The following is a 56,823-nucleotide window of genomic DNA, read 5'->3' as shown; positions in this document are numbered from 1 at the left end:
CAGGCGCAGTGCCGCCTGCACCAGGCTCAGGCGCGCCCCGGCCGGCGCCAGCCGTGTCACCGCCGCGCAGAGCGCCTGCCGCAGCGGCTGCGCGGCGGGTGCGCTGAACATGTTGTCCAGCAGCGTGCCGGCCGCGTGCTCATAGGCGGCATCGGGGTCGCGCCAACTACTGCGCAGGCCCCCTTCGCGCAGGGCCTTGCGTTGCCATTCGGCCACACGCTGCGCGAAGCCGTCCGGGACCCGCTCCGCCTCGGCCGGCCAGGCCGACACCAGGGTCTGCCACAGCATCAGCCGGTCGGCAGGATGCAGCGCGGCCGCACCGAGGGGCGCGGCAAGACGGTCGAAGCGGCGCACGTGCGTATGCCACCATTCCCGCCAGTGCGACAACACCGCCAGGCGCATCCGCGCATCTTCACCGCGCTTGTGGTCATGGGTGGCCGTGGCCAGCAATGCACGCGGGTGGGAGCGCCCGCGCTCGGCCGCCCGCGCGTGGAAATCCGCTGCCGACAGCCCCAGCACGGCGGGATCGCTGCCGACCTCGTTGCGCGACAACTGGGCGGCGTACCGATAGAAGCTGCAGTCTTCCACTGCCTTGGCGGTCAGCGGCGCACTCAGCAGTTGGACCTGTTGGCGCAGGCGCAGGCAGGCCGCGCGCAGCGTCGGCGGTGCATTTACTGCAAGCGGGGCCAGCATCCAGCCCAGGATGTGCTGGATGGCCGTTGTCACTGCCGGGTCAGCGCCGGCGCACGCGGCCTGCGCCGCCTGCTGCCAGCAGCCACGGTCCGCCGCTGTGGCCACTTCGTCGTCCAGGTAGCTGCGGTAGACCGGAAAGTGCACCAGCAGCCGCGCCACCGCCGTGCCCAACAGCACGGCGCCCAGATCGGCCGCCGCGCCGCCCGCTTCATCGGCCACCCTCGCCAGCAAGGCTACCAGCGCGTCGAACTCTGCCTTCAGGCCGCTCTCCAGCACCTCCACACGCGCCTGCCGCTCGACCTGCCCCACATCGCGCGGGTCCGCCATGGCCTGCCGCCACTGCGCAGCCAGCTGCGCGCCACCGGCGATGTCATGCAGCAGCGCGCTAACCTGATCCATGGCGTCATAACCGGTGCTGCCATCACACGGCCAACGGGCAGGTAATTGCTCGTCATGGCCCAGGATCTTCTCCACCCACAGCCCCAGCGTGCCCGGCGCCAGCTGCCGCGCCGCGCCCGCCGCGTCAAGGGCGGAGCGCAGCGTGCGCAGGTAGCGGGTCGGATCGCGCAGGCCATCCACATGGTCAACGCGCACGCCGTCGATGACACCGTCAGCGGCCAGCCGCAACGGCAACGCATGCACCGCCGTGAATACCTCCGCGCGCTCCATCTGCAGCGCCGCCAGCGCGCTGATGGTGAAGAACCGCCGGTAATTCACCTGCGCATCGCCGCTGCGCCACCACGCCAGCCGGTAGGCCTGGCGCGCCAGCACCGCGGCCAACGCGCGGGCCGGCATGCCGGGCGCGGCGTCGGGCTGGGTCTGGGGGGCCAGCGGATAGCGGCCCTCCGGCAGCAGCAGCCAGGCGGTGCCGTGCGCATCACGCTCCACCTGGAGCACGCCGTCGGCAAGCGCCGCCGCCACCGGGCGGTCGAGCACCGGCAGCCACAGTTTCCCGTCGCGGCCGGGCGCGTTCCAGTCGATGTCGAACCAGGCGGCATACCGGCTGGCCTGGCCGTGGGCGAGCACATCGGCCCAGTACGGGTTGCTCGGGTGCGCGGCCACGTGGTTGGGCACGATGTCCACGATCAGCCCCATGCCATGCCTGCGCGCCTGCTCGGCCAACCGGATCAGCGCAGGCTCACCGCCCAGTGCCGGGTTGACTGTCGCCGGATCGATCACGTCGTAGCCGTGGCTGGAACCGGCCACGGCGCTGGCAATCGGCGACAGGTACAGGTGGCTGATGCCCAGGTCCGCGTAGTACCCGAGCTGGGCCTGCGCAGCCTCGAAGGTGAAGCCGGCATGCAGCTGCACCCGTGCGGTAGCCCGGAACGGCACCATCTCAGTGCTCCTTTCCGCGCGCGGCGGCAAACCGGCGCAGCGCCGCGTGCAGCAGGTGGCGCGGGAGCGGCTGCGGCAGGCGGTGGCGCCAGTTGGGATACACCGCCACGGTACCCGGCAGGTTCACCTGTTCGCGCAGCCCCAGCGCGTCTTCCACCGGCAGCAGCGCCAACGGGGCGGGGCCGGTGGCGACGAACGCAATCGCGGCGTCGTGCAGGGTGTCCGGGCATGCCTGGTCGGCCCCCACCGCACCGGCGAGCTGCGCGGCTTCCTGGCGGCGCCGCGCCATGGCCGCCGCGGTGATGTCGTCGCTGTCGTTGGCCAGCCGCGCACGCACCGCAATGTCTTCGCCGCGCTGCCAGCCTGCCAGCGTCGGCAGATCGTGGGTGCCGGTGGTGGCCACGGCCATCGTGCGCCACAGGTTGGGTGGCAGGAACTCACCGTCGCTGGCACGGGAGAAGGCAAGCACGTCCATGCCCATCACGCCGCGCTCGGCAAGCCGCTGGCGAATGCCGTCGGGCACCACGCCAAGGTCTTCGCCGATGACGATGCAGCGGTGCCGCCATGACTCCAGCGCCAGCAGGTTCAACAGGTCGTCCAGTGGATAGCGCAGGTACGCACCCGCGCCCGACCCCGCCCCGTGCGGCACCACCCACAGCCGCTGCAGGCCCAGGATGTGATCGATGCGCACGCCGCCACGATCCCGCATGACCGCGCGCAGCAGCGCAATGAAGGGCGCAAACCCGGTGCGCCGCAATCCATCGGGCGAGTAGCTGCTTACGCCCCACACCTGCCCGTGCGGTGCGAACGCATCCGGCGGTGCTCCCAATACCAGCCCGCGCAGCGCGGTGTCGCCCGCGGCCGCCGCCTCGGCGCCGTCAGGCACGAAGCCCACCGCGAGGTCGGCGATCAGCCCGAGTGCCATCCCGCGCGCGCGCGCACGCTGCTGCACCTGCGCCCAGCTTCGGGTCGACAGCCACTGCGCAAAGCACTGCAACGCCGGGTCGGGCTGGCCCAACCCCGCCGCGTTGAAGGACGCAAAGCGCGCCAGCGCCGCGCCGCCTGCCTGCTGATGCTGATGCAGCGCCGCCTGCAGATCCTGCGGCGCATCCTGCATGGCCTCGAACCAGCGTGACAGGCGCGCCCATTTGAAGGCCGCCGCGCCCGCCCAGTCGATCAGGCCATCTGGCGGTGGCATCGGTGCGTGGTTATCCACGTCGTCGGCCTGTACCCACGGCGGCGGCGCGGTATACACCGGCTCCAGGAAGCGCCGGTCGCTGGGCGAGTACGGGCTGAAAAGAGGTTCGATCCGGCCGGCCGCATGCAGTGGGCTGAGCGCCAGCGCATCGCCCCCGGCGGCATACACGCGTCGGCACCACGCGGCCACTCCGTCGCTGTCGCCAATGCCGGCGTCGGCGCGCGACCGCCCCGCATACACCTGCAGGGTGGCACCCCAGCGGCGCGGCGTGGGCGTACCGCTGGCATCGGCCACGCTGAAACAGCGGGCCGGCGCGATCGCAACGGCGTGTTCGTCCGCACCCACCCGCAGCGTCCAGTAGCCGGGCCGGTCCGGACAATGCCAGCCGCCCGCGCTGTCCCGACGTGCCGGCGTGGTGCGTCCTTCCTCGTCGCACCACACGGCGTGGGCCGAATCGGGCGGTCCAATCGTGAGCGTCGCACCCGCCAGCGCGGTACGCAGGCGGGGTTGCGCCCGCTCGGCCATGCAGCGCTGCAGGCTGTCCTGGCGCTGTGCAGCGGACGTTGCCGGCCACTCCAGTGCCTCCAGCACTGCCAGCAGCGTCGCCGGTTCAACCCGGCGCGGGGTGCCGTGCACGTCCTCCCAGTCCACCAGCACGCCAACGGCGCCTGCCAGGCCGACCAGATCGACAGCAGGCCCGGTCATCGCGGCACCCAGCGAACCAGCATCGATGCTGGCGGCAAGGTACCACCGGCGTCGGCGGCGCCGAGCGACAGCACGGTCTGCCCCGCAGGCAACGTCGCCTTGGCCTGGCCGTCGCCCAGGTTGAACGCCAGCCACCACTCACCCGTTGGCAGTGCCCACCCCACCGCAATGGCATGGTCGGCCAGTACCGTGGCGCCCAGACTGCGCGCCTGCGCCACGCCGTCCACCAGGTAGCGGCGGCGCGCCGCCAGGCATGTTTTGAAGTGGGCCAGCCAGGGGTTGTGTGCCAACGCCTCCGGCGATGGCAGCGGGCACTGCGAGGCCTCGAAGGTCGCCCGCGCGTTCGGATCGGGAATCGCATCGCGGGCCGCCGCTTCGGCAAACGCCTTGAGCTGGCGGAACTCGGTCCGCCTGCCCTCGCGCACGGCCTCATCCAGCGGCGGCTCGAAATCGGTGAAGAACAGGAACGGCTCGGAGGCGCCCCATGGCTCGCCCATGAAGAACAGCGGCACCATCGGCGTCAGGGCGGTCAGCGCCTGCGCCACGCGCAACCGCGCCGGCGCCACCGACTGCTGCAGCCGGTCACCAAACGCCCGGTTGCCGATCTGGTCGTGGTTCTGCGCGAACACCACGAAATGGTCGGGCGAGAGCCCGGCACTGGGCTCGCCGCGGCGGTTGCCGTGCCGGTTCACCTCGCCCTGCCAGGCAAACCCTTCGGAGAGTACCCGGGCCAGGGCCGTGGTCGGCGCGGTGGCGTAGTCGGCGTAATAGCTCTCGGTTTCGCCGGTGAGCAGCACGTGCAGCGCGTTGTGGAAGTCGTCGTTCCATTGCGCGGTGTAGCCTTCGCCCAGCAACGAAGCGGCGTTGTTTTCGTTCTCCACCACCAGGTCCACCGGATGCGCCGGCCCATCGGTGTGGATCGCTTCGCGCAGGGTTTCCAGGAACGTCTGCGGGTGGATCGCATGCACCGCATCCAGGCGCAGGCCGTCGAAGCGATACTCGCGCAGCCACATCAACGCATTCTCGATGAAGAAACGCTGCACCCACGGCTGCCGGAAGTCGATCGCCGCGCCCCACGGCGTGCGTACGTCCTCGCGGAAGAACTGAGGCGCATAGGCGGCCAACTGGTTGCCCTCCGGGCCGAAGTGGTTGAACACCACATCCAGCAGCACCATCATGCCCAGCTCGTGGGCGGCATCCACCAGAGCCTTCAGCTGATCAGGGCTGCCGTACACCGACACCGGCGCATACGGCAGCACGCCGTCGTAGCCCCAGTTGCGTGTGCCCGCGAAGGTGGCCAATGGCATCAGCTGCAACGCGGTGATGCCCATGGCGGCCAGTGCGGGCAGCTGGGCCTGCAGGCCCGCATAGCCGCCCACCGCCCCCACGTGCACCTCGTAAAGCACCGCTTCGGGCCACACGCGCCCTGCCCCGCCGGTAGTGCGCCACACGTAGGCGTCCTCATCGGGGATGGCACTGGCACCCTTCAGTCCTTCCGGCTGCCAGCGCGACGCCGGATCGGGCACGCTCAGCGTTCCATCAATCCGGAAGCGGTAGCGCTGGCCGGGTGCGCAGGCGCACACGACGGCGTGGCAGCCATCGCCCTCGTCGGTCATCGCCACCACCTCACCGTCCAGCAGCAGGTCCACGCGGGATGCGGCCGGCGCCCATAGCCGGAAGCAGTACCCACCCTCTGCCTGCCGCCGCGCGCCCAGTTGCCGCCGCGCAGGCGTCACTCGCTCACCTGGAGGTAAAGCGTGGACAGCGGCGGCAACGTCAGCTCGATCGACTGCGCGTGGCCGTGCATGGCAATCGGCATGGCGTCCACGTGGCCGCGGTTGCCCACATCACTGCCGCCATAGAACTGGCTGTCGCTGTTGAACACCTCACGCCAACGCCCGCCACGCGGCACACCCACCCGATACCCGTGGCGCTCCACCGGGGTGAAGTTGCTCACCGCCAGCAGCGCCCCGCCCTCGCCGTGCACATCGTGGCGGATGAAGGCCAGCACGCTGTTGGCGTGGTCATCGCCCACGCTCCACTCGAAGCCGTGTTCACTGCGGTTGCCGTGGCGCAGCGCCGGAATGTCGCGCAGCAGCCGGTTCAGATCCGCCACCAGTCGCGCCACCCCCGCGTGTTCCGGTTGCGCGGCCAGCGCCCAGTCCAGCTCGGCGTCATGGTTCCATTCGGTGGCCTGGGCGAACTCGCCGCCCATGAACAGCAGTTTGCTGCCCGGGTGGGCCCACATGAAGCCGTAGTACGCGCGCAGGTTGGCCAGTTGCTGCCAGCGGTCGCCCGGCATCTTGCCCAGCAGCGATCCTTTGCCATGCACCACTTCATCGTGCGACAGCGGCAACACGAAATCCTCGGAGAAGGCATACATCGCGCTGAAGGTCATCTCGCTGTGGTGGTGCGAGCGGTGGATGGGGTCGCGTTGCAGGTAGCTCAGGGTGTCGTGCATCCAGCCCATGTTCCATTTGTGCGAAAAGCCCAGCCCGCCCTCGGCGGCCGGCGCGGTCACGCCGGGCCACGCCGTGGATTCTTCGGCGATCACCACCACGCCCGGGTACGTGCTGGAAATGGCGCTGTTGAGCGCACGCAGGAAGTCGATCGCTTCCAGGTTCTCGCGACCGCCGTGCGCATTCGGAATCCATTGCCCGTCTTCGCGGCTGTAGTCGCGGTACAGCATCGACGCCACCGCATCCACGCGCAGCCCGTCGATGTGGAAACGGTCTATCCACTCCAGCGCGCTGCCGATCAGGAACCCGGACACCTCGCTGCGGCCGTAGTTGTAGATCAACGTGTCCCAGTCCGGGTGCAGGCCCTGGCGCGGATCTTCATGCTCGTACAGACCGGTGCCGTCGAAGCGTTGCATGCCATGCGCATCGGAGGGGAAGTGCGCGCCCACCCAATCCACGATGACGCCCAGGCCATGCTGGTGGCAACGGTCGACGAAGCGCGCGAATCCTTCCGGGTCGCCATGCCGTGCGGTGGGGGCATACAGCCCCAGGGGCTGGTAGCCCCACGAGCCGCCAAACGGATGCTCGCTTACGGGCAGCAGCTCGATGTGGGTGAAACCCAGCTGCTTGATGTAGGGAATCAGGGTGTCGGCCAGCGTGTCCCAATCCAGCACCCCGCCGTCTGCGCTGCGACGCCATGACCCGGCATGCAGCTCATAGATGGAGATCGCGCCGGCCGCGTTGGCGGCGCGTGCCTGCATCCAGTCCTGGTCCTGCCACGCGTGCCCGGCGGCCGAGCCCACCACCGACGCGGTGCCCGGCAGCGGCTCGCACTGGCGCGCCATGGGGTCGGCCTTGTCGGTCAGGTGCGCGCCATCGGCCGCGATGATCTCGAATTTGTAGCGTGCGCCGGCCGCCACGCGCGGCACGAAGATTTCCCATACGCCCGCCTCGTGGCGGAACCGCATCGGATGGCGCGTGCCGTCCCAGCTGTTGAAGTCGCCCACCACTGCCACCCGGCGCGCGTTCGGCGCCCAGACCGCGAAGCGCACGCCCGCCACGCCCTGGTCGGTGGCCAGCTGCGCGCCCAGCCCGGTCCGGATGCTGTGCGGGTCGCCGTCGGGGATGCCGGCCAGCACGGCCGCGTCCAGCTGCGGCCCGAAGCCGAACACATCCTCGATCTCCTGCTGGTGCGTGCCCCAGTCCACTCGCAGCAGCGCTACCCCGGCACCGTCGGTTGGCGCCTCGAACACGCCCTGGCCGCGCGCGGTCATCGGCGTCCACTGGCCGGCCTTGTCCCGCCGCTGTACACCCACGGCCCCGGCGAACAGGACCCGCAGCCACCAGCGGCCCTGCGCATCGCGGTGCGGGCCAAGCAAGGCAAACGGGTCGCCCGGCGCACCGGCCGCCAATGCGGCCAGTGCGGGCTCCAGCGCGTCGCCGGCGGGCAAGGAATCCTGCGTGTCCATCGAGCTGTGTTCGCTGGCGTTGGTCTGTTCGCAGGACACCTTCATGCGCGCGCCTCTGCGGTGCGCTGGTACAGGTCGATGTAGTGCGTGCCGGCAACCTCCCAGCCACTGGGCCGCAGCATCGCCGCGCGACGCATGGCGGCCATCAGGCGCGGCTGCCGGAAGGTGCGGAACGCGCGTTGCACGCAGCGGCGCAGGTTGTCCACTTCGGGCCCATTGAACAGGAACCCGGTAACGCCATCGTCCACGGTATCGATCAGCCCCCCGGTAGCGTGCGCGATCGGCAGGCAGCCAAAGCGCTGCGCGTACATCTGGCTCAGCCCGCAGGGCTCGAACCGCGATGGCATCAACAGGAAGTCGGCGCCGGCGAACATGCGGCGCGCCAGCGTTTCATCAAAGCCGATATAGGCCGACACGCTGCCCGGGAAGCGGCGCGCCAGTGCACGCACCTGCGCTTCAATGGCCGGCTCGCCGCCGCCGATGATCACCAGCTGGCCGCCCGCGGCCACGATCTGCGGTGCCACGTCGCAGGTCAGGTCCAGGCCCTTCTGGTGCACCAGCCGCGACACCACCGCGAACAACGGTCCCCGGCTTTCCGGCAGGCCGAAGGCACGGCGCACATCGCGGGCATTGTGGTCACGGCCTTCAAAGCTGTGCACGTCGAAATGCGCCGGCAGGTGCCGGTCGGTGCTGGGATCCCAGCTGGCATCGATGCCGTTGACGATGCCGCTCAGGTGCCCCAGCGCGGCGCGGCGCGACAGCAGCCGATCCAGGCCGCATCCTTCGGCTGGCGCGGTGATCTGCGCGGCATAGCTGATGCTCACGGTGTTGACCTGGTCGGCATGGACGATGCCGCCGCGCAGGAACGACAGCTGGCCATGGAACTCCAGCGCCTCGCACTGCGCCTCGTCGATGCCCAGGTCGGTGGCCAGCGCGGTGGGGAACAGGCCCTGGTAGGCCAGGTTGTGGATGGTGAGCAGGCACGATGCCGTGCTGCCCTGCCAGCGCACGTACGCGGCCGCCAGCGCGCACGGCCAATCATTCAGGTGCAGCAGATCCGGCTGCCATTCCATGCCCGCCTCACCGGACGCCATCAGCGCCGCCGCGCGCGACAGCGTGGCAAACCGCACCGCGTTGTCGCCCCAGGGCAGGCCGGCGTTGTCCACGTAAGGCGTCCCTTCGCGCTCGTACAGTTCCGGGCAGATCAGCACGTACACCGGCAGCCCATCGTCCAGCACGGTGTGGGCGATCACGCAGGCCGGCAGCGCTGCATGCGCCTCGGTCTGCCCCACCACCTGGATGGGCCCGGTGCGCGCCAGCACCTCGCTGTAGCCGGGAATCAGCACGCGCATGTCGGCGCGGTCGCGCAATGCGCGCGGCAGCGCGGCTGCCACATCGCCCAGACCACCGGCCTTGACGAAGTCCGCCATTTCCGAGACAACGAACAACACCCGGCGTGCCGTGTCCGGCAGCGGGGCGAAGAAACCCGAGCGTCCAAGCGATGACGCTGGACGCCGATGTCGACGCTCCTGGAGGGCATCGCACTGGGAAACGGCGTCTGCACTGGCGGCGGAAGACGCGAGGGGGAGATGGCGCGTAGGCATGGGCGACTCGATGGCAGAGAAACGCGACGCAGCAGGCTCCACCTCGAACCGGAATGGCCGGCGCAAGCAATAATCAGGAGATCACTACGAAGAGGGGGGAAACCCCAGCCATTACTTGGGGCGTGATTTGAATCTACACCCCTGCTCAATCAATGCGCCGTGAACCTGTTACGACAGTTGCGTGAAACACCCTGCCGAAATGGCATGTGCTTATACAAATGCTTAGGTGCAGCTGATTCACCACTCAGACTGAACCATTAAGAATTCCTTTTCCGTCGCACTCGCTTGATCGTGCGCCAACGATCAATGGGGAGTGATACGCGCGAAACACGGGTGTCTGCTGTGCATATATGCGTTCCGCAGGCGCTGAATCCTGATGCCAGCACCGCGCAACAGCGACGACGGCGCTAGCATTCAACACACCAATCCGCATCGGAGCTCGCATGCAACAGACTGTGATTCCCCAATTGCGCATGACCAACGCCGTCGTCAGCGTGCCGTTCTACCAGCAGCTGGGCTTCACCATCGACTGGGAGCACCGCTTCGCGCCCGACATGCCCCTGTTCGTGCAGATCAGCCGCGACGGCCAGCTGCTGTTCCTGACCGAACATGCCGGCGACTGCGAACCCGGCGGCGCGGTGTACTTCCACGTGCCCGACGTGGATGCCCTGCACGCCGCCTTCGTGGCGGCTGGCGCCGCCGTGTTCCGCGCGCCGGACGATGTGCCGTGGGGTGGCCGCGAGATGATGGTGGTGGACCCGGACCATAACCGGCTGCGGTTTGCTACACAGGGGGAGTGAACCCACTCACGCGCCCTTCCCCCGCTGACGGATGAACCAGTAAGGGACGGCAAACGGCACGCGATTGAAACCCCCGCAACGGCCCGCATTGACAGGGAGCGCCCGCGGTTGGGCGCTCTCAGGAGAAATGCATGCCGCACCATGAAAAGGTCGCCCTGGCGGGCGTCATCGAACACGTCTTTGCGCATCGGTTCACCCTGCTCTGCAACGACGAGCAGGTCTACCTGGCCGATCTAGGCCCCAAGGGTGCCGAGGCGTTCCCGCTCAAGCCGGGCCTGGCCGTCAGGCTTGAGGGGGAACAGCGTCCATCGGAAATCAAAGTCGCACGTATCGCCAGGAAGGGCGGCGCCTCTGTCGCGGTGGAACACAAAAAGCCGCATCACGGCCCCAAACACCCCCACGCCGACGTGCCAGCAGACCCGCGCATCGTAGTGGCCGCGGTGAAGAAAGCGGGCTGGACCATCACGGGCAAGCCCGAACGCAAGCCCAAGCACTTCGAAGTCCTGGGCCGGCACGATGCCGGTGACTGGACCGAACTGCATGTGGACTTTGCAGGCACGATCTACAAGCAGAAAGTCGCCGACCACGCGAAGTGGGACCTGCCCGCCTGACCTGCCCGCACCACGCACCATCAGCGCCCCGGATCTTCCGGGGCGCTACAGCGGCTAGGCCGACTGCAGGTGCCACTGACGCAGCGCCGCCCCTTTCAGGGCCTGCTCGCCGCAGCCGGTGGGACACCGCAGCACGCGCGCCGCCGACGTACTGACGAAGCCCTGCCCTTCCTGCGCCTTGAAGATCACCTCGCACGACAGGCAGCGCGCCACCATCGAATACAGGTGGACGATGCGTCCGCTGCTGGGGTCCTGCAACGCGCTCACATCCAGCAGATCGAACTGGCAGCTGTCGGGCAGCGCGCGCCGGGGAAGCGGATGGGAAACGGGGGTCTGCAGGTTCACGAGCGCGCGCCATGGTGGGGGTGGGCAAAACTCTAAGTGGCCCGATGTGGAGCGCGAGTGCAGATGTCGTGCAGCCCACGCACTGCTGCCGGATGTTCATCGCGCGAACGTTGCAACCCTGAACCGTTTGGTATCGCGCGGCAGGATTTCACTCACGCCACACCCCCCATGCAAGCAGCATGACCACGCCCACTCTGGGCGATAAGCGAGGCGTTGAACATGGACAAGAATCGTACCGAAGGTGCAAAGAACCAGGTCAAGGGCACCGTGAAGGAAGTCGCCGGCAAGGTCACGGGCGACAAGGCCCAGGAGCTTGAAGGCAAGGCCCAGAAGACCGTCGGCAAGGTGCAGAGTGAAGTAGGCAAGGCGAAAGACAACGCCCGCCACTGACGTGCGCGCACTGCTCCCGAGCTGCGGCGACGGAGCAGTAGCGGTTGCCCGAACATTGCCCATCCATCCGGCGCCCGGGGCCGGCTGCAGGTGCGACAAACCGTCGCAATCCCGCAGAAACCCGGTGACTGCGCCGCGTGGGGCGCCACATATGGCCTAGAATCCGGGCCGTGCGCTCCCCTGCTCTCCACCGCTGGCTTCACGCCTGGGCCTGTCTGGCCATGTTGCTTGTGGTGGTCGCTCCGCTGGTGAGCCGGGCGCTGGCGCATCCGCCGTGGGCTACCGTGCAGCCACTGCATGCCCATGCCGCGCATGCCCAGCCGGTGGCTACCGCCGCAGCACATGCGCACCCGATGCATCACGATGCGGCCCATGGCAGGGACCACGCCATGATGGCTCCGTCGGCACACGCCGAATCAGCACCCGCACCCGCAGCCACGCCTTCTGGTGATCCCCATGCGCAGCACGACATGGGCGTGGACTGCGATTACTGCGTGATCGCCGCACGGATGATCAGCCTGCTGGTCGCCCTGCTTCTGCTGATGGCCGTCGGCCCCGTGCAGTTCCGGCCCCTGGCGGGCCTGTTGGATACCCGGCACTCTCCCTCCCCGGGAACACTTGGCGCACGCGGCCCACCGCACGCCCTCGCCTGCTGATCCAGCCCAGGTCCCAAGGCGCGCCTCGCGCCAGACCTTCATTTCCCGCCCTGGATGCCCGGCTCTTGCCCGGGTGCACGCGCGTGGCGCTGGCTTCAGCCCGTCCCCTCCACCATCCGGCGCACACGCCGGCGCCTTTGCCTGTCTCGACCCCCTGAGGGTCGCGGCATTTCGATGCTGTGCACAATGAACCGATCTCCTGTTTCCCACCGGCTTTCCCACGCCGTCTTGGCCGCCCTCGCCTGCACGGTCCTGGCCCCATTGCCTGCCACCGCCCAGGACGGCACCGTGCTCACCCTGGGCACCGTGCAGGCTCGGACCACCGCCGAACGCGCGCTCCCGGCGCGCGCGGTGTTCAGTTCAGTGGACATCATCGGCGGCGACCTGTTGCAGCAGCAGAAGGTGGACCACAGCTGGGAGCTGCTGATGAACGCCCCCGGCGTGCAGGTCACCCAGTTCAAGATGGGCACCGATGCCGGACGCTTCTCCTTCCGTGGCTTCAACGGCGAAGGCCGCATCAACGCGGTCAAGCTGCTCATCGACGGCATTCCCAGCAACGACAACGCCGGCGGCATGCCCTATTTCGACGCCGTGTTCCCGCTGGATATCAGCGCGATCGAAATCGTGCGCGGCACCAACGACGCACGCTATGGCCTGCATGCCATCGCCGGTGATGTCAACGTGCTCACCCGCCAGGGCGGCAACGATGGCCAGCTGAGCATTACCGTAGGCAGCTTCGGCACCCGGGACGTCCAGGTGGCCAAGGGGTTCGAGAACGGCGCGTGGTCGCAGAACTACTTCATCGGCTGGCGCGGCGCGGACGGCGAGCGCGACCACGCCGAGGGCACCCAACGCAGCTTCGCCGGCAAATGGTTCTACACCGATCCCGATGGCCGCTGGCGCGCGGGCCTGACCAGCCGCTATTACAAAAATACCGCGCTGGAAGCCGGCTATCTGAGCTACGCCGAGGTGCACGCCAACCCCAACCAGTCGCCCGCCTACGCCCGCGATGATCGCAGCGAGCGCGAAACCCTCCAGACCGCCCTGCACCTCGATGGCGCGCTGGGCAGCGACGGGAGCTGGAGCGCCAAGGCCTACCAGAATGACTACCGCAACCAGCGCTGGGTGACGTTCACCGCGGGCGGGGCGCAGCAGGAGCGCTTCAACGACGAAACCCACCGTGGCCTGATCCTCACCACCACCTGGCGCCCCACTACGGCCCTGGCCGAGTTCGTGCTGGATGCCGGCGTGGACGGCCAATGGCAGGACAACACCGCACGCCGCTTCCGCACCGTCACGCGCGAGCGCCAGGCCACCCTGCGTGACTGGGATTTCGACCTGGACACCCGGGGCGCCTACGTGCAGGCCGTGATCCGCCCCACCCAGGCGCTTAAGATCGTGCCTGCCTACCGCGTGGACCACATCGAGGGCGACTTCCACAACGTGGCCACTACCACCCATGCGCCGGTCTACGACTACGGCCTGATCAAGCAGCCCAAGCTGAGCGTGTCCTACGACCTGGCCAGCAACACCGTTGCCTACGCCAACTGGGGCCGCACCTTCCAGATCGGCAGCGGCAACGGCGCCTACCGCACCCAGGCCGGCAACCTGTCGCCTTCCATCAACGAAGGCTGGGAAACCGGCCTGAAGTGGGCGCCCTCCCACGGCCTGCAGACCCGGGTGGCCTACTGGGAACAGCGCGCGTCCGATGAGGTGGCGACCATTCTGGGCGTCAACGGCAGCGTGGGCAGCAACGACGTGGGCAACGTCGGAAAAACGCTGCGCCGTGGCTGGGACGCACAGCTGACCTGGCAGGCCACCCCGCGCTGGCGCGCCTGGGCCTCGTATGCGCGGCAGAAGGCGGTGATCGACGTACCAGACCCCGCCGCACCGAACACGCGGGGGCGGCAGATCGAAAACGTGCCGAACTGGCTGGCCAGCGCCGGCGTGGAGTACGCCCCCACGGCAGACTGGACCTTCAGTGCCTGGGGTAATGGCCAGGGCGACTACTTCGTGGAGCGCACCAACACGCTGGGTCGTTACGGCGGCTATGCGCTGTTGAACCTGAGCGCCCGCTACCAACTGGACGCGCGCAACCAACTGGCCCTGCAGCTGAAGAACGCCACCGACCGCTTTTACGTGTATGCCTGGTATGACAGTGGCGCGTCGGGCTACTCGCCGGGCGATGGCCGCGCGCTCTACCTGAGCTGGACCCGGGAGCTCTGAGATGCACATCCCCACCACACTCGCCCCAGACCGCTGGCGCTTCTACCGCGCGGTATGGCGGTGGCATTTCTATGCCGGCCTGTTCGTGCTGCCGTTCATCGCCTGGCTGGCGCTGACCGGTGCCACCTACCTCTACCAGAAGCCCATCGACCGCTGGGTGCACCATGACCTCAAGGTAGCCGCACCCTCGCCGCAGGCGCCCGCGTTGCCCAGCGCGCAGATTGCCGCTGTCACCGCCGTTACCCCCGGCGACGTGTTCCGCTACACCACGCCCGAACGCGCCGATGGCAGCGTGGAAATCGGCGTGCTGCAGCCCAACGGGCAGCGCGAGGTCTACTACGTGCACCCCGCCACCGCGCAGGTACTCGGGCACCTGCCCGACAAGGGCACCTTGTCCGGTGTGGTGCGCCGGCTGCACAGCCTGGACCTGTTGGGCGACTACGCCAGCGCACTGATCGAGATCGCCGCCGGCTGGGCCATCCTGCTGGTGCTCACCGGCCTCTACCTCTGGTGGCCACGCGGGCAGCAAGGCGGCGTCACCACCGTGCGCGGGCGACCCAGGCAGCGCCTGTTCTGGCGCGACCTGCATGCGGTCACCGGCGTCTGGGTCGGGTTGGTGCTGCTGTTCCTGGCCGTCACCGGCATGCCGTGGTCGGTGGTGTGGGGCAAGCAGGTCAACGCGTGGGCCAACGGCCAGGACTACGGCTATCCCGCTGGCGTGCGCGTGCAGCTACCGATGTCGCAGCAACGGTTGGCCGATACCACCACCCCCACCTGGTCGATGGAGCAGGCGCGGCTGCCGGCGTCGGCCCTGCCCCATGCGCATCACGCACCTGCCGAAAAGCACGCCGGGCACGAAGGCCACGGCGGCGGAGCACTGGGCGACCTATCACCGCAGCCGGGCGCCATCGGCATCGACGCGGCCGTGCAGCGGTTCAGCACGCTCGGGCTGGCGCCCGGCTACAGCGTGGCCCTGCCGCGTGGCCCGATGGGCGTCTATACCGCCTCGGTCTACCCGGAAGACGTGGCCGGCCAGCGTGTGGTGCACCTGGACCAGTACAGCGGCCGGGTGCTGCTGGACATGGGCTACGCCGATTACGGCGCAGCGGGGCGCGGGCTGGAATGGGGCATCAACGTGCACCTGGGCCAGGAGTACGGCACGTTCAATCGGCTGTTCCTGCTGCTGGCCTGCGCGGCGATCGTGATGCTGTGCGTGAGCGGCGCGGTGATGTGGTGGAAGCGCCGGCCACGCGGCGGCATCGGGGTGCCGCCATTGCCGAAGGAACGCCGGACGGTAGCCACCGTGTTCGCAGTGCTGTGCGTGGGCGGCGTGCTGTTCCCGTTGGTCGGCGCGTCACTGCTGGTGGTGGGCGTGCTCGACGTCATCGCCAGCGGGGGATGGCGTTCGCCGAGCCAGGCCCGGGAGTAAGCGCAGGGTCACCGGTCGCGCCGTCACCCGACCTCGAACACCACATCCTTCAGCGTCCCGGTGAAGGCAAACGGCGAGTGATACTGGCGCGAGACGGCCTCGCCCAGATCGCGGCCGATATCCAGCGTTTCGGTGGCGCTGTAGCGCGCAGGCGGCACGTGCGCGAACGCCTGTCGTGCCACCTCCTTCCCATCGATCTCCAGCCACCCTGTCCCACCGCCACCGTATTGCGTGCTCTCATGGGTGTAGTGGAAGGCCACGGTCACCTCGCCCTCGGGCAGCGTGCCACCGGCCCGAAGCAGGTCGCGCTCGCGCCCAAAGAAGTTGTTCTCGTACATCAGCTCCCCGGCCTTGATGAAGAACGTGTAGCCGGCGCCACCGCCGGCGGCGACGATCACGCCTTCCGCCCCACCGGCTGGAATCACCAGGCGCGCGGTGATGGAATGGCTGCGCGCCTTTACATCCGGTGCGGTGCCTTCGCTGATCCGGGTGGTGCCGGCGTAGTACTTGAACCGTGTGCGGCCGCGGGTCACGCTCGGGCGATCCGGGATGTGGGCGCGCTCGGAGAAGCGGTCATCCAGCGGGAACACGAAATTGGCTTCCGCTTCCTGCTTGAAGATCGCCAGCAGCTCGGCCAGTTTCTCCGGGTGCTCGGCCGAGAGGTCATTGGCCTGGCTGAAGTCCTGGCTCAGGTCATAGAGCTCCCAGTGGTCGTTCTCGAAGTTGCCGTCCCGCCCCAGCAGCACCCACGGCACGCCGTGATGGGCAGAGGCGATCCAGCCCTCGTGGTAGATGGCGCGGTTGCCTGCATTCTCGAAGTACTGGGTGAGGTGGGTGGACGGGGCCGACGCATCGGCGAAGGTGTGGATGAAGCTGCGGCCATCCAGCGCCTGCTGCCTGATGCCGTTCACCGACTCCGGGAACGGGATACCCGCGGCTTCGTAAATGGTGGGCGCGATGTCCACCACGTGCTGGAACTGCGCGCGCAGCTCGCCGCCGGCCTTGATCTTCGCCGGCCAGGTCACCGAAACGCCCGTGCGGTTGCCGCCGAAGTGGCTCGCCACCTGCTTGGTCCACTGGAACGGGCAATCGATGGCCCAGGCCCAGCCGACGGCGAAGTGGTTCTCATGGTGGCCCTGCCCGATTTCATCGATCGCCGGCAGCATGCTGGCCACGTCGTCGGGGAAACCATTCTGGGTGGCCATGTTGTTCAACGTGCCGAACAGGCCGCCTTCAGGGCTGCAGCCGTTGTCGCCGAGCACGGCGATGATCAGGGTGTTGTCCGCATTCGGCAATGCGTTGACCGCGTCCAGCAGTCGGCCCACATGCTCGTCCAGATGGGTCAGGAAGCCGGCGAAGCACTCCATCTGCCGCGCGAACAGGCGCTTCTCATCGGCGCTGTGCGTGTCCCAGGCCGGCAGCTCCGCCGGGCGCGGGGTCAGCTGCGCATCCGGCGGCACCGCGCCGATCTTCTTCTGGCTCTCGAACAGGTCTGCCCGATAGGCATCCCAGCCCATGTCGAAGCGGCCCTTGAACGGCGTGATGTAGCGTTCCGGCACGTGGTGCGGGGCATGCATCGCGCCCGGTGCCCAGTACAGGAACCACGGGCGGTCCGGGGTGATCGACTGGCGGGTGTGCAGCCATTCAATCGCCTTGGTGGCCAGGTCGTCGGTGAGGTGGTAGCCCTGCTCGGGGGTCGTGTCCGGTTCCACCGGGGTGGTGTTGCGGAACAGTTGCGGGGTGAACTGGTTGGTCTCCCCGCCCATGAACCCGTAGAAAGTCTGGAACCCCTTGCCGGTGGGCCACCGGTCGAAGGGGCCCACCGGGCTGGTTTCCCAGTCGGGGGTGTTGTGCCACTTGCCGAACGCCGCAGTGGTGTAGCCGTTGTAGGCCAGCACCTGGGGGATGGCGGCGTTGTCATCGGACCACATGCTGTTGTAGCCGGGGAAGCCGGTGGAGCCTTCGGTAATGGAGCCGTTGCCGGTGCGGTGATGGTTGCGCCCCGACAGCAACGCAGCCCGGGTGGGCGAGCACAGCGCGCAGTTATGGAAGTGACTGTAGCGCAGCCCGGTCTTGGCGAGGGTGTCGATGTTGGGCGTGGGAATCAGGCCGCCAAACATCGACGTTCCCCCGTAGCCCAGGTCGTCGATCAGGATGACCAGCACGTCCGGCGCGCCGGACGGCGGTGACACCGGCTGTGGAAAATCGGCCGTGGCCTGTTTGTAGTTCTCGCTGATGCGGCCGCCGAATGCCGGCGGTGGCAGGGGCAGGTTCTGAACGTCGTCGTTCATCGCGATGTCCTTTGGCTGGGATCGACATGAAGGGGGCGGCATCAGTATCCCCAGCCGCTCGCCCCGCCATCGTCCGCATAACTACTGGCGCTGCGCGGTAAATCTACTGACGTCACCCAAGCGCGGTAGCCGGCAGAAACAGGGCAGCGCAGCGCCAGTACTTCTACCTACCCGCCCCACCGTTCTTCTTCGGATGCCATCCCGACGCGCCGCCGCGACACTGAACATTCCGTTGATCGAGGCGCGACCATGAGTCAGGAACTCCCCGGCAGCACCCTTCCGATTCCCGACCAGGCCTACCAGGGACCGCTCTCCTTCGACGCCAAAAAGCTGGGCGTGAAGCTGCCGCCGATTACCGCCAAGCGCCCGCCCGACGGCGCGCCCAATGTCCTGCTGATCATGTTCGATGACGTTGGTTTCGGTGCCGCCAGCGCATTCGGTGGCCCGGTGCGCACGCCCACCGCCGACCGGCTCGCCAACGGCGGCCTGCGCTACACCCGCTTCCACACCACCGCGTTGTGCTCGCCCACGCGCGCCGCGCTGCTCTCCGGCCGCAACCACCATGCGGTGGCCATGGGCCACATCACCGAAACCGCCACACCCGCGCCCGGTTACCGCTCCACCCGCCCCAACTCGGCCGTGCCACTGCCGGAGATCCTGCGCCAGAACGGCTACAACACCGCCCAGTTCGGCAAGTGCCACGAAGTGCCGGTGTGGGAATCCGGGCCCACCGGCCCGTTCGACCATTGGCCGGCCTTCAGCGGCTTCGAGCGCTTCTACGGCTTCATCGGCGGCGAGACCAACCAGTGGACGCCCGCGCTGATCGACGGCGTGTCCACCGTCGAGGCACCGCTGGACCCGGGCTACCACCTCATGCCCGACCTGGCCGACAAAGCCATCGACTATGTGCGCCTGCAGAAGAGCCTGACCCCGGACAAACCCTTCTTCGTGTACTTCGCGCCCGGTGCCACGCACGCACCGCACCACGTGCCCAAGGACTGGATCGCCAAGTACAAGGGCAGCTTCGACCAAGGCTGGGACGCACTGCGCGAGGCCACCTTCGCCCGCCAGCGCGAGCTGGGCGTCATCCCCGCCGATGCGGTGCTCACCCCGCGCCCGGACGGCATCCCCGCCTGGGACGACATGCCCGACGAGCTCAAGCCGATCCTGGCGCATCAGATGGAGGTGTATGCCGCGTTCCTCGAATACGCCGACCACCACACCGGCCGGTTGATCGACGCGCTGGAGGAACTGGGCGTGCTGGATGACACCTTGGTCTACTTCATCATCGGCGACAACGGCGCCTCGGCCGAGGGTGGCATCAACGGCGCCTTCATGCTCACCACCGCCTCCAACGGTGGCGCCGAGTACGAAACCGCCGCATTCTGGAAACAGCACCTGGACGAGGTGGGCGGGCCCACGGCCTACAACCACTACGCCGTCGGCTGGGCCCATGCGCTGTGCACGCCCTACCAGTGGACCAAGCAGGTGGCCTCGCATTACGGCGGCACGCGCAACGGCACCATCGTGCATTGGCCCGCGCGCATCTCCGGCAGCGGCGAGCTGCGCAGCCAGTGGCACCACGTCATCGACGTGGCACCCACCATCCTCGACCTGGCCGGGCTGGCGCAGCCGCATACCGTCAACGGCGTCACCCAGGTGCCGATGCACGGCGTGTCCATGGCCTACACCTTCAACGACGCCGAAGCCGACGAACGCCACCTCACCCAGTACTTCGAGATCATGGGCAACCGCGGCATCTACCACGACGGCTGGACCGCGCAGACCAAGCACCGCACCCCGTGGGACGTGGTGGCCAAGGGCGTGGATTTCTCGCAGGACGTCTGGGAGCTCTACGACACCCGCACGGACTGGACCCAGTCCGACAACCTGGCCGCCGCCCAGCCGGACAAACTGGCCGAACTGCAGCAGCTGTTCCTGATCGAGGCGGTGCGGCACAACGTCCTGCCCATCGACGACCGCGCCGCCGAGCGCATGAATCCCCAGCTCGCCGGCCGCCCTACCCTGACCACCGGCGACACCCTGCGCCTGTATCCCGGCATGACCCGCCTCGGCGAAAACGTGGCGATCAACGTCAAGAACCGCTCCTACGCGGTCACCGCCGAGATCGACGCCCCGGCCGAGGGGCAGCTCAATGGCGCCATCATCGCCCAGGGCGGGCGCACCGGCGGCTGGTCGTTCTTTGCCGAGAACGGCAAGCTGGGCTACCACTACAACCACTGCGGGCTGCTGCGCAAAACCGTGCTGTCCGAGGCGGACATCGGCACCGGGCGCCACCAGGTACGGGCCGAGTTTGCCTACGCCGGCGGCGGCATCGGCCGCGGTGGCACGGTCACGCTATACATCGATGGCACGGCGGTGGGCAGCGGCGCGATCGAACGCACGCATCCGCTGTACTACTCCTTCGATGAAGGCCTGGACGTGGGCATCGACACCGGCATGCCCGTCTACGAGGGCTATCTAACCGAGCGCGGCAAGTTCAACGGCACCATCCAGTGGGCCGAGATCCAGCTGGACCAGGACGACCACTCGCACATGATCGACCCCGAGGACCATCTGGCGGCGGTGATGCGGCATCAGTAGCGGGGCGCGAGCAGGCGGGGTGCGTCGCTGCCGGTCCCGCGCGGCTACAGCAGCACCTGCCGCGTGCTGGCGAGATAGCGATGAATGTCCTTTTCCACCGTCTCGTCGATCATGTAGACCGGCCGCTGGCCATTGGGGCAGCGCAGCCGCGGGGTGGTCCCGAACAACCGGCAGATCAGCGGGCGCTCCTGGTAGATCTCGCACCCCTGCTTGCCCAGGTACGGGCAGCTGAGCTCGGCCAGGGCCGCATCATGCTCGGCCTCGCTTTTGACCGGGAGGCGCGCCATCTCCTCGGTCGACACAGTGACCGGACCACAGCAGTCGTGGCAGCCGACAATGCACCGGAAGGACGGGATCTGATCGCGCAGCCGCAGTAGGGTGTCGCTGTTCGTGTAGGGCATTGCGATGAGCCTCGGCCAGGCATCGACGGTAGGGCATTTTACTCCCCCGGCCGCCTCGATGTTGCAGGGCACGGCCGGACGCGCTGGATGACCCGCGCCTGGCGGAGCGCGCCCCACCCGGCGGGTTGATGCCGATCAGGCGACCGGTGACTCAAGCGCCGTCACGCGTCGCCCCTGCAGGTACAGCACCATCACCGCCAGCACCGCAGCCCCTGCCCCCGTCAGCGGGACGAACGCCAAGGTCGCAACGCCGATCGTGAGGCTGCCCAGTGCACCGCCCAGCGCCGTCCCGAGATTGAAGGAGGCGATGTTCAGCCCCGCCGCCACCGAACTGTAGCCGGGAATGAGGCGCTGGGCCTGCCTGAGCAGTCGCAGGGTCAGCAGCGTCACGATAGAGAAGAAGCAGACGCCCAGTGTGCCGACCAGAATCATCATCACCACGGGCATGCGAGCGAAGCCGTACAACCCGAGCAGGTTCAGCGCCAATGCGCCCAGCGCCAGCCGCAGGCTGCGATCCACGTCCATGGCGTCGGCAAGGACGCCGCCCAGCAGATTGCCGGCGATGGCACACAGGCCGAACAGCAGCATCCCCAGGCTCAGCCACTGCACATCCACCGCCGTCACCTGCTGCAGGTACGGCGAGACGAAGGTAAAGAACGAGAACGTGGCGATGCTGACGAGCGCGCCGATACCGGCGGTGATCAACAGCTGCGGATGGGTGATGGCCTTGATGCCCCTCCACGCGCCACGCCCGGCTGCATCCACTCCGCCCTCGCCGCGCGGCATGCACAGCGCCAGCCCCAGCATGCCCGCCACACTGAGCACGCCGATCGCCACGAAAACCACGCGCCAGGACCACAGGCTTCCCAGGTACGTGCCAAGGGGAACGCCGATGGCCAGTGCGAGCGTCAAACCGATCCACACCACCGACAGCGCCCGGCCTGAGCGCTGTGGATCCACCAGCCGGGTGGCGGCGTCGGAGGCCACCGCCATGAAGACGCCGTGGCCCAGGCCGACCACGAAGCGGATGGCCAGCAGGACCACCAGCGTGGGCGACGCACTCATCAGCAGGCTGCCCACCGCCAGCAACGCCGTGGCCAGCAGCAGGATCTGCCTGTCCCGCCAGTGGGCAACCAGTGCCGTGATGAACGGTGCGCCGATGGCCGCGCCCAGTGCGTAGGCGGCGATGGCCGTGCCGACCAGCGAGATCGGCGCGTCAAGGTCATCGGCAACGGCGGTCAGCAGCCCCGCGACGATGAACTCGGAAAGGCCGAACGCGAATGCGCACAGCGAGAACACATAGATGGCGGCGGGCATTGCAGATCCTCAACAGCGATGCTGCCGAAGACTAGGGGCTTGCCTGGCGCGGGTGAAGGACTGTCTGCATACCGCACCAAGACGCGGTGCATCTCATCCGCTCAGGGCGGTGACAGGGCGTCCAGCACAGCGTGTATCAAGCGGTCGCGGATCGCTGACGTCCGGGTCGCGTTCCACGCCATGAACAGGTCCAGCCGGGCCATCTCGTCGGGCGCCTCCACCTGCAACGGGCGGAACACCACGTCCTCCCGCGCGTCGGTGGCTACCGACGCGGGCAGCAGCGCGACACCGAACCCGGCGGCAACCAGGGCCACCAGGGTCTGCATCTGCCGGCCGTGCTGCACGATGTTGGGCACGAACCCTGCTGCCTGGCACAGGCCGATGAGCTGGTCATGGAAGCCCATGCCAAGCGTCCGCGGTGAGGCGACGAACGCCTCGTCCCTGAGCGAGGCCAGCGCAACGGTCGGGGCCGCCTCCAGCCGATGGCCGGCGGGCATCGCGACGACGATCGGCTCACTGGACAAGGCCGCCATGCGCAAATGCGGGGTAGACGTGCCTGGCGTCCGCATGAATCCGATATCCGCCCTGCCCTGCTCCAGGGCGACGACCTGCTCCTGGGTAGTGGCCTCCACCATGGTGAACGAAACGCCGGGCCACGCACTCCGAAACGCGCGAAGGGCACGCAGCAGAGGGGCGTAGGGCGCAATGTTGATGAAGGTCAGCGTGAGGTGGCCCTCAATGCCCTGCGCAACCCGTCGCGTCTGCGCCACGCCCTCGTCCAATGCGCGCAGGGTGCTGCGCGCGGTGACAAGGAAGGCCGCACCGGCCGGGGTCAGCGCCACGCTGCGGTTGGTGCGCACGAACAGAGGCGCACCCAGGGCACTCTCCAGCTTGCGGATTGCCTGGCTCAGCGGCGGCTGCGCCATGTGCAGCCGCTCGGCAGCACGATTGAAGTGCAGCTCTTCAGCAACGGCGACGAACTGTTGGAGCAGGCGGGTCTCGATCACTGCAACGCCACACCTTGTGTCTGCCTGGATTGGGCCGGTGCAACATAGCAAATCACTGCGCTGCGGGCGCGCATTCTTGCCCAGAGCGCAAACCGGGGTGCCAACGTGATGGGCGGTGCAGGCCTGCCTGCAACCGCCTGCCGCGCGTCAGACCGTGTAGTCGATCTGGCTCATGTGGGCTTCTCCCATCCGGTCACCGTAGACCGGGAACCTGGACAACGAGGTCTCGATCTCCTGGACGTCTGCCGGGGTCAGGCGCAGCCTGGCGGCCCCCAGGTTTTCCAGGAGATGGGCGGCGCTGCGTGTGCCCGGAATGGGCACGATGTTGGGCCCCTTGGCAAGCAACCAGGCCAGCGATACCTGGGACGGCGTCGTCCCTTTCTTCGCCGCGTACTGCTTGATCCATTCGATGATGGGCATGTTCAGCGGCAGGAACTCCCTGGAAAAGCGCGGGAACCCTGCCCGGAAGTCCGCCTTCGGGTCGAACCGGGTGGACGTGTCGATCGTTCCCGTCAGGAAGCCTTCGCCAACCGGTGCCCACGGTACGAAGCCGATACCCAACGCAGTGCAGGTGTCCAACACGCCGTTGAGTTCGACATTGCGGGTCCAGAGGGAATACTCGCTCTGCACGGCGGCAACCGGCTGCACCGCGTGCGCGCGCCGGATGGAGGCGGCGCTCGCCTCCGACAGCCCGAAATTGAGCACCTTGCCCTGGGCAATCAGATCCTTCACCGCACCGGCCACCTCTTCCACCGGCACATTCGGGTCGATGCGGTGCTGGTAGTAGAGGTCGATGCGGTCGGTGCGCAGTCGCTTCAGCGATTCCTCCACCACCTTGCGAATATGCTCGGGCCTGCTGTTGGTGGCGATGGTGCCATCGATGGCGAACCCGAACTTCGTCGCAATCTTCACCTTGTCGCGGAAGGGCTGCAGGGCTTCGCCCACCAGCGTTTCATTGGTGTAGGGCCCGTAAACCTCCGCGGTGTCGAAGAACGTCACGCCGTTCTCGAATGCGGTGCGCAGCGTCTTGATCCCCTCTTCCCTGGGCATCGCAACGTTGTAGTTGCCGGACATGTTCATGCAGCCGGCGCCGATCTCCGACACCTCCAGCGTTCCCAGTTGTCGCTTCTTCATTGCCATAGGTCCTGTAGCCAAAACAGTTCGTGCGCCAGCGTCCTGGGCAGCGCCCAGGCCCAGCATCGATCCCGCTGAAACGGCGGCGCCGATCAGCGCCGCGCGCGTGATGAATGCGCGGCGGCTGCCAATGTGCACGCCTTCGTCTTCCCGCGGCCCTGCGTTCGTGCCTGCATCCATCGTCATCTCCGGTCAGCGGGGTGGCGGCCAGTGTAGGCAGCGGCCCGCGACCTGCAGTTGCCTGGACTGACGGATTGATTGCACGATCCAACGCGCGTGCCAAAGCGCCGTTGACGCGCCTGTCTGGCGGGAGGATGCTCGCCCTGTTCCCCAACACCCTCAAAGCGCCGTGAAAACGCTCACCACTCCCTGGATGGCATCGCCCGCACCGCTGTTGGAGGCGGTGGCTGGCATTGCCCAATGCGATGGCGACTTCCCCACGGTCATCCGGGGGTTGAGCGTCCACCGGCGCAGCACCCTGGGCGCTCCCATGCCGTGCATCTACGGGCTTGGGCTTGGACTCACCCTGCAGGGACGCAAGCAGGTTCTGATGGGCGATGAGGTGTACGACTTCTCGCCAGGCATGTCGCTGCTCACAACCGTGGATCTTGCGGTGGCGTCCCATGTGGTGGAGGCCAGCCGGGACACTCCGTTCCTGGGCATGCTGCTCACCCTCGATCCGGAAACGGTCATCGACGAAGCCGCGCGAATGGACCTTCCTCCGTTGCCCAAGGGCTTCAGCTACAGGCCCATCTCGCTGGAGCCTCTGGACGCCCCATTGGTCGAAGCGCTTTTACGGCTGGTCCGGCTGCCGTCCGAGGAACGCCTGGTTGGCGCGCTGGCCCCGCTGATCCGCCGGGAGATCACCATCAGGCTGCTGGCCGGCTCCCACGGACCGCACCTGCGCCACGTGGTTACGGTGGGCACGCCCGGCCAGCAGATCGCCAACGTCATGCGGTGGCTCAAGCTGAATTTCCATCGCACGCTGCGCATGGACGAACTGGCTGCGTCCGCCAACATGAGCCCGTCCACGTTCCGGCAGCACTTCCGCGACGTGGCCGGCATGAGCCCGCTGCAGTACCAGAAACAGCTGCGCCTGCAGGAGGCGCGGCAGATCATGCTCAACGAGCATGTGGATGCCAGCGTGGCCGGCCTGCGCGTCGGCTACGAAAGCCCCTCGCAGTTCAGCCGCGAATACAGCCGGCTGTTCGGTGCGCCCCCCCAGCAGGACATCCGCCGGCTGCGGGTCAGCTGAGCGCCACGCTTTCCGCATCAACAGGATCAAAAACAATGAGCGCACAACAGGTATGGCTGATCACCGGTGCCGGTCGCGGCCTGGGCGTTGATATCGTCAAGGCTGCCCTTCAACAGGGGCATCGGGTTGTAGCGACCGCACGCAACGTGGGGAAGGCCGCCGCCCGGCTGGGTTCGCATGCCAACCTTCGCGTGGTGGCGTTGGACGTGACCCGCCCCGAGCAGGCCGAGGCCGCCATGCAGGCCACGGTTGAGGCGTTCGGGCGCCTGGACGTACTGGTCAACAATGCAGGCAACTTCCGGGCCGGGTTCTTCGAAGAGTTGAGCCCCGACCAGATTCGGGACCAGATCGAGACCCTGCTGTTCGGGCCCATGAATGTCACCCGGGCCGCGCTGCCCCGGATGCGGCTGCAGCGCGCCGGGCTCGTGGTCACCATTTCCTCCACTGCAGGCATTGCCGGGCAGGCGTTCTGCAGTGCCTACGCTGCGGCGAAGTTCGGCATCGAAGGCTGGATGGAGTCGTTGTCGGACGAAGTGCGGCCGTTCGGCATCCGCACGATGCTGGTGGAGCCGGGCTTCTTCAGAACCGAGCTTCTCAGCCAGGGCTCGACGGAGTATGCGGCGCTGTCGATAAGCGACTACGCCGATCGCACGCGGGATACCGTAGAGGCGTGGAGCGGAATGGATGGCAAACAGGGCGGCGACCCCGCCAGGTTGGCGGCCGCCGTGGTGGAGCTGGCAGGGCGTGAGCAACCGCCGGTTCGGTTTGCGGCCGGGGCCGATGCCATTGAAGTGTTTGAGAACAAGGCGAGGCAGCTTGTCGACCAGGCGCAGGCATACAAGGCGCTCTCCCGCTCGTTGGTGCTGGAGTAAGCGCCAGAGCCATTCGGAAGCCACGTTCTGCAGGGCCGGCTGCAGGTCCCTTGCTGGGGAGCACCCCGAGTTGGCGCGGTTGCTGCCGCAAAGAGTGGGGCCCAACGCCTCGTCAACCCTGACATTCGCTGGGTTGAAATACCGGATTGATCCTGCACACTGGGGGAACGCAAGGAAGCTGATTACCCATGACCCGCCTGCTCATCATCGAGGACAACCCGGAGTTGGTTGCCAACCTGTACGGTTTTTTCGAACCGCTGGGCTATGTCCTGGACGATGCACGTGATGGAGCCACCGGGCTGCGCCTGGCCACGCAGAATGATTACGACGCCATCCTGCTGGACCTGATGCTGCCGCGGCTGGATGGCATGACGCTGTGCCAGAAACTACGCCAGGAGTTCCAGAATCCGGTGCCGATCCTCATGCTCACCGCACGCGACCCGGTCGACGACCGGGTGCAGGGACTGGCGTCGGGAGCGGACGATTACCTGATCAAGCCCTTCTCGCTCCGGGAACTGCATGCGCGCATCCAGGCCCTGGTGCGCCGCGCCCAAGGCCGACAGGTGCAGGGCACCCTGGCCTGGGAAGACCTGCAGGTGGACACGCGCGCGCCCCAGGCGTGGCGGCAGGGCCAGACCATCAGCCTGACCCCCAGCACGCACAAGCTCCTGCTGTGCCTGATGCGCGCCGCACCTGCCGTGGTCCGCAAGCAGGAGATGGAATACCTGCTCTGGGGCGAAAATCCCCCCGACAGCGGCGCACTGCGCACGCACATCCATGAGCTTCGCCAGCACGCCGACCGGAACTTCCCGTCCACGCTGATTGAGACGGTTCACGGCGTCGGCTGGCGGTTGAGCAAACCCCAGAAGGCCAGCGCGCAATGACGCGCGGAGCCGGGCCGAGGCCATGAGATCGATCTACCGCCACCTCACCCTGCGCACGCGCATCATCATTTCCTTCGTGTTGCTGATGGTCGCCGTGATGGGCTTTATCGTGGCCGCAGAGCAGCTCGACTACGATGAGCTGCGGGCCTACGTCATCTCCAAAAGCCTGCATAGCGAGATGCAGCGCCTGGAAGCGGAGATGGCCAACGGCACCCGCCCCACCCTGCCCGATGGCAGCCAGTTGTATGACGCCACCACCGCGCCCGCCGCGCTGCGAAGCTATACGCCCGGCTACTACAGCGCCAAACATCCCGACGTCTGGCACCTGCTGGTGTTCGACCGTGACGGGCAGCGCTACTACCTGCGTCAGGACGCCAAGCGGTACCAGTACCTCGAGCACGTCATCGACGCGTACGCGTTGGTGGTCATCCTGTCGTGCATTCTGTGCGCATTCTGGATCGGTCGGCTCACGGCGGCACGCGTCATCGCGCCCATCACCCGCCTGGCCGATGCGGTGGAGCGCAAGGAAATGCCATTCCCGTTCCAGGATGCCCGGGACGAAATAGGCGTACTGGCGCGCGCCTTCGCACAACACAGCGATGAAGCCGAGCAGTTCCTGCAACGCGAACGCTGCTTCGTCGGCGATGCCAGCCATGAACTGCGCACCCCGCTGGCCATCATCGCCGGCGCGGCCGAGACCATCGTGCACCAGTTGCCCGCGGACAGTCACCTGCGCGCCAGCGGCGAGCGGATCATGCGTACCACCCAGGAGATGCAGCGCCAGTTGACCTGCCTGCTGTTGCTGTCCCGCGACCCGCAGCGGCTTGAGAAGGAAGAGGTGGCGCTGCGCCCCTTGATTGAAGAGTGCATCGCACGCTGCCCGCCCTGGCTGGCCAACAAACGGGTGGCGGTGGTGCTGGACGCCCCGCACGATCCGCGCCTTCACACCAACGCCGAGCTGGCGCGCAGCGTGGTCTGGAACCTGCTGCGCAACGCGTGCCAGTACACCGACGAGGGCCAGATACACATCAGCGTGCAGCACACCACCCTGGTCATCGCCGACACCGGCCCAGGCCTGCCACCCAGCGTCGATCCCCAGCAGTTCCAGCGTTTCACCCCCAGCGTCCGCCAGAGTGGCGAAGGCCTTGGCCTGTCCATCGTGCAGCGGATTGTGGAACACCTGGGGTGGCACATGGCCGTGGAAAGCTCGGAGGACGGCTGCCGCTTCACCCTGGATATGTCCGCAACGCAATGACCGTGGCCAACAGGTGCCTGGCCGTTCGCACGGTGGCCACGCGCTGCAACAGGACCGCCTCCTGACAGGTTTCTGACGCGGCCTTGCCAATGCTCTGCAGCCATCATTTCTCTATGAGCTGCCCATGCAACCGCCACTTCCCCGTGGAACCGGCAAGTATCCCCACGGCAAAACCGGCCTGAGCCGGATCCTGCACACCGTCATTTACTCCCGGGATGGCTTCATGGCCACTGTCCGGAGCGAGGCCGCCTTCCGGCAACTGCTGGTCCTGCACGGAGTGCTGATGGCCGTCACCTTCGTACTGGACCTCAGCCCGGCGGAACGCGCAGTGATGCTGGCCGTCAGTTTCATCAGCCTGTTGGTGGAGCTGCTGAACTCCGCCATCGAGGCGGTGGTGGACCGCATCTCGCTAGAGCGCCACCCGCTCTCCAAGAATGCCAAGGACATGGGCAGTGCAGCCCAGAGCGTGGCACTGCTCATGGTCGCGGCGGTATGGGCGGTCGTGCTGCTGGCGTAGGACGCTGGTTTATCGAGGAGCAGAAAACCTGACAACTTCCTGATACCCGCATTTTGATACTTCGCGCACTTTTCACTCCCTGGAAGAATGCGCGTGTTTCAACGTCTTGTTTCTGTACGGCTCAATCCGGTCCACCTCAACTGGATCGCCGCGCTGTTCTTCGCCACCCTGGGCAATCTGGCAGTGTGGCAAGCGCTGTGGACCCACATGGTGTTCGACAGCCTGCGCAGCGTGCTGTTCTTCACCAGCCTGCCCATCTTCCTGTTCTGCGCCTTCAACCTGCTGCTTGCCCCGGTGCTCGCACTGCCTTACCTGCGCAAGCCGCTGCTGGTGCTTCTGCTGCTGGTCAGTGCGGCGTGTACGTACTTCATGCTGCACTACGGCGTGCTGATCGACCGCAGCATGGTGCAGAACGCGCTGGAGACCAACCACGCCGAGCTTGTCTCCTACTTCTCCCTGCCCTTGCTGCTCACCCTGCTGGCTCTGGGCGTTCTGCCTGCTGCGGCAATGGTCTCCCTGCCTGTCCGCCGCATCGAAGGCGCTCTGCGCACCACGTCCTGGTGGCTGCTCAATACCGTGGCGAGCCTGGTGATCCTCTCCGTCGTGGCGCTGGCCTTCTACAAGGACTACGCCTCGCTGCTTCGCAACAACCGGCAACTGAAGGACCAATTGCTCCCGGTCACCGTGGTGCGCAACGCCAAGGGCTACCTCACGCGCAAGTACATCACCGTCTCGCGGCCCCTGCAGCCGGTTGCCGAAGACGCCCGGCGGCCTGGATCGGTGGATGGCCGGCGGCCCCGGCTTGTCATTGCCGTCGTCGGTGAAACCGCCCGGGCCCAGAACATGCAGCTCACAGGCTACCCGCGCGCGACCAATCCGGTGCTGTCCATGCGCAGGGACGTCATCGCGTTCACGCAGGTTTCCTCGTGCGGCACGGCCACCGCCATTTCCGTGCCCTGCATGTTCTCCCGCATGGCACGGGCGCAGTACGACGAGGTACGCGCGGCGACCGAGGAGAACCTGCTGGACATCCTGCAGCGTACGGGTGTGGGCATCCTCTGGCGCAACAACAACAACGGCGGCTGCAAGGGCGTGTGTGCACGCGTGCCCACCGAGCACATGCCTGCGCTCAAGGTGGCCGGCCAGTGCGTCAACAAGGACGGCACCTGCTACGACGAGGTGCTGCTGCACCAGCTCGGGGCTCGCATCGATGCCCTGCAGGGCGACGCGCTGATCGTGCTTCACCAGCTGGGCAGCCATGGCCCCACTTACTTCCAGCGCTACCCGCCAGACGCCCGGGTGTTCAGCCCCACCTGTGACAGCAACCAGATCCAGACATGCACCAACGAGGCGCTCACCAACACCTACGACAACACCCTGGTCTACACCGACCGAATGCTGGGCAAGGCCATCACCCTGCTGGAGGGCTACGCGGACCAGCGCGACGTGGCCCTGATCTACGTGTCCGACCATGGCGAGTCGTTGGGCGAGCGCGGCATGTACCTGCACGGCACACCGTACATCATTGCGCCGCCGGAGCAGACGCACGTGCCGTTGGTCATGTGGTTCTCGCAGGGCTTTGCAGACCGCGCGAGCCTGAGCCTGCCCTGCCTGCGCGACCGCGCCGAGCAGGGGCGCTACAGCCACGACAACCTCTACCACTCCCTCCTGGGCCTGTTCGACGTTGAGACCGGCGTCTATCGGAAAGAGCTGGACGTGTTCGCGGGCTGTCGTGCCTCTGCGGCAGGTGCGGGGCCGGGCATGGGCGCACTGGCGGAGCCGTCCGGCACCTGACCCCGCCTCGTCACGGTTGGCAGGGGTCGTCCCGCTCGTCCCTCAGGCCCCGCCACCGGTCCCTTTCCCTTGTGCTGCCGTCACTTTCGGCCTGTCACCGATCCGTGCGCCCCGCATGCTGCGGCTCCCTCATCCCGCCTCTTCGTATGACCCGACGACACGATATCGACGCCCTGCGAGTGCTCGCCTTTGCGCTCCTCATCCTCTACCACCTGGCCATGGCCTATGTGGATGGCTGGGGCTTCCACCTCAAAAGCACCCACACCACGCCGGACCTGCAGTGGCCGATGCGCCTGGTCAACGGCTGGCGCATGTCGCTGCTGTTCCTGATTTCCGGGGTGGCCATCGCGCTGCTTGGGCCGCGCGTGCCTGCCGGGCGCTTTGCACGCCTGCGCACGTGGCGGTTGCTGCTGCCGCTGGCGTTCGGCATGTTCGTGGTTGTCCCGATCCAGCCCTACTGCGAAGCCGTCAGCAACGGCCATGCATCGCCCGGTTTCGGCGCCTTCCTCCTGCGCTACTGGCAGGTCCGCCCCTGGCCGGAGGGCAGCTTCGCCGGCGCCCGGTTCGGCATCACCTGGAACCACCTGTGGTATCTGGCCTACCTGTGGTGCTACAGCATGGTGCTGGTTCTGCTCAAACCGCTGCTGGATTCGGCACCGGTTCGTCGGGTTACGGGGCGCATGGCACGGGCCCATGGCCTGCTGCTCATCTTCGGGCCGGCGGCCGTGCTGCTGCTGTGGCTGGTCTGGCTCGCCCCTGCGCATCCGGCTACCAACACCCTGGTGAACGACACCTACCAGCATGCGAAATACTTCACGGTGTTCCTGATCGGCTACACGCTTGGGCGGGAGCCTGTCTTCTGGCAGCGCGCTGTCGCCCTGCGCTGGTCCAGCCTGCTTGCCGTGGGCGTGGCGGTCTGCTGGTACTTCCTGCTCGAAGCACTGGGCCAGTGGCTGCCCGCGGATTCGGTCCTGCGCACGTGGCCGGAAGGGTTCTGGAGCCTGCAGTCGCGATTCTGCGAAATGCTCTACGTGTGGGGTGTCATGCTCACCCTGCTGGGCTGGGCCAAGCGCCATCTCGACCGACCCTTCGCCTGGCTGCCGTACTGCACCGAAGCGGTCTACCCCTGGTACATCCTGCACCAGAGCGTGCTCATCGCGGCCCTGTTCTGGTTGAAGCCGCTGCACCTTGGTCCTGTGGTTGAACCCCTGCTGGTCCTGCTGGCAACGGTGGCCGGTTGCCTGCTGCTGCACGAATGCCTCATTCGCCGCGTGCGCTGGCTGCGCCCGCTGTTCGGGTTGAAGGCCGCCAACGGCAACGTGCCCAGGCGCCACACGACGGGCGTTGATCGTGTTCGTGGCGCTACTCCAGGCGATTGATGGACGGCGGAAGGGCCGTGGGCGACGTCGAGCATCACGACGGAGGGAACACAACCTTGGCATCACGAATGAACAACGCGCGCAACTTGTCCCAAAAGTCTCCACCGAGGATGAACAGACTGACCAGGAGGAGCAGATCGCCCGTCATGGCCACCATCTGCGGATGCTGCATGCGCAGAGAATCGCCCTGCGGCACGACGTAGGGCCCGATTGAACCGAGCACGATGACCGCGATGAACAAGATCAACCCGAGGCGGTAACGCAGCGGGCTGACAGTGGCCGCAGGCGCGAAACGCTTCAGGCGCGCTGCTATCAGGGACTTCAGATAGGCAAACCCAGGCTTCCCCATGATTGCCACGGCAAGCACCAGAAAGAGTTTTGGAAAGCCCAGCAGCAACACGCCATTGAGCGTGGTCTTCATTCCATCGCTCAGAGCAGAAGCGTCCACTACAGGCATCAGGCCCAATCCCAACCCCCAGCCGACAACCCACACCGCGACCCCAAGTAGAAGTCGTCGCTTCTGACCAGGCGATTGTGCAGCAGGCGGCTGGTTGGTCATCCCGGGTGATTCAAGCGTGGTCATGGTGATCCTCCTCCGCGATCAGCGCGGATGGGTCGGGGTGGGAACGGAGCGTGTCCGGGCCACTTCTGGAGCGGGCAGGCAACGCCACAGCAGGTGCATCATTGACAACGCAAACGCACCGGCCAGCGCGAACTGAACCAGCCGGGTGAGCCAGAGAATCGACGAAACCGGCCCAGCGGAAAGCGCCGAGCCGAAGATGATGAGGGCAGCGTTGCACGCGACAAGTGCTACCGCGCCGATAGGCCCGCCCTTGGCTATTCCATGACCAAAGGGAATCAGCACCATCAGCAGCAAGATGGATAGAAACAGCAGATTTGGCGTGGTCAACAGCACCAGATATAGGCACCAACCCAGCAGGCCGCCGATAAGGTTTCCGAGGATGAGTGCACGTGCATGCCGAGCGCTCTGCGCCGGGTCGAAATTTATGACCAGCATCACCGTGGTCACAATTACCGGTAGTGCGTCCAGGAGCCCGAACAGCAAGTAAGCCAGCAGAATCGGCAGCAGGACGGCGGTTGAAAGCAGCGCCAGCAGGAAGGGGGAGCCTCGCAATTGCGCGGCGGCGGCGGCCGGGCGCTGCGCGGCCGCGGCGGGCCATATCTGCTGCGCCAAAAGGATGAGGACCAAGGCCAGCCCCATGCCGCGAACCAGCGCCCAAGGCAGCAGCACAGCTTGCGCCGGCGCGGTCAGGACGACCACCGGAATAACAGCCAGGCAGATCAGCAGCAGTATCGCGGGCAGCTTCGGACGCCCGATCAGCAGCGCATTGAACGTCAGCAGCATGGCTAGCGTGACCAGGCCGAAGAGTACAAACGGCACACCACGCAGCAGTATCGCCAGGATATACGGCACCCCAGCCACGACCGCCATCACGATGGCCATTCCTACGGCCATACGCAGCGTCAGCCTGCCTGGCAACCCGGCCAGCAGCACAGCAGCCAGCACGGCGGCAAGAAAACTGGGCCACCAGCGCAGCGACTCGCCGATCACCAACGCAGCGGTGACCACGAACGCGAAGCGCAGCGTCGCATGCGTCAGTGCCCTTTGCTCCCAAGCGGCCGATGCATTCATCGGAGGTAACTCAGTTGTGCCACCGCCCAGATCCAGGCACGCGCCAGCAGGTTCAGCGGCGAGCGCTCGGCCGTCAACACCACCACACTGGCCTGCGCGCCGCTGCGGCCAAGGGGAAGCGGCGGGCCCTTCTGCTCTGTGTCCACCACGATGCGGACGGGAAAACGTTGGGGCTCCCGCAGCCAGCCGCTTGGCGCATCCACGGTCGGCAACTGGCCCGTCGGCGCTTCTCCGCCCTGGGCGATGCCCCAGCCAACGCTGTCCACGCGCGCGGAGAACACCTCGCCCGGCCGATCGTCAAAGGTGACGTAGGCGCGATCACCGGGAGCAATGCGGCCCAGTTGGTTTTCACGCATTGCCGCCGTCACCCAGCGCGGCCCGCTCGCCATGAAGCCGAGCACCGGCTGGCCGCGGCTGACGAACTGCCCCGGGGTCAGCCGCAGATTGGTGACCGCCCCGGCGACGGGCGCCACAATCGTGGCCCGCTGCAGCTCCAACGAGGCCTGCTCTACCCCTGCCTTGGCCTGCTGCACCTGCGGGGCCAAGGCGTCGCTGCTGCCCGCACGTATGCGCGCGCGCTCGGCTTCTGCTTCGGCACGCTGGATTTCGGCGCGGGTGCGGGCAATGTCCGCTCGGGCCCGAATTGCCGACGTCTCCGACAACGCCCGCTTGGCTGCCAGGTCGAGCACGATCTTCCCCAACTGCTGGCTACTCGAGAGCTCGACACGTTGGCGCTTCAGCTGCGCACTCGCCACTCGCACGTCGGCGGCCGATGAATCGGCCCCCTGCTGCGCGACTGCCAGGCTCGCTTCCGCCGCCCGCAATGCAATCTGGAAGGGCACAGGGTCCAGGCTGAACAGGGGTTGCCCCGCCCCGACCGTCTGGTTGTCGCGCACGTGCACAGCGATCACAGGGCCGCTTACCTCGGCGGCTATCTGTACCAGGAAGCTGTCGACACTGGCATGGGCGGTGTATGGGGTGAAGCGATCGGCAATAACGTGGTAAACGAATACGACAATCAGCAACAAAAGAAGCGTGCGCACCAGTGCGCGCAGCGGTGGACGCCCGCCTTGGGATTGCTCGGCCGCGGCTGCCGGCGTGGGCGATGCCCGAGTCTGGCCGACCTCGTCAGGTTCCTCTGTCGATCCTTCGGACTGCATCATTGCCGCTCCGCTAGAGTGGTGGCTATCGGGACACGGGTGTTTCCGTCGCGGGCCGCGGGGCTGTCGTCCATTCCCCACCCAAGGCCCGGTAGAGCGCTACGGTCGACCGGAACCTAGCGCCCTCCGCGCTGGTTAACGCCAGTTCGGCGGAGAACAGGCCACGTTCGGTGTCGAGCACTTCCAGATAGTCCGCATACCCGTTGTCGTAGCGCTCTCCAGCCAAGGCCAGCGCGCGACGAAGCACATGCACCCGGCGTTGCAGCACCTCGATCAGTTCGGTCCTTGCCCGCAGGGCGGCCAGTGCATCGGCTACGTCGCGGAAAGCCTGCTGAACGGTAAGCTGGTAGGCCAACCGCGCTTCCTCGTTGCGCGCGTCGGTTTCGCGATTGAACGCGGCGATGGCACCCCCGGCGAAGATCGGCCCTAGCAGCTGCCCCGTAAACGACCACGTTCGCGACGGGCCGCTGAATAGCGCGTCGAGCGCGGTGCTGGCATATCCCGCCTGGCCTGTCAGCGACACGGACGGGAAGTACAACGCGCGCGCCGCCCCTATCCGGGCGTTGGCCGCCACCAGCTGCTGTTCGGCCTGCAGGATGTCGGGGCGTCGGGCAAGCAACTGCGAAGGCAGACCGAGCGGAACCGGCACCTGCGTCCAGCTCCGAAGTGTCCCGCTTCGGTGAATAGGTGCCGGATTCTGTCCGATGAGCACGGAAAGTGCATTCTCCTGCTCGGCGATCGCGCTTTCGATCTCAGGGATGGCCGACGCCGCGGACTCGTACTCGGCCATCACCTGCAGCATCTCAAACTCGGACAGCGCGCCGCCATCGAGACGCATCTGGAACACCTCAACGTTCTTGGCTCGTCCGGCCAGGGTGGCACGCGTCACCTCGAGTCGGCGGTCCAGTTCAAGGAGGTTGATGTAGCCAGTGACCACTGAGCTGATCACGGCAAGCTTGACGGCCTCGCGGCCATAGTGGGATGACAACAGGTCAGCGCCGGCAGCCTCCCTGTCGCGGCGTAGGCGCCCCCAAGGATCCAGCTCCCAGCTCACCGCGAAGGCAGCAGCCAGCTCGCCGCGAGCCTCTGCACCAGGCGCACGTCGCCTGCCTGCTGTGGTGCCGTAGCTCACAACCGGCAGCCCGGACGCCCTGACCGCAGACGCCCGTGCGGCGTACTGCTCGACCCGCGCGGCGGCGATGCCAAGATCGCGGTTGGCGATCACCGCCTGGTCGACCAGGCTCCCCAGCTGCGGATCACCGAAACCGACCCACCACGCCCCTGGCTGGAACTCTTCCGGGAGACTTTCGGTGGCGGCAGGCGATTGCAGCCGGTAGCTGTCCGGCACATCGGTGTCCGGCCGCACATAGTCAGGGCCCAGCACACATCCGTTACAGAACAAGGCTGCCGCCAGCAGGACGACAGCGAGGTGCCCCGGACGGGCGCAGAATCTGTGGCTAGCCTCCCGGTGTCGCATAGGTTCCCCACCTGCGTCTGGCGAAGAGTCTCAACTGCTGACCTTTACCCCTTGGCGCGCGACGTCAGCGGTTCTGGACCGGACAATGGAACCTGGGGGTTCTTTGATAACGGTGAGCAGGGTCATAACCGGCCAACGTCAGACGCGCGGCCTACCGGACATGGCCCGCTCGAGCGGTCCCACCTGCCCTTTTCTATTCTTCGGTGCGATGTCCGGTCTCGGCCAGAAGCGGATGCTGTGATCCGCTTCCAAACCCGGTGCACGGCATGCAGCACACCCACTGCGTCAACCGTGGCTCCCTGATGGAGCCTCCAGGCGGTGCGCTTTTTCGCTGTGGGCAGCGTGGCTCACATCACGCCGTCAGCAAGGCGCGGCTCATCGTCCTGACCTGCCCTTGGACGTAGCATTCTTGTCCCCGTCGGACGGCGCGTCAGCTTCTTATTTCCCGGCGTGAGCATGCCCGCCGCTCGGGTCCGCGATCTGGATGACCTTCCCCTTCTGCCACGCGTCGGCTCCTGCATCGATTGGAGGCGCAGCGATGTCGATACGGCGCCTTCGCTTGTCTTCACTACTGACCCCGAGACGGGCATCACGGGCGGCGACCATGGCCGGGTCCGCCTGGCCATCCGCGGTGAACCCCATCATCAGCTGCGGCATGCCTCGCGGCAGGTCCTTGTCCAAGTCTGTGTGCCAGGTGTGCCAGGTCTTGCCATAGGTGTGGATGAGCTTCTCCATCAGCGCATGCTCGGCCACCTCGGGAATCCCTGGCGCGATGAGCTGACCCGATTTCACCTCCTGAACGTGGCTGTGCCAAAGCGCCTTTTCCTGCTCAGGAAGGCCTGCAAACAGCGTCTCACTGATGATGTACTCCACGCCCATCAACTTGGCATCTTTCACATTGCCGTCGTAGATCGTGCACTGGATGACATCCTCATTGAGGATGGCGCAGTAGTGATGGGCTTCCATCTGGGTCTTCATCTGGCCGTTGTAGAAATGGAACCCGTCCAGATAGGCGTTGATGGCGTCGACCGGCGGTCGGTCCTGCAGCACGGCTGCCCCGGCCTCGAGCGCTTTGGTCTTGGCGGATTCCTCGGCCCCGGGCGCCTGCACGCTGGACGCTGTGTTCCCGCCCCCGCACGCGGACAAGGCGAAGATGACAGCGGAACATACGACGGTTCGATGCATTGCGGCTCCTCCTGAACGTGCCACGCGAGAGGCACCTGGTCTCTTTCTAGTCCCCCCCACCGTCGGGCGCCCGTGAACATCCATTGCATGCCCCGTCACACGTCCACCCTGAATTGCGGCCTTTGGCGAAGCGCGAGGGCGGAATAGACGGCTGCCTGCGAACCGGTCACCAACGCCGAAACGACGACATCAACGCGATGCACATACCGCGCCAAAGACGAGATGGCATGCGTGTAGCAGGCCTTCACGGATCTGCGCACCACCCTAACGAGAGAGCGCCTAGCTTCAGCGCTCCACCCACCACCAACCCGGAGAATCCTCATGGCGATCAAGACCGCAGAAGACCTGTTCATTCACGAACTGTCGGACATTTACAGCGCGGAGAAGCAGATGGCCAAGGCGCTTCCCCGCCTTGCGCGCGCCGCCACCGACCCGGACCTGGCCGCCGCCTTCGAAACCCACCTGGAAGAAACCCAGGGCCAGATCGAACGCATCGACCAGGTGGTCGAGCTGCTGGGCATCCGGCTCAAGCGCATCAAGTGCGCGGCCATGGAGGGGTTGGTTGAAGAGGGCAAGGAAGCCATCGACAGCATCGAGGAAGGCCCCGTGCGCGATGCCGCGCTTATCGGCGGTGCCCAGAAGGTTGAACACTACGAAATCGCCTCCTACGGCACCATCGCTGCCCTCGCCAAGCAGCTGGGTTACAAGGACGCGCTGCCGCTCCTGCTGGAAACCCTGGAAGAAGAAAAGGCAACCGATGAGAAGCTGACGATCCTGGCCAAGTCCGGCGGCAACGCCAAGGCTGCGAAGGCGGCTTGAGGCCCATGCCGGTCAACAGGGACGAAGACGTTCTGCCGGCGGTCTCTTTTCCAGCGAGCTGAAGTGGCTACACAGGGGAGCGGCATGGACCGCCGCTCCTTCACCACCCTTCGCCAAGCGCAGGACCCGTGGCGAGGCGGGACACTCCGGTGCTTTCCAGCCCCGGGAACGACGATGGCCCGACATCGCGCCGGGCCATCATGATGCAAAGAGCCCTGGATATACGCGTCACACGCTGCCGCTCATCTCCATCTGGGCCTCATTTCGCCCGCTTGCGGCACGCGACGCTTGCAGGGAAGCCACCGGATGCACAGCATCGTCAGCGGCCAGATCGCCTTCGTGAGAACCAGCGCCTTTGTGTTCAAGGCTCTCCTGCACCGCTGCGAGCAATCGGCTGGCACAGCGGACGGCGCTCCCCAGGGCCGGGTCCAGCCCCACGAGGTAAACGAAGCAGCCGTCGAACTTCGCCGACGCGGTCTCCAAGCCCTCTGAATACGCCATCTCGCGCTTGAGCGCCTTGAACCAGCGCTTGGGTGGCTCGGCGGCCAGCTCGATCACGACGGCGGCTTCGCCGAAGCCCAGCGGCATCGCTTCGATCCTCAGCACCTGGGGGTTTGATGGGGTCTTTTGTCTGGCGGCCATTGCCCTTCTCCTCTGGAACAATGACGGAAAAGTATCCTCAGCAGGCGCCAAGAGCGCGTCAAAATTTGCTGACCGTCGGCGCGGTTTTCTCTTCATCGTCCTGCAGGCGCGCTGCGTAGGCACGCAGAAAAAGCGCGACGGTGACAACGCTTCTGTCAGGGCGCAGACGCCCCTGTCATCCGCGCCAGCGCATCCGCCCGGCAGACATCCAGAAGTTCGTCCGCCAGCGCCGAATCGTCCGGGCAGGACCGGGACAGCACCAACGCCCCAACAGCCTGCGCCATCAAGGCAATTCGCCGCGCGCGCGCCTGTTCGGCGGTGGCGGTATCGGCCTGCTCTTCCGGCGTGGAAGCAACCGCCAGCTGCGCCTCGATGCCTGCCGCAAAGGCCGCCTTGACCCCCGCCGGCTGACGCGCCGCGTCGGTGCACAGCGCTGCCATGGTGCAGCCCTGGCCTGGCGCGTCCCGGTGCTCGCGGGAAAGGTAGTAGCGCACGAAGCTCTCCCGGTCCGTGCCGGCCGCGGCCTCGGCCGATTTGGCCAGACCGCAGCTCGCCGCCTCGGCCATCAGGTCGGCCTTCGACCCGAAGTGCTTGTAGAAGCCGCCGTGGGTGAAGCCCGCAGCCGCCATCAGATCGGCCACGCCCACGCCTTCGTAGCCCCGCTCCCGGAACAGCGTGGAGGCGGTGTCGACGATGTGCGCCCGGTTGGCCTGCGCCTGTGCCTTGGTGACCTTCATGACCCGGTCTCTCTTCACGCTCTGCCTTGGTGAAGCGCACTTTACCACGATAGATGACCACCATCATCAAACCGTTGACATCTAAGATGACGGTCATCATCATTGCCGCACACCGCCAGCCACCGCCACCGCGGGGCGGGCCTTTCCCCCTCAACAATCACGACCCCGCACCCACCATGACCCCCTCCCCGCTCTTCCAGCCCTACCCCCTCGGCCCGTTGACCCTGGCCAACCGCATCGTGATGGCACCGCTGACGCGCAACCGCGCCGGTGCCGGCCTGGTGCCCAGTCCGCTTGCCGCTACCTATTACGCCCAGCGCGCCTCGGCCGGCCTGATCATCACCGAGGCCACCCAGATCTCGGCGCAGGCACAGGGCTACCAGGACACGCCCGGCCTCTACACCCAGGACCAGATCGACGGCTGGCGCGCGGTCACCGATGCCGTGCATGCCCGCGGCGGGCGCATCTTCGTGCAGCTGTGGCACGTGGGCCGCATCTCGCACGTGGATCTGCAGCCCGGCAATGCCGCGCCCGTCTCCGCCTCGGCCATCCGCGCGCAGACCAAAACCTTCGTCCACAACGGCTTTGTCGATGTGTCCGAACCGCGCGCATTGGAGATCGGCGAGCTGCCCGCCATCGTCAACGACTTCCGCCAGGCCGCCGCCAATGCCATCGCCGCCGGTTTTGACGGCGTGGAAATCCACGGCGCCAACGGCTACCTGCTCGAACAGTTCATCAAGGACGGCGCCAACCAGCGCACCGACGCCTACGGCGGCTCCATCGAGAACCGCGCGCGCCTGCTGCTGGAAGTCACCGCCGCCGTCGCCGAAGAGATCGGCGCGGACCGCACCGGTGTGCGCATTTCCCCGGTCTCGCCGGCCAATGCCATTGCCACGGTCAGCGACCCGCAGCCGCAGTACGACTACATCGTCGACCAGCTCAGCGCGCTGGGCATCGTCTACCTGCACGTGGTTGAAGGCGCAACCGGCGGCCCGCGTGACGTGGCGCCCTTCGATTTCGATGGGCTGCGCGCCCGCTTCAAGGGGACCTATCTGGCCAACAACGGCTACGACGTGGACCTGGCCAGCGCACGCCTCGTCGAGGGCAAGGCAGACCTCATCGCGTTTGGTCGCGCCTTCATCAGCAATCCCGACCTGGTGGAACGCCTGAAGACCGGCGCACCCCTGAACGCCTTGAACCCTGCCACGTTGTACGGCGGCGGCGCGGAAGGCTACACCGACTACCCCGCGTTGACCGATACGCCGCCGCCGTAACCCTCACACAGCTTCACGCCGCACGCCCTTTTCGCCCCCCCATTCCAAGAGACACACCATGAGCCTGCTTCCCACCGTCCTCATCACCGGCGCCTCCAGCGGCATCGGCACCGTCTACGCCGAACGCTTCGCCCGCCGCGGCCACGACCTGGTGCTGGTCGCGCGCGACACGGCGCGCCTGGAAACCCTGGCCGCCCGCCTGCGCCAGGACACCGGGGTCGCCGTAGACGTCCTGCCGGCCGACCTCACCCAGCGCGCCGATCTGGCCAACGTGGAAACCCGCCTGCGCGACGATACCCGCATCGGCATCCTGATCAACAACGCGGGCCTGGCCCAGTCCGGCGGCTTCACCGACCAGTCGGCCGACAGCATCGAACACCTGGTCACCCTCAACACCCTCGCCCTGACGCGCCTGGCCGCGGCCATCGCCCCGCGGCTGGCCAACGCCGGCGAAGGCGCAATCGTCAACATCGGCTCGGTGGTGGGCCTGGCCCCCGAGTTCGGCATGTCTGTCTACGGTGCGAGCAAGGCCTTCGTCCTGTTCCTGTCGCAGGGGCTCAGCCTGGAACTGTCGCCCAAGGGCGTCTACGTGCAGGCCGTGCTGCCCGCAGCCACCCGCACCGAGATCTGGGCGCGTGCCGGCATCGACATCAACACCTTGCCGGAAGTGATGGACGTCGGCGAGTTGGTCGATGCCGCCCTGGTCGGCTTCGATCGCCGCGAGACCGTGACCATTCCGCCGTTGCATGTGGCCGCACGCTGGGACACGCTGGAAGCATCGCGCCAGGGCCTGCTCTCGGACATCCGCCAGGCGCAGGCAGCGGAGCGCTATCGCCCATGAAAGCCTTCCTCATCGACCGGTATGGCAAGAACGAAACGGGGCACATCGATGACGTGCCAACGCCAGCGCTGCGCGACGGCGATGTGCTCATCCGCGTGCACGCGGCCAGCGTCAACGCGCTGGACCCCAAGATCCGGCGTGGCGAATTCAAGGTGATCCTGCCGTATCGCCTGCCGCTGATTCTGGGCAACGACCTGGCCGGTACGGTGGAGCGCGTGGGCGCCGGCGTTTCGCAGTTCAAACCGGGCGATGAGGTCTATGCACGTCCCGACGATGACCGCATCGGTGCGTTCGCCGAGTTCATCGCCGTCAACGCCGCCTCCGTGGCCCTCAAGCCCGCCAACCTGACCATGGTGGAAGCCGCCTCGCTGCCCCTGGTCGCCCTGACCGCGTGGCAGGCGCTGGTCGAAACCGCGCAGCTGAAGCCCGGGCAGAAGGTCTTCATCCAGGCGGGCTCCGGCGGCGTTGGCACCGTGGCGATCCAGCTGGCCAAACACCTTGGCGCGTTCGTGGCCACCACTACCAGCACGCCCAACGTGGGGTGGGTGAAGGCGCTGGGCGCGGATGTGGTCATCGACTACAGGCAGCAGGATTTCGCCACGGCACTGCGCGACTACGACGTGGTGCTCAACAGCCTGGGCAAAGAGGAACTGGAGCGCTCGCTGCAGATCCTCAAGCCGGGTGGCCACCTCATCTCCATCTCGGGCCCACCCACGCCCGCCTTCGCTGCCGCGCGCGGGCTGGCCTGGCCGCTGAAGCAGGTCATGCGCCTGCTCAGCCATGGCATCCGCAGCAAGGCCAGGAAGAAGGGGGTCACGTATACCTTCGTCTTCATGCGGGCCGATGGGGCGCAACTGAGCACCGTCACCTCGCTGGTCGAGTCCGGCGCACTCGCACCGGTCATTGACCGGGTGTTTCCGTTCCAGGACACCCAGGGCGCGCTGGCGTATGTGGAAAGCGGGCGGGCGAAGGGCAAAGTGGTGGTGGAACTGTAAGCAGGGGCGGGCTATCTCGTCGCCTTGCGCCGCACTTCCAGAAGCAACGCTTCCTGCGCCTTGCCAGACAGCTTGCCGAACTCATCAATGAGCTCGGCAAGCTGGTCCGTTTCCGCAAACAGATAGGCAACGGAAACGCCCAGGACACGCGCAATCTTCTGCGCTGTCTCGATGTCGCAATTGTGCACGGCCCGCTCGTACCGGTTGATGCGAACGCCCGCAACATCTTCTGGCAATCCCACAAGCACCCCCAACGCGCGTTGAGTCAGGCCCTGCTCAAGCCGGCACGCCTTGAGGCGGCTGGCGAACACAGAGCGGATGGACGTAGGTGTGCGGGTCATGCAAACAAGCATGACCCAGCACTACGCTGAACGTAAATTACGTTCGTCGTATCCCGCATGGCAAGGCTGGATACGTCAGATGCGCCCGCGCGGCGTTACTCAAGCACCCCACCCCCGGTGACTGCGGGCCCCGTGGCCATCACCCCATCCCGAACGGACTGGAATGCCACCCCTGCTGCCGCTGCACCATTGCTTCCAGGTCGCGGTCAGTGCCTGCCGCATCCGGCACCTCTCCGGCCCCCGCATGACGCGCCACATACTCCCGCATCAGCGCTTGCACCACCTGGGCGGCCGGACGGCGTTCGTGCGCCGCCGCTTGCTGGAAGCGCGCGCGTAACCCGGCGTCCATCGTGACCTGCATGAAGACACTCTCGCTCATGAGTTCCTCCTACTGCTGGATAGTGAAACAGGTTGAAATACGCACGGCACCGCCGTGCAGTGCCCGCCTGGCTGGCTGGCGGGACGGACCGATCAGCCGGCTGCGCGCTGCAGCTTCCTGGGGATCTTCTTGGGCACCACCGCCGGGCGCTCCACCACCGTGAGCGTGATGCAGCCAGGGCTGGTTTCAATCTTCAGGCGCGCGCCTACGTCGAAGCCGAGCTTGTCCAGCCAGCGGCCGCGCAGGCGGACGTAGGGAATGACCTCATCGCTGCCGTATTCCTCGCGGGTGGGATAGTGCTGCGCGCCCACTTTGCAGGTGGGGGCTGTGCGGGCGTACGGCTTGCGCTTGGGCGGGACGAATTCGGGCCGGGTCACCCAGGACCTGTGCATGTTGGACCTCCTGTAAGGATCGCCCTCGCCGGGATGGCGAGGGTGTCGGGAGGCTAGAAAACCGTACAAAGCCAAAAACGGCCGGGCGTATTTCCACGAGGGTGTTGTATTAGCCACCCTCCCGACGGAGGTCGTCCAACTGCGCTGGCTTTGTGCGGAGGTTCTAGGCTCCGGTGAACACAATGCGCGTTGATGTAGAAAATCGGAAATCGCTTGTCTCTGTTGATCGCAGAACTTCGGTTGACTTGCCCTAACGGAATACCAGGTAACAGGCAAGAAGAATGAGCGCGGTCACAGCACTTGAGAACGGCACGCGCGTCGCGCAGTCAGTCGAGCAGTGCACAGCGCCTTCATACACAATAACTGCTCGAGCCGTTGCTTACACTGCATGAACGTCAACAGTGTCCAAGAATTACGGAGTCCCCTGCTCCCCCTTGAATACTAGAAGCAGATTGATAAACGTGAGCACGCTTGTGAACATGTTCGTACTCTGCGCAATAATCATACATACTATGCGCTTCGGCTGACCGATGGTGGATACCGCGCTCTCCCCACATGAGCCACACTAGCGCCTTGCCGGACTTGGCCAAGTAACCGTCAAGAAGGTCACGGCGCAAATAGCTGAGAGAGCCACTTAGCTGCGACCCATACTCGCCGATTTCCCGATACATGGACGCCACGCCAGAAGAGTCATACAAATCCCACGCATTCTCGTTGTATCTTAGACTCAGAGCCTCACAGAGCGATGCAGAGGGCAGGCTTGCACCACTAGCCTGGTTCACCACACTGTGATAACCCTCCCAATTGTACTTCTGCACTGGAATTTCCACCTCGACGCCACTCTTTGACCACCGATCAACGGTCACCCTATGCTCGGCGCGGTCGCGCGGCGATTCATCAGCGATATACAGCCCCGGAATAGAAGAGAAAGGCATCTCACCGGCATAGGTGTAATAGTGACTTGGCTCGTCCGGAATGGCGCTATTACCTGGGTATTCGAGACCATTAAATAGGGTACACAAGCGCTCGACTTCTTCGCTGTCCACGAGAACACCTCGGAGGAAGGTAAAGACTTGCCGGTCATCTGTGGAAGCACTCTGCTCGAGGAACCCGTCGAGTAAGATCCACGGCCCTTCCACGCCGTCTATCTCTGACATTTCGAGTATGCCGCGATAGTCAGGCTGCGGACCTCGCACCACCCAGTCACCAGTGGTCGTAGGCTGACCACTAAACAATTCTGGGAGCGCAAGGTCAATTCTCACCGCCTCGCGCGGGAACGTGGGGTCGATATCCACATCTGAGGGGCGAGCGCCACGCTCTGCATCAAGGAGTCCCTGCGCGTGTCGCACGCCCCACATCTCGAAGTAAGCGATCCAACCGTACTTCTTTCCGTATCTGTCGATCTTGTGCTTGTCGTCTCCCATACGAGCGCCCGCGTCCATCCTCCGGTCGACAGATTCAAAGTGAACAGGGTCATAGCCAAGCACCAGCATCCTCGAAATGATCGCTGGCAACACCCGCTGATACTCTTGGTTCGTGTAGTCGTAGTTTGACCGATCCGGAATAAGCCTGCCCATAGTGTAGTTACCAAAGTCCATTCTGATCGCCCCGCGTCTCGCACGTTCGATAACCTCCAATTCGAACTGCGGCATGTTCTCAAATGGACTTACCAAATGTCCAAACGGCGGAACAAGATGAGCCCTCTCATTCTCGGACAAACAATTCGGATCAACCATTCTTGCGACCGCAATGATCCCCAAACAGTACTGTTGATACAGGGCATGCCAGGTAGGATGAATCGCGCCAGGCGCAAACATAGATTGATAAATCTCACGGGCTAGGCGAGTCAACGCCTCACGCATACCCACAGCACTTTCATCCGACCAAGTGGACAGCACCGCGCCATAGGCCGCGGCAAACATTCGCTCGGGAACGTACGGGTCTGAGACGGTAACCGCCTCCATTGCTAGCCTGAAGAAATCGCAGGGTCTCTTGGTGGCAAACTCGTACAAAGCCTGAGTGGCTCGATCTCGCAAGCTCCTTGACGTTGACGTAAGGGTCCACATCACCCAACGCGCCCGACGGACCTCTCGCTCATCTATGCCACTCGACTTCCACCGGGTGGACAGGATTATAAAATCGCTTTCAATTTCTACAGATCTTTCGCGAATCCACTCGGACCAGAAGAGATCGCGCTGCGCGTTTGGCATAGTCAGGAGCACCCCGTGCAAGAAATCCATGTCAAATGGATGCGCTCGCGCCGCCCTAGTACTCTGGAGTCTCTTGAAGGCAATCTGTGCGAACTTTTTTGACTCGTGCATCGCGCGCCCAAAACGCTCAACCGTTTCCCGCCCAATCCGCCTAGGATCCGATTGCGCCGTCAACAATAGAGCATTCATCGCAAGTTTCTCGTCGGAAAATTCTTGCCAAAGCTGACGCCCGCCAATTCTCTGAGGATAGAGGCCAACCAGAGCTTGAAAGACATCATAGGCGAAGGTATGCGACCCAGGCTCACCGAATCGAAACTTAGCGCGAGCTTCGTCTGTTTGAAGCCATTGAATTAAGGACGGCTGGGAAAGCAGATGGCGTGCCATTAAATGCCCAGCCATTAGGTCGTAAGAAAAAGCGACACCCTGACCACCTTCTTCATAGGTCGTTCGAATAAGCACGCCCTCCGACTCTAGCGCGCGCACAACGCTTGCATCCCAGCCACCAACGTCGCGCGCTGCCGTGCGCGCATCTCGGAAAGCCACGCTCCTTGCGTTGCCATCCCAGAGGAGAGCAGCGATCGCGAGTAATGCATCTATCACCTCATGCTGATAGACGCGATTTGTTGCCGGTGACAGCTCAACGACTCGCTCAGCAACCCTATTAAAGTGTTCCTCGAACAAGCTCGCAAGCGAACTAGGCAACGCCTCCACCCCGACAGTGTGCTGACGACGGGAGTTCGCCACCTCACAGAAGATCCTCAGCGTCAATGGGTGTTGCAAAAATTCGATTGGAAGTTCCGCGTCGGTAGCGTCAATCCTGTAGTACTCAAAGTACTTGTCGATGGCTGCCAGCGGGTTCTCCTGGAATCCGTTGTGTTCCAGTTGAGGAACTTCATCCGGCAGACACATCTGCGCAAACTCATTGCGAAGAGTGACAATCAGCAGGACGTAAGGAAAGTCTTTGAGAAGTTCATCTGCTCGGGAGAGCTCATCTCGCCAATCTCGTGGGTCCTCAGCCTCATTCAGACCGTCAATGACGATAGGAATGCGCTTGCCTGCGCGCTGACCCGCCGCATCCACGGCTTCAATCAACCGGTCGAAGCTCTCTGCCGGTCGGCCCGCAATTTTGAAAGCGGACACAAGATCATCAAGCCCCTGGCCTGCATGAAGGTTTTTTCCAAGCAGCAGAACACCACCAGGAAATTCGTCGTTTGCTTGCGTTACATTGAGAGCAAGCTCTGACTTTCCCTCACCGGCAGCTGCCAGAATAGCGATGGTACGGGAAGTAATTGACCGCTCTAGACTGCGCAGTGCAGCCGAACCCGCATGAATGTCCGCAACCAAGTTAGCGGCTAGGGGCGCCCCGCCTGAACGCGCCCCACGTAGCTTCGAAAGTAGCCTGTCATAGCGCACTGGCTGCGATGGATTTGACGCAAGCTTTTGTTGAACAGCGTCGAAGTCCCCTTTGCCGATCGCCTCGCTCAGGGCATCGAGCAGATCAGCCAATGCGGTGGCTCGGGTCAAGAGCAATTCGACATCAGCCTTGATTTGTTCACTCAGGTGCGTCGTGAGGGCAGCAATGTCAGTGCAATTGCCTCTTAGATCTATTGATATAACACTCAGTGACTGCCACGCACTACGTTCCCCCAGACGCCTGAGCACCTCTCTCTCCGCCCCAACAACGACATGAACGTCTGGCTGGTATCGCCTCCTGAACGGAGCCGCAGCGAGCCTATACTGCTCATAAAGTAGCGCAGGCGTTAGAACGAGTTCGCCAAAGTACGTCTCTCGAAGCAATGCTCCCGATCCAGCCAAAAGGTCTTCGACATCGGCCGCAGTTAAGAGCTCCAATTTCAATTCCGGAAAGCGGTCTTTTTCTAGTGCAAAGAACCACTTTTGGTCTTCCTTCGTCAGGGTGTGATGAGTCCAGAGCTTCCAATCGGTCACCCCAGGAACATGCTTTCGCGTCTTCTCAATACCCTCGATGATCACTTTTCGACGCGCGGCACCCAGATCCTGACCGTTTGCCAGCTCATACCATTTGCATTGCCAGCCAATCCAACGTGGCGGCGCGCCTAGATCACAAGAATCCGTCAGCTGGAGGTGAAACTCCACGCCGGGCTGATTTGCGAGCTGTTTGAAAGTACCGAAACGCCCGTAGTGGCGTCGGACCAGTGAACGACATAGCCGTTCGAAGTTCTCATCCGCGGCTCCGGGCAGTGCCCTGAATACACCCCAGTTCGCTTCAGGCATGATTATTCCTCCTGGTGGCCGGCGCCATCGAATTCAGGCGGATAGTCGTGCGCCGAGAACACTTCAACCTTGGCGCCAGCCTCGATAAAAAGCTTCAAAAACGCGGACACCTCAGCCTCGTCAGTTGTGACAGTAATTTGATCATCTTCACGCTGAAGGGAATGATCGGAAACAAACTGACCGAGATCAGAAGGCGCCAAGGTATTTATTTTAAGGCTTCGCAACAACAGGAGCATCTCATCTGAGAATCTGTGATCCTCTGGTTGACCGAAAGGGATGGAATGGCTGTCATCCTTCGACGCTTGGGAACGAAGTCGACCAATGTCCTTCTCGACCTTATCTGCGTCTTGCGCTCGCTTGAACTTCCCGATAAGAACCAGATTCATCGAGTGCTCAGACCCGTATCCATTCCAAATCTTCATGATCGCTTCTCTCGTTTGATCTCAAAAGTGCTTCTGAGTTGCTTGAGCGCCGACAGAACGCCGGCACCGCCAATCTTCGCGCCTGCAGCTGAGTAGGAAGTCGCGCGAAGCATGCCCGACGCATCTATGTGCGCGTAAGCCTGAAGTCCTCGTTCGTCGGGGAGCGGGTCACACGTAGGCAATCCAGACGCCCCTGCCTCACTGACGGCGAGGCGAACTTTGCCTCTATAGTTGGAGACCCAATCTTGAAGTGCTCGGCCAACCATTTCATTCATGGCCTCGCCCCCCTTTGTTGCCTGCTGGGGAAGCAAGAGAAATTCGCTCGCTCCAACCCTCTGCGCGAGCTCGCTGATCGCGTCAAGCTCTGCAACCGTACGCTCATTTACTACTACGTTTATCCCGAATGGTGACAATATTGAAATCGAGTCCAAGCCTCTGAGTAATTCATCGAACCGTCTCCCGCGCTGCGCCTCATAAGTGCTGCCTATACCGTCAACGCTAATGCGTGCGAAGTGGACTGACCCTTTGAGCTGCTCGACCATCTTGGATGTAAGGCGATGACCGTGAGTAGTAAACGTAACTGCAAGCTGAGTCTCTTCTGACACCTTTTTGCATATGCCAACGAAATCAGGGTGCAACGTTGGCTCACCGCCGCCAAATCCGATCCCGTGGCACCCCTCAGCATCTAGTTCCTTCAACCAGCCGAGCACCTGATCAGCCTGTAGGGATGCCTTGTGTTTCGGTGCATAGCAGTAAGCACATTGAAGGTCGCAAACATTTGTTAGCGCAATCGACACTTGTCGCGGGGACACTGACCAAGCCGCCTCTTCCGGGCGCAACTCATCCAACAGGACATTCAGCCCTGTGAGCCGATCAAAAATATGCACCCCGTTTGGGCCGCTTCTAGACTTCATGAGGCTTTGTCACCTAAGGCAGCTCTTCCTTGAGCGGCCAGTTTAGCGCACTGATAGTATCGATCCAGCCGTACGTGTACTTGCGCCACCGATGCCTAGGATATGTTGAGATTTTAATCGTAGGAAGCTTTCCGAAGTGCTAGGGAGGCTCAGAACTGCGCTCTGCCATAGTCCGCGTTGAGTGCGGCTGGTGCGCCCCTAGGGACCCGCGCCATGAGAGGAGTTGCACCGGGCAATGCTGGCTACGCACCACAAATGTTGGCCTAGCAGGGAGAGCGGTTGATCTGAAGCTCACCGGGTGTCACACCGAGCGGCCCACACTCAACCGCCTTCATGCTGTATTACGGGTAATTCCCCCCCCCTGATGACCAGCCCGTTGCTACGCCCCCTCTACCCTGGGCGCGGCCCTGATCTTGGCCTGCATTTCCGCCCATGCCGCCCCGGCCTCCTGCACTGGCATGCTTCAGCTAGACGCAGTGTAGGTGCCCGGCCGCACCCAGACCCTCTACCGGGTGGACGACGCCACCGTGAGAACGCTTACTGACACGCCGCTGGCGCTGGTGCCGCAGTCCATCCAGTTGGTGCCGCGTGAGCTGATCGAAGACCAGGCGGCCCGCCAGATCACCGACCTGTATCGCAGCATCAGCGGCATCAGTTTCTTCAGGTACACCGGCGTGACCCTGTGCGGCTTCTGCCAGGAGAACGTGCTGTGTGACGGCCTGCGCGGCGACTCCTATGCCGGCTTTTCGGTGCCGCAGCTGTTCAACATAGAGCGCGTGGAAGTCCTGAAGGGACCGGCCGGCGCCCTGTACGGCGGCGGCGATGCCGGGGGCGTCATAAACTACGTGAAGCGCAAGCTGAAAGCCACGCCCCAGCGCCGCATCGAACTTGAGGCCGGCAACAACGATTTCCGGGCTGAATCGATCGAGGCCACCGGGCCGATGAGCGCCGCTGGCAACGTGCGCTGCCGCGCCGGGCTGTATGGCGACACCGAACAGGGCGTGCGCTGGAACTCGGACAGCGAAAGCGTGATCGGTGATGCATCGCTCGCCTTCCACGTGGGCGACACGGGCCAGTTGACCCGCAGTTCACCGACATCACCCAGAACCTGGGCGCCAACCGCCCGCGTGGCGGGCCGGTGGACGACAACGGCAGTTTTCTGACCAACCTTCGCTGGAACCACAACGAAGTCAGCGACTTTCTCGACATGCGCGCCAAGGTTGCGCTGGCGCATTACCGTTTTTCGCCGAGCATCAATTTGCACGTGGATGTGGGTGCACGCTGGTTCGAGAACAACGAGTATCAGATCTGCCACGAGCGGAGGGCGCAGCGTGCTGCCCCGCCATTCTTTACCCATCGCGCCCCAAGTGCTGCACCACGTAGCACCCAAGACGGATGACGGCTAGATATGAAGCGCCGGGCCTACCGACAACATGGGCGAACTCACCCTGACACCCAACGCAATGAGCAGGCTGGCCAGCAGCATCACCGCCGCGGCAACCGTGAGCACAGCAACAATGCCCCCAAACCCAAACACCAGGCCACCCAAAGCGGCCCCCGCGGCAATGGAAGACTGCACAGCAGCGACCACCATCCCGCCGGCACTCTCGGCCTGATCCGGCACCGCACGCGCAACCCAGCTCGACCAGGCAACCGGCACACCACCGAAGGCCAGGCCCCAGAGCGCGACCAGGATCGATAGCCCGCCCACGCCCACCGGTAACAGGAGCATGCCCAGCGCGGCTGCGCCCACCAACGCAGGCATGGTCACCAGCGTGACTTTCAAACTGCGCTCCATGAGCCAGCCGGCCAGCAGGGTGCCAACGAAGTTCGCCACACCGAATCCGAGCAGAATCAGCGCCAGGCCATCCGCGCTCATCTGCCCCAGGCTCTCCAACGTCGGGCGGATGTACGTAAAGAGCGAGTACTGACCGGTGTGCGCCAGAACGCAGCCCAGCATTCCCACCGCAACGCCTGGCCGGCGCAGGAGCCCCACCACCGACTCGGGCACTGCCGCCTTTCGCGGGGCCATGCGGGGCAGCGTGAACCACTGGAACGCAAACGTGAGTCCACCTACCGCCGTCGCCGCCCAGAACGCACTGCGCCAGCCCAGCAGCCCGCCGAGGTAGCTCCCCAACGGAACGGACACCACCGTGCCGACCGCAATGCCGCTGAAGATGATGGAGAGCGCGCGAGGCACGCGCTGTGGCGGCACCAACCGCATGGCCACGGCCGCTGCCATGCTCCAGAAGCCGCCCAGCGCGACGCCCAGAAGCACGCGCATCACCAGCAGCACGCCCATGCTGGACGACAGCGCCACCAAGGCGTTGGAGAGCATCATCAAGCCGGTGAAACTCAGCAGCACCAGCCGCCTGTCTATCGAACGGGTCAGCCGCGGCACCAGCAGGCCAGCGAACAGGGCCACAACCGCAGTGACGGTCACCGCTTGCCCGGCCAGCGCCTCCGACACCCCCAGGTCCGCCGCCATCGGCGTCAACAGGCTGGCAGGCAGATACTCGGCCGTGAGCAACCCGAACACACCCATGGCCAGCGAAAACACCGCCACCCATGCCGATGAAGAAGGCTCCCCGCTACTCCAGGCCACAGAATCCGGTGCGCCTGCGGCATCAACTACGTCATTACTCATCAAAGATCCCAGTGCAATCGTGCAGCCGAGAGTCTAGGGAGCCATGTCAGGATGATCTATGATTGTCCATCCTGCATTTTTGATCGAAACCCCGGATCGTCTCAATGAGCTACGCCCCACCCCAGCCCACCGATCTGATCAGCGAGCTGCTGACCGGCATGCGGCTGCATGGCGTTCAATACCGGCGCATTCAGACCGGGCCGACCTTTGGGCTTGGGTTTCCCCCGAAGCCAGGGCATGCCTACTTCCATTACCTAGCCGTGGGCACGGCGATTCTTCGCGGCGCAGACGGCAGCCAGCACCTGCTCTCCGCCGGGGATGTCGTGCTTCTTCCCCGCGGAGACGAACACGCGTTGCTGTCGGGCGACGACCATCCCGTCCAGTGCCTGGAAACGATAGACGCCGCCCCGCTGGGTGACGCGGTGAGCGGCATAGACACCTGCCCAAGCACACACGCCGTGCCAAGCGCCGTGCTCTTCCACGGCTGCATGGTGTTCGATCTGGGCGGCATGCAAGGGTTGAGCAAGGTGATGCCGGCGGTGATGGTGTGCGATGGCAACGCCACGCAGTTCCCCGGGCTGTTGCCGATGGTCGACGCGATGAAGCGCGAGGTGTGCTCCGGCCGTATCGGCTATGCAGGCATACTCGCCCGGCTGGCAGATGCAGTGGCCGCCATGATTGTTCGTGACTGGGTCGAGCGCGGTTGCGACGGCGCATCCGGCCTGGTCATGGCCCTGCGCGACCCACGTCTATCGCTGTCGTTGCTTGCGTTACATAAAGACCCTGGGCGTGACTGGACCGTCGACGCGCTGGCGGCAGAATCCAACATCTCACGCTCTGTCTTTGCAGACCGGTTCCAGACCGTCATTGGAACCGCGCCCCTACGGTACGTGACCGAGCTGCGCATGCAGTTGGCCAGCCAATGGTTGACCCACCAAAGCCTGTCCATCGAGGTAGTGGCGGAGCGCCTGGGCTACGCGTCGCAGGCCGCGTTCAGTCGTGCCTTCAAGCGCGTCATGGGGCACTCGCCTGGCGCGACCCGGCGCGGGCGCGCCCTGGCCTCGCCATAGGGGGTCCGTTTTTTTGGGGTCAGTTGCTTAAGCCGCCTGAGCGTCGTCAACGGGCTGCAGTCGGTTGGCGATCGCATCGAAGCGCGCCGCCTCTGTTCGAAGGCGATCGGCGGTAGTGCGTCGACTCGCCCTCGCCCGCCAGTCGCCACCGCGTTGCAGGTCCAGTGCGTCGGCCTGCTGCCACAACGCGGCCGCCCGTGCGCGCGCCCAGCGCGCCTTTCCGATGTCTGCTTTCGTCATGGGCGTAGAGTGAATGCGGGGCGTCGCAGGGAGCGATACGGAGGCAACGCCGGCTGACTGTGATCCTGTCACCGGATCGGGAACGGTGTGCGATGCCCAGCAAGACCCATCAGAAGTGATCGACCCGCTATTTGGTATCGTGGGCGCCAGCTCTGCACTCAACGCGACCCCCATGCCCCGCCAGCCCTCGAACACCCCCTCCGCATCACCACTGGACGTCCCTGCCAGCGCGATCCTGCCGGGAACAGCAACTGAAAAGGCACTTCTCCGTGCAGCGACCAAGGAAGCCTACAAGCGCGTAGGCCTGCTGCTGGACGCTTACTTCGAGGATTTCAGCCCAGCGCAGCAGCGCAGGATCCGCGAAGCGGTCGGCGCGAGCGCTCGCCCGAAGGCGCCTAAACAGGCCAAGGCCCCTAAGGTTCCCAAGGTCCCCAAGGCTCAAAAGGAAGCCCTGGCACCCCGATTCTGGCTCCCCTTCAGTGGTGAAACGTGGTCTGGACGTGGACGCCCACCCGCAGCGTTCCTCGCCTGGGAAGGAACCGTCGCCCATACCGAATGGAAGAAGCACCACCCCGGCGAGCGATTCCCCGCCTACCCGGCCTGAGTGCGGCGGCAAAATCGCAGGCGTTCTCCAACGCCAGCGCCTTCGTCCCGACCACCCCTTCAAGCAGGAGCTGGACATGACCCCGCTCGACAAAGCGATCCGTAGAGAACTGCAGGTCGGCGACGATACGTACACACTGACGATCGACCCGAGCGGGCTCAAGCTCGTGCTGAAGGGGCGGAGAAAGGGAGTGGAACTGCAGTGGACCGAGTTGGTCAATGGCGACGCCGCGTTGGCTGCGGCGCTCCAGGCATCCATTGCGGCCAAGTGAATCCAGGCTGGCGATCAGATGGCGCGATTCTCTATCCTTAGCAGCGAGGTGCCATCCGTGAGTTATCGGAGACCGCAAAAGCGACTGACTGGAGCAATTCGCAGAGCCTCGAGAGCAGGTCCATGAAATCAGAACAGGCCGCCTCAGACCAGGCTCGGCCGTATCTGAGAGTCAGGTGGATGGTGGTCACTGGATCTCCATTCTGAGCAGACTCGAGCACGTAGCGCTCACCATCCAAAAATGCACCGTGGGCGCATCCAGGGAACACACGCTCCAGAAATGTGATCACGGCCTCAGGGGATCCAATATCCAGCACATCCTCAACCGCAGACAGATCGTTTTCACTCAGATCTGTAGGCTTCAAAATAATGATGTCAAAGCTCATTGCTGCGGGCTTCCATCTTGCAATCCAATTGGTATCAGCGCTGCCTTTTTATATATCCGGCCCTCACGCCTCGCGCAATGAGAATTTTTTCATATCGTGATCCGCCGGCAGTCGAGCACGGCATGAAGGCCGACAGGAACACGCTGGACGAAAGACCAACGACCGGTCTCGGACCGACTCAAAGGGTGAGGGAGGCGCATACGCTAGTCGCCTCGGCACGCTTTCCGCATCACAACCAAAGGCGCACCAAAAAACTTCGCTGAACGTCGAGGCAGGGTGGCTAGTGGTGATGGAGGAGGCGGCTTCTCCGATGTGGTCCGATACCAACGGGCCAGGTCCGAACGCGCCATGGACCTTGGCTTTCGGCTTCAATAACGCGACAAGAGCCTCGATGGCGGCCTTTTTAGTGGCGTCCCGAGGTTCCAGCCCAGGCTATGGGCTACTGCGTTCGCGCCGGAAAAGCGTCCACCCGAAATTCATTCCTGCCACGGCGGCCAAGATCGCAACGGCTCCGACGACCTGTATCGCGCCCAGCACGTGGCCGTACGCCCAGGCATCGACAATGATGGCGACGATCGGATAGACGAACGAGAGAACACCCACCAGCGCGGTCGGTATCTTCTGGATCGCACCATAGAGCAGTGTGGACATCAGGCCGGTGTGGACGAAACCGATCGCCATCAATAGCCCCCAGGCATGCGGCGAAGGCGCACCATCGGGCCAGGTCGCAAACGGCACCAGCAGCACGCTGCCCACCATCATCTGGATGGCGACGATCACGTGCGGTGGCACCTCCTTGAGACGCTTGGTTATGGCCGCGGCGATGGCATAGAAGAACGCAGCCGCCAGCGCCAGGCCGATGCCGGACAGGTAGCCCGGCGCATCCGAGCCCGCCTGCTGGCCACCGATGACGATGAGCACAACCCCGCCGAAGGCCACACTCAGCCACCCGATCTTGTTCGCCGTCGGCATTTCGCCGAAGAACAGCGCGCCAATGGCGACCAGCATGAAGGGCTGGGTGTGATAGGTCACGGTGGCCACCGCGATGGACGCATGCGCGTAGGCGGAAAACAGCAGGATCCAGTTGACGATCAACGCGACGCCGCCTGCCGCTGCCAGTCCAGCCTGCCGTCGATTCAATACGCCCCGGCGCAACAGACCCAAGCCAGCACAAACCAACAGCATGGCGCCCGCTCCGAAAGCGCAGCGCCAGAACACGACGGAAGCAGGCGGCATCCGGGTTTCGAGCACGAACCAGCCAACCGTGCCGGAGATGAC

50 protein-coding genes and 1 pseudogene (3 of these 51 only partly in view) are annotated in these 56,823 nt (G+C 65.3%); 23 read left to right on the top strand and 28 right to left on the bottom strand.

Annotated features, from left to right (window positions below):
- The 5 genes in view from treY to glgA are tightly spaced (at most 41 nt apart) and all read right to left on the bottom strand, a layout consistent with a single transcriptional unit that may run on beyond the window.
- Nucleotides 1-2,031: the 5' portion of a malto-oligosyltrehalose synthase gene (treY, locus tag ABIA71_RS06930; protein ID WP_354284220.1), read on the bottom strand. The gene continues 519 nt to the left of window position 1, outside the view; the window shows 2,031 of its 2,550 coding nt (coding positions 1-2,031); it begins with the start codon at nt 2,029-2,031; the stop codon falls past the left edge of the window.
- A gap of 1 nt (nt 2,032) precedes the next feature.
- Nucleotides 2,033-3,934, bottom strand: coding sequence for a 4-alpha-glucanotransferase (malQ, locus tag ABIA71_RS06925; protein WP_354284218.1), 1,902 nt, complete (start codon nt 3,932-3,934; stop codon nt 2,033-2,035).
- Nucleotides 3,931-5,670 (bottom strand): malto-oligosyltrehalose trehalohydrolase, encoded by a 1,740-nt coding sequence (gene treZ / locus ABIA71_RS06920; protein WP_354284216.1) that lies wholly within the window; start codon nt 5,668-5,670, stop codon nt 3,931-3,933. Before treZ ends, malQ begins: the two co-directional genes overlap by 4 nt.
- Nucleotides 5,667-7,862 (bottom strand): 1,4-alpha-glucan branching protein GlgB, encoded by a 2,196-nt coding sequence (glgB, locus tag ABIA71_RS06915; RefSeq protein WP_354284408.1) that lies wholly within the window; start codon nt 7,860-7,862, stop codon nt 5,667-5,669. The genes treZ and glgB overlap by 4 nt, the downstream gene beginning before the upstream one ends.
- 41 nt (nt 7,863-7,903) lie before the next feature.
- A complete protein-coding gene (gene glgA / locus ABIA71_RS06910) occupies nt 7,904-9,466 on the bottom strand; it encodes a glycogen synthase GlgA (protein ID WP_502961210.1) in 1,563 nt (520 codons plus the stop codon).
- A gap of 443 nt (nt 9,467-9,909) precedes the next feature.
- On the opposite strand from glgA, the gene ABIA71_RS06905 reads away from it, so the two are divergent.
- Nucleotides 9,910-10,266 (top strand): bleomycin resistance protein, encoded by a 357-nt coding sequence (locus ABIA71_RS06905; RefSeq protein ID WP_354284214.1) that lies wholly within the window; start codon nt 9,910-9,912, stop codon nt 10,264-10,266.
- A 131-nt stretch (nt 10,267-10,397) separates the two neighbouring features.
- Nucleotides 10,398-10,877 carry a hypothetical protein gene (locus tag ABIA71_RS06900; protein ID WP_354284212.1) on the top strand — a complete coding sequence of 160 codons (480 nt, stop codon included), beginning with the start codon at nt 10,398-10,400 and terminating at the stop codon, nt 10,875-10,877.
- A 54-nt stretch (nt 10,878-10,931) separates the two neighbouring features.
- Here ABIA71_RS06900 and ABIA71_RS06895 read toward each other — a convergent pair whose 3' ends face one another.
- Nucleotides 10,932-11,222, bottom strand: a complete 291-nt coding sequence (locus ABIA71_RS06895) for a hypothetical protein (protein ID WP_354284210.1) — start codon at nt 11,220-11,222, stop codon at nt 10,932-10,934.
- Between the two features lie 219 nt (nt 11,223-11,441).
- Between ABIA71_RS06895 and ABIA71_RS06890 the strand changes: the two genes are divergently transcribed.
- From ABIA71_RS06890 to ABIA71_RS06875, 4 genes are all read left to right on the top strand, one after another.
- Nucleotides 11,442-11,612 (top strand): CsbD family protein, encoded by a 171-nt coding sequence (locus ABIA71_RS06890; RefSeq protein WP_081797188.1) that lies wholly within the window; start codon nt 11,442-11,444, stop codon nt 11,610-11,612.
- 221 nt (nt 11,613-11,833) lie between these two features.
- Entirely contained in the window at nt 11,834-12,268 is a 435-nt protein-coding gene (locus ABIA71_RS06885; protein WP_354284406.1) for a hypothetical protein, read from the top strand.
- A 186-nt stretch (nt 12,269-12,454) separates the two neighbouring features.
- On the top strand, nt 12,455-14,494 hold the full coding sequence (locus ABIA71_RS06880) for a TonB-dependent receptor (protein ID WP_502961209.1): 2,040 nt from the start codon (nt 12,455-12,457) through the stop codon (nt 14,492-14,494).
- Nucleotide 14,495: 1 nt separating this feature from the next.
- Nucleotides 14,496-15,923, top strand: coding sequence for a PepSY-associated TM helix domain-containing protein (locus tag ABIA71_RS06875; protein ID WP_354284205.1), 1,428 nt, complete (start codon nt 14,496-14,498; stop codon nt 15,921-15,923).
- A gap of 23 nt (nt 15,924-15,946) precedes the next feature.
- Here ABIA71_RS06875 and ABIA71_RS06870 read toward each other — a convergent pair whose 3' ends face one another.
- Nucleotides 15,947-18,214 carry an arylsulfatase gene (locus ABIA71_RS06870; protein ID WP_354284203.1) on the bottom strand — a complete coding sequence of 756 codons (2,268 nt, stop codon included), beginning with the start codon at nt 18,212-18,214 and terminating at the stop codon, nt 15,947-15,949.
- Nucleotides 18,215-18,463: 249 nt separating this feature from the next.
- Between ABIA71_RS06870 and ABIA71_RS06865 the strand changes: the two genes are divergently transcribed.
- Nucleotides 18,464-20,818, top strand: coding sequence for an arylsulfatase (locus tag ABIA71_RS06865; protein ID WP_354284201.1), 2,355 nt, complete (start codon nt 18,464-18,466; stop codon nt 20,816-20,818).
- Nucleotides 20,819-20,862: 44 nt separating this feature from the next.
- Here the strand turns inward: ABIA71_RS06865 and ABIA71_RS06860 are convergent, their stop codons facing one another.
- The 4 genes from ABIA71_RS06860 to ABIA71_RS06845 all read right to left on the bottom strand — a co-directional run bounded on the left by ABIA71_RS06860 (nt 20,863) and on the right by ABIA71_RS06845 (nt 24,677).
- Nucleotides 20,863-21,219, bottom strand: coding sequence for a YkgJ family cysteine cluster protein (locus tag ABIA71_RS06860; protein ID WP_128095436.1), 357 nt, complete (start codon nt 21,217-21,219; stop codon nt 20,863-20,865).
- A 135-nt stretch (nt 21,220-21,354) separates the two neighbouring features.
- Nucleotides 21,355-22,536 (bottom strand): MFS transporter, encoded by a 1,182-nt coding sequence (locus ABIA71_RS06855; RefSeq protein ID WP_354284199.1) that lies wholly within the window; start codon nt 22,534-22,536, stop codon nt 21,355-21,357.
- A 101-nt stretch (nt 22,537-22,637) separates the two neighbouring features.
- Nucleotides 22,638-23,543 (bottom strand): LysR substrate-binding domain-containing protein, encoded by a 906-nt coding sequence (locus ABIA71_RS06850; RefSeq protein ID WP_354284197.1) that lies wholly within the window; start codon nt 23,541-23,543, stop codon nt 22,638-22,640.
- A 147-nt stretch (nt 23,544-23,690) separates the two neighbouring features.
- Entirely contained in the window at nt 23,691-24,677 is a 987-nt protein-coding gene (locus ABIA71_RS06845; RefSeq protein WP_502961213.1) for an aldo/keto reductase, read from the bottom strand.
- A gap of 373 nt (nt 24,678-25,050) precedes the next feature.
- Between ABIA71_RS06845 and ABIA71_RS06840 the strand changes: the two genes are divergently transcribed.
- The 7 genes from ABIA71_RS06840 (at nt 25,051) to ABIA71_RS06810 (ending at nt 32,633) form a co-directional block, all read left to right on the top strand.
- Nucleotides 25,051-25,932: an AraC family transcriptional regulator gene (locus ABIA71_RS06840; RefSeq protein WP_354284194.1), complete on the top strand. Its 882-nt coding sequence runs from the start codon at nt 25,051-25,053 to the stop codon at nt 25,930-25,932.
- 35 nt (nt 25,933-25,967) lie between these two features.
- Nucleotides 25,968-26,804 carry an SDR family oxidoreductase gene (locus ABIA71_RS06835; protein ID WP_354284192.1) on the top strand — a complete coding sequence of 279 codons (837 nt, stop codon included), beginning with the start codon at nt 25,968-25,970 and terminating at the stop codon, nt 26,802-26,804.
- A 188-nt stretch (nt 26,805-26,992) separates the two neighbouring features.
- Complete coding sequence (locus ABIA71_RS06830; RefSeq protein WP_354284190.1) at nt 26,993-27,688, top strand: response regulator transcription factor; 696 nt, start codon at nt 26,993-26,995, stop codon at nt 27,686-27,688.
- A gap of 22 nt (nt 27,689-27,710) precedes the next feature.
- Entirely contained in the window at nt 27,711-28,943 is a 1,233-nt protein-coding gene (locus ABIA71_RS06825) for a sensor histidine kinase (RefSeq protein ID WP_354284188.1), read from the top strand.
- A 124-nt stretch (nt 28,944-29,067) separates the two neighbouring features.
- Nucleotides 29,068-29,460 carry a diacylglycerol kinase gene (locus ABIA71_RS06820; RefSeq protein ID WP_354284186.1) on the top strand — a complete coding sequence of 131 codons (393 nt, stop codon included), beginning with the start codon at nt 29,068-29,070 and terminating at the stop codon, nt 29,458-29,460.
- Nucleotides 29,461-29,553: 93 nt separating this feature from the next.
- Complete coding sequence (locus tag ABIA71_RS06815; RefSeq protein WP_354284184.1) at nt 29,554-31,254, top strand: phosphoethanolamine transferase; 1,701 nt, start codon at nt 29,554-29,556, stop codon at nt 31,252-31,254.
- Between the two features lie 146 nt (nt 31,255-31,400).
- Entirely contained in the window at nt 31,401-32,633 is a 1,233-nt protein-coding gene (locus ABIA71_RS06810; RefSeq protein ID WP_354284182.1) for an acyltransferase family protein, read from the top strand.
- A 34-nt stretch (nt 32,634-32,667) separates the two neighbouring features.
- Here the strand turns inward: ABIA71_RS06810 and ABIA71_RS06805 are convergent, their stop codons facing one another.
- From ABIA71_RS06805 to ABIA71_RS06785, 5 genes are all read right to left on the bottom strand, one after another.
- Nucleotides 32,668-33,216, bottom strand: coding sequence for a hypothetical protein (locus ABIA71_RS06805; protein ID WP_354284180.1), 549 nt, complete (start codon nt 33,214-33,216; stop codon nt 32,668-32,670).
- A gap of 18 nt (nt 33,217-33,234) precedes the next feature.
- A complete protein-coding gene (locus tag ABIA71_RS06800; protein ID WP_354284178.1) occupies nt 33,235-34,287 on the bottom strand; it encodes a DUF2955 domain-containing protein in 1,053 nt (350 codons plus the stop codon).
- A complete protein-coding gene (locus tag ABIA71_RS06795) occupies nt 34,284-35,450 on the bottom strand; it encodes an HlyD family secretion protein (RefSeq protein WP_354284176.1) in 1,167 nt (388 codons plus the stop codon). Before ABIA71_RS06795 ends, ABIA71_RS06800 begins: the two co-directional genes overlap by 4 nt.
- A 22-nt stretch (nt 35,451-35,472) precedes the next feature.
- Nucleotides 35,473-36,849 (bottom strand): efflux transporter outer membrane subunit, encoded by a 1,377-nt coding sequence (locus tag ABIA71_RS06790; RefSeq protein WP_354284174.1) that lies wholly within the window; start codon nt 36,847-36,849, stop codon nt 35,473-35,475.
- A gap of 513 nt (nt 36,850-37,362) precedes the next feature.
- Nucleotides 37,363-38,109 carry an OBAP family protein gene (locus ABIA71_RS06785; RefSeq protein WP_354284172.1) on the bottom strand — a complete coding sequence of 249 codons (747 nt, stop codon included), beginning with the start codon at nt 38,107-38,109 and terminating at the stop codon, nt 37,363-37,365.
- A 321-nt stretch (nt 38,110-38,430) separates the two neighbouring features.
- Here ABIA71_RS06785 and ABIA71_RS06780 point away from each other — a divergent pair, with 321 nt between their 5' ends.
- Entirely contained in the window at nt 38,431-38,928 is a 498-nt protein-coding gene (locus ABIA71_RS06780; RefSeq protein WP_038687788.1) for a YciE/YciF ferroxidase family protein, read from the top strand.
- A 228-nt stretch (nt 38,929-39,156) separates the two neighbouring features.
- On the opposite strand, the gene ABIA71_RS06775 is transcribed toward ABIA71_RS06780, so the two are convergent.
- Nucleotides 39,157-39,570 carry a hypothetical protein gene (locus ABIA71_RS06775; RefSeq protein ID WP_354284170.1) on the bottom strand — a complete coding sequence of 138 codons (414 nt, stop codon included), beginning with the start codon at nt 39,568-39,570 and terminating at the stop codon, nt 39,157-39,159.
- A 155-nt stretch (nt 39,571-39,725) separates the two neighbouring features.
- Nucleotides 39,726-40,307, bottom strand: a complete 582-nt coding sequence (locus ABIA71_RS06770; RefSeq protein WP_354284168.1) for a TetR family transcriptional regulator — start codon at nt 40,305-40,307, stop codon at nt 39,726-39,728.
- Nucleotides 40,308-40,483: 176 nt separating this feature from the next.
- Between ABIA71_RS06770 and ABIA71_RS06765 the strand changes: the two genes are divergently transcribed.
- From ABIA71_RS06765 to ABIA71_RS06755, 3 genes are read left to right on the top strand one after another with little or no spacing between them, the layout of a single operon-like run.
- Nucleotides 40,484-41,581 (top strand): alkene reductase, encoded by a 1,098-nt coding sequence (locus tag ABIA71_RS06765; protein ID WP_354284166.1) that lies wholly within the window; start codon nt 40,484-40,486, stop codon nt 41,579-41,581.
- 58 nt (nt 41,582-41,639) lie between these two features.
- Complete coding sequence (locus ABIA71_RS06760) at nt 41,640-42,422, top strand: SDR family NAD(P)-dependent oxidoreductase (RefSeq protein WP_354284164.1); 783 nt, start codon at nt 41,640-41,642, stop codon at nt 42,420-42,422.
- A complete protein-coding gene (locus tag ABIA71_RS06755; RefSeq protein ID WP_354284162.1) occupies nt 42,419-43,417 on the top strand; it encodes an NADP-dependent oxidoreductase in 999 nt (332 codons plus the stop codon). The genes ABIA71_RS06760 and ABIA71_RS06755 overlap by 4 nt, the downstream gene beginning before the upstream one ends.
- Nucleotides 43,418-43,428: 11 nt before the next feature.
- Here ABIA71_RS06755 and ABIA71_RS06750 read toward each other — a convergent pair whose 3' ends face one another.
- The 6 genes from ABIA71_RS06750 to ABIA71_RS06725 all read right to left on the bottom strand — a co-directional run bounded on the left by ABIA71_RS06750 (nt 43,429) and on the right by ABIA71_RS06725 (nt 50,328).
- Nucleotides 43,429-43,758 (bottom strand): helix-turn-helix domain-containing protein, encoded by a 330-nt coding sequence (locus tag ABIA71_RS06750; RefSeq protein WP_354284160.1) that lies wholly within the window; start codon nt 43,756-43,758, stop codon nt 43,429-43,431.
- A 139-nt stretch (nt 43,759-43,897) separates the two neighbouring features.
- Nucleotides 43,898-44,137 carry an antitoxin of toxin-antitoxin stability system gene (locus ABIA71_RS06745; RefSeq protein WP_354284158.1) on the bottom strand — a complete coding sequence of 80 codons (240 nt, stop codon included), beginning with the start codon at nt 44,135-44,137 and terminating at the stop codon, nt 43,898-43,900.
- Between the two features lie 92 nt (nt 44,138-44,229).
- Nucleotides 44,230-44,529 (bottom strand): SymE family type I addiction module toxin, encoded by a 300-nt coding sequence (locus ABIA71_RS06740; protein ID WP_354284156.1) that lies wholly within the window; start codon nt 44,527-44,529, stop codon nt 44,230-44,232.
- Between the two features lie 395 nt (nt 44,530-44,924).
- A complete protein-coding gene (locus ABIA71_RS06735; protein ID WP_354284154.1) occupies nt 44,925-48,992 on the bottom strand; it encodes an NACHT domain-containing protein in 4,068 nt (1,355 codons plus the stop codon).
- Between the two features lie 2 nt (nt 48,993-48,994).
- Entirely contained in the window at nt 48,995-49,414 is a 420-nt protein-coding gene (locus ABIA71_RS06730; RefSeq protein WP_354284153.1) for a DUF6375 family protein, read from the bottom strand.
- Nucleotides 49,411-50,328: a radical SAM protein gene (locus ABIA71_RS06725; protein ID WP_354284151.1), complete on the bottom strand. Its 918-nt coding sequence runs from the start codon at nt 50,326-50,328 to the stop codon at nt 49,411-49,413. Before ABIA71_RS06725 ends, ABIA71_RS06730 begins: the two co-directional genes overlap by 4 nt.
- Nucleotides 50,329-50,810: 482 nt before the next feature.
- Here ABIA71_RS06725 and ABIA71_RS06720 point away from each other — a divergent pair.
- A pseudogene (locus tag ABIA71_RS06720) lies at nt 50,811-51,646 on the top strand (TonB-dependent siderophore receptor); the annotation flags it as partial.
- An 84-nt stretch (nt 51,647-51,730) separates the two neighbouring features.
- Here ABIA71_RS06720 and ABIA71_RS06715 read toward each other — a convergent pair.
- Nucleotides 51,731-52,975: an MFS transporter gene (locus ABIA71_RS06715; RefSeq protein WP_354284149.1), complete on the bottom strand. Its 1,245-nt coding sequence runs from the start codon at nt 52,973-52,975 to the stop codon at nt 51,731-51,733.
- 104 nt (nt 52,976-53,079) lie between these two features.
- On the opposite strand from ABIA71_RS06715, the gene ABIA71_RS06710 reads away from it, so the two are divergent.
- On the top strand, nt 53,080-54,045 hold the full coding sequence (locus ABIA71_RS06710) for an AraC family transcriptional regulator (RefSeq protein WP_354284147.1): 966 nt from the start codon (nt 53,080-53,082) through the stop codon (nt 54,043-54,045).
- 27 nt (nt 54,046-54,072) lie between these two features.
- On the opposite strand, the gene ABIA71_RS06705 is transcribed toward ABIA71_RS06710, so the two are convergent.
- Nucleotides 54,073-54,285 (bottom strand): hypothetical protein, encoded by a 213-nt coding sequence (locus ABIA71_RS06705; RefSeq protein WP_354284145.1) that lies wholly within the window; start codon nt 54,283-54,285, stop codon nt 54,073-54,075.
- A gap of 85 nt (nt 54,286-54,370) precedes the next feature.
- Between ABIA71_RS06705 and ABIA71_RS06700 the strand changes: the two genes are divergently transcribed.
- Together ABIA71_RS06700 and ABIA71_RS06695 are read left to right on the top strand one after the other, a co-directional pair.
- Nucleotides 54,371-54,889 (top strand): H-NS family nucleoid-associated regulatory protein, encoded by a 519-nt coding sequence (locus ABIA71_RS06700; protein ID WP_354284143.1) that lies wholly within the window; start codon nt 54,371-54,373, stop codon nt 54,887-54,889.
- A gap of 76 nt (nt 54,890-54,965) precedes the next feature.
- Nucleotides 54,966-55,160, top strand: a complete 195-nt coding sequence (locus ABIA71_RS06695; RefSeq protein ID WP_128097850.1) for a hypothetical protein — start codon at nt 54,966-54,968, stop codon at nt 55,158-55,160.
- A gap of 37 nt (nt 55,161-55,197) precedes the next feature.
- On the opposite strand, the gene ABIA71_RS06690 is transcribed toward ABIA71_RS06695, so the two are convergent.
- Nucleotides 55,198-55,545: a hypothetical protein gene (locus ABIA71_RS06690; protein ID WP_354284141.1), complete on the bottom strand. Its 348-nt coding sequence runs from the start codon at nt 55,543-55,545 to the stop codon at nt 55,198-55,200.
- Nucleotides 55,546-55,977: 432 nt separating this feature from the next.
- A protein-coding gene (locus ABIA71_RS06685) for a DMT family transporter (protein ID WP_354284139.1) crosses the window boundary here: on the bottom strand, nt 55,978-56,823 show its 3' portion. 45 nt of this gene lie beyond the right edge of the window; 846 of the gene's 891 nt are visible here — the last part of the coding sequence; the start codon falls outside the window, past its right edge; its stop codon occupies nt 55,978-55,980.
- Nucleotides 56,819-56,823 carry the 5' portion of a helix-turn-helix domain-containing protein gene (locus ABIA71_RS06680; RefSeq protein WP_354284137.1) on the top strand. 730 nt of this gene lie beyond the right edge of the window, so only the first 5 of its 735 coding nucleotides appear in the window; its start codon is at nt 56,819-56,821; the stop codon falls past the right edge of the window. The two genes, ABIA71_RS06685 and ABIA71_RS06680, sit on opposite strands and share 50 nt — an antisense overlap.

Source organism: Stenotrophomonas sp. 2619 (assembly GCF_040548725.1).
Classification (GTDB): Bacteria; Pseudomonadota; Gammaproteobacteria; order Xanthomonadales; family Xanthomonadaceae; genus Stenotrophomonas; species Stenotrophomonas maltophilia_AP.
The sequence above is the reverse complement of the archived record's forward strand: the minus strand, read 5'-3'. Positions and strand labels throughout refer to the sequence as shown.

Bases quoted from the DNA above. Each gene is read 5' to 3' on its own strand.
- ABIA71_RS06725 (WP_354284151.1), bottom strand. From the start codon at position 50,328: ATGAAGTCTAGAAGCGGCCCAAACGGGGTGCATATTTTTGATCGGCTC.
- ABIA71_RS06705 (WP_354284145.1), bottom strand. From the start codon at position 54,285: ATGACGAAAGCAGACATCGGAAAGGCGCGCTGGGCGCGCGCACGGGCG.
- ABIA71_RS06755 (WP_354284162.1), top strand. From the start codon at position 42,419: ATGAAAGCCTTCCTCATCGACCGGTATGGCAAGAACGAAACGGGGCAC.
- ABIA71_RS06760 (WP_354284164.1), top strand. From the start codon at position 41,640: ATGAGCCTGCTTCCCACCGTCCTCATCACCGGCGCCTCCAGCGGCATC.
- ABIA71_RS06710 (WP_354284147.1), top strand. From the start codon at position 53,080: ATGAGCTACGCCCCACCCCAGCCCACCGATCTGATCAGCGAGCTGCTG.
- ABIA71_RS06735 (WP_354284154.1), bottom strand. From the start codon at position 48,992: ATGCCTGAAGCGAACTGGGGTGTATTCAGGGCACTGCCCGGAGCCGCG.
- ABIA71_RS06830 (WP_354284190.1), top strand. From the start codon at position 26,993: ATGACCCGCCTGCTCATCATCGAGGACAACCCGGAGTTGGTTGCCAAC.
- ABIA71_RS06865 (WP_354284201.1), top strand. From the start codon at position 18,464: ATGAGTCAGGAACTCCCCGGCAGCACCCTTCCGATTCCCGACCAGGCC.
- ABIA71_RS06775 (WP_354284170.1), bottom strand. From the start codon at position 39,570: ATGGCCGCCAGACAAAAGACCCCATCAAACCCCCAGGTGCTGAGGATC.
- glgA (WP_502961210.1), bottom strand. From the start codon at position 9,466: ATGCCTACGCGCCATCTCCCCCTCGCGTCTTCCGCCGCCAGTGCAGAC.
- ABIA71_RS06780 (WP_038687788.1), top strand. From the start codon at position 38,431: ATGGCGATCAAGACCGCAGAAGACCTGTTCATTCACGAACTGTCGGAC.
- ABIA71_RS06730 (WP_354284153.1), bottom strand. From the start codon at position 49,414: ATGAAGATTTGGAATGGATACGGGTCTGAGCACTCGATGAATCTGGTT.
- ABIA71_RS06800 (WP_354284178.1), bottom strand. From the start codon at position 34,287: ATGAATGCATCGGCCGCTTGGGAGCAAAGGGCACTGACGCATGCGACG.
- ABIA71_RS06845 (WP_502961213.1), bottom strand. From the start codon at position 24,677: ATGAAGAAGCGACAACTGGGAACGCTGGAGGTGTCGGAGATCGGCGCC.
- malQ (WP_354284218.1), bottom strand. From the start codon at position 3,934: ATGACCGGGCCTGCTGTCGATCTGGTCGGCCTGGCAGGCGCCGTTGGC.
- ABIA71_RS06690 (WP_354284141.1), bottom strand. From the start codon at position 55,545: ATGAGCTTTGACATCATTATTTTGAAGCCTACAGATCTGAGTGAAAAC.
- ABIA71_RS06905 (WP_354284214.1), top strand. From the start codon at position 9,910: ATGCAACAGACTGTGATTCCCCAATTGCGCATGACCAACGCCGTCGTC.
- ABIA71_RS06840 (WP_354284194.1), top strand. From the start codon at position 25,051: ATGGCATCGCCCGCACCGCTGTTGGAGGCGGTGGCTGGCATTGCCCAA.
- ABIA71_RS06870 (WP_354284203.1), bottom strand. From the start codon at position 18,214: ATGAACGACGACGTTCAGAACCTGCCCCTGCCACCGCCGGCATTCGGC.
- ABIA71_RS06785 (WP_354284172.1), bottom strand. From the start codon at position 38,109: ATGCATCGAACCGTCGTATGTTCCGCTGTCATCTTCGCCTTGTCCGCG.
- ABIA71_RS06880 (WP_502961209.1), top strand. From the start codon at position 12,455: ATGAACCGATCTCCTGTTTCCCACCGGCTTTCCCACGCCGTCTTGGCC.
- ABIA71_RS06875 (WP_354284205.1), top strand. From the start codon at position 14,496: ATGCACATCCCCACCACACTCGCCCCAGACCGCTGGCGCTTCTACCGC.
- ABIA71_RS06810 (WP_354284182.1), top strand. From the start codon at position 31,401: ATGACCCGACGACACGATATCGACGCCCTGCGAGTGCTCGCCTTTGCG.
- ABIA71_RS06805 (WP_354284180.1), bottom strand. From the start codon at position 33,216: ATGACCACGCTTGAATCACCCGGGATGACCAACCAGCCGCCTGCTGCA.
- ABIA71_RS06900 (WP_354284212.1), top strand. From the start codon at position 10,398: ATGCCGCACCATGAAAAGGTCGCCCTGGCGGGCGTCATCGAACACGTC.
- ABIA71_RS06795 (WP_354284176.1), bottom strand. From the start codon at position 35,450: ATGATGCAGTCCGAAGGATCGACAGAGGAACCTGACGAGGTCGGCCAG.
- ABIA71_RS06745 (WP_354284158.1), bottom strand. From the start codon at position 44,137: ATGAGCGAGAGTGTCTTCATGCAGGTCACGATGGACGCCGGGTTACGC.
- ABIA71_RS06860 (WP_128095436.1), bottom strand. From the start codon at position 21,219: ATGCCCTACACGAACAGCGACACCCTACTGCGGCTGCGCGATCAGATC.
- ABIA71_RS06770 (WP_354284168.1), bottom strand. From the start codon at position 40,307: ATGAAGGTCACCAAGGCACAGGCGCAGGCCAACCGGGCGCACATCGTC.
- ABIA71_RS06765 (WP_354284166.1), top strand. From the start codon at position 40,484: ATGACCCCCTCCCCGCTCTTCCAGCCCTACCCCCTCGGCCCGTTGACC.
- ABIA71_RS06835 (WP_354284192.1), top strand. From the start codon at position 25,968: ATGAGCGCACAACAGGTATGGCTGATCACCGGTGCCGGTCGCGGCCTG.
- ABIA71_RS06855 (WP_354284199.1), bottom strand. From the start codon at position 22,536: ATGCCCGCCGCCATCTATGTGTTCTCGCTGTGCGCATTCGCGTTCGGC.
- ABIA71_RS06715 (WP_354284149.1), bottom strand. From the start codon at position 52,975: ATGAGTAATGACGTAGTTGATGCCGCAGGCGCACCGGATTCTGTGGCC.
- ABIA71_RS06825 (WP_354284188.1), top strand. From the start codon at position 27,711: ATGAGATCGATCTACCGCCACCTCACCCTGCGCACGCGCATCATCATT.
- glgB (WP_354284408.1), bottom strand. From the start codon at position 7,862: ATGGACACGCAGGATTCCTTGCCCGCCGGCGACGCGCTGGAGCCCGCA.
- ABIA71_RS06885 (WP_354284406.1), top strand. From the start codon at position 11,834: ATGTTGCTTGTGGTGGTCGCTCCGCTGGTGAGCCGGGCGCTGGCGCAT.
- ABIA71_RS06740 (WP_354284156.1), bottom strand. From the start codon at position 44,529: ATGCACAGGTCCTGGGTGACCCGGCCCGAATTCGTCCCGCCCAAGCGC.
- ABIA71_RS06695 (WP_128097850.1), top strand. From the start codon at position 54,966: ATGACCCCGCTCGACAAAGCGATCCGTAGAGAACTGCAGGTCGGCGAC.
- ABIA71_RS06750 (WP_354284160.1), bottom strand. From the start codon at position 43,758: ATGACCCGCACACCTACGTCCATCCGCTCTGTGTTCGCCAGCCGCCTC.
- ABIA71_RS06890 (WP_081797188.1), top strand. From the start codon at position 11,442: ATGGACAAGAATCGTACCGAAGGTGCAAAGAACCAGGTCAAGGGCACC.
- ABIA71_RS06820 (WP_354284186.1), top strand. From the start codon at position 29,068: ATGCAACCGCCACTTCCCCGTGGAACCGGCAAGTATCCCCACGGCAAA.